The sequence below is a fragment of the Paenibacillus sp. genome, from assembly GCF_035645195.1.
Taxonomy (GTDB): domain Bacteria; phylum Bacillota; class Bacilli; order Paenibacillales; family YIM-B00363; genus Paenibacillus_AE.
Genome location: NZ_DASQNA010000002.1, coordinates 1 through 57,671, shown reverse-complemented (window position 1 = coordinate 57,671; position 57,671 = coordinate 1). Strand labels below are relative to the sequence as shown.

Annotated in this window: 52 protein-coding genes, 1 other RNA gene and 1 riboswitch (1 of these 54 running past the window's edge); of the genes, 35 read left to right on the top strand and 18 right to left on the bottom strand. The window is 61.2% G+C overall.

Features of this window, described 5'->3' with window-relative positions:
• The 3 genes from gdhA to VE009_RS00260 all read left to right on the top strand — a co-directional run.
• On the top strand, nt 1-1,162 hold the 3' portion of the coding sequence (gene gdhA / locus VE009_RS00270) for an NADP-specific glutamate dehydrogenase (RefSeq protein WP_325005374.1). The gene continues 215 nt to the left of window position 1, outside the view; only the last 1,162 of its 1,377 coding nucleotides appear in the window; the start codon falls outside the window, past its left edge; it ends in the stop codon at nt 1,160-1,162.
• 142 nt (nt 1,163-1,304) lie between these two features.
• On the top strand, nt 1,305-2,030 hold the full coding sequence (locus tag VE009_RS00265) for a pirin family protein (protein WP_325005373.1): 726 nt from the start codon (nt 1,305-1,307) through the stop codon (nt 2,028-2,030).
• Between the two features lie 19 nt (nt 2,031-2,049).
• Nucleotides 2,050-2,379 carry a hypothetical protein gene (locus tag VE009_RS00260; protein WP_325005372.1) on the top strand — a complete coding sequence of 110 codons (330 nt, stop codon included), beginning with the start codon at nt 2,050-2,052 and terminating at the stop codon, nt 2,377-2,379.
• A 50-nt stretch (nt 2,380-2,429) separates the two neighbouring features.
• Here the strand turns inward: VE009_RS00260 and VE009_RS00255 are convergent, their stop codons facing one another.
• Together VE009_RS00255 and VE009_RS00250 are read right to left on the bottom strand one after the other, a co-directional pair.
• The gene (locus VE009_RS00255) at nt 2,430-2,885 is read right to left on the bottom strand and encodes a DinB family protein (protein WP_325005371.1); all 456 of its coding nucleotides are present in this window, start codon (nt 2,883-2,885) and stop codon (nt 2,430-2,432) included.
• A 78-nt stretch (nt 2,886-2,963) separates the two neighbouring features.
• The gene (locus VE009_RS00250; RefSeq protein WP_325005370.1) at nt 2,964-4,244 is read right to left on the bottom strand and encodes an MFS transporter; all 1,281 of its coding nucleotides are present in this window, start codon (nt 4,242-4,244) and stop codon (nt 2,964-2,966) included.
• Nucleotides 4,245-4,446: 202 nt separating this feature from the next.
• Here VE009_RS00250 and VE009_RS00245 point away from each other — a divergent pair, with 202 nt between their 5' ends.
• Nucleotides 4,447-5,286 carry an aldo/keto reductase gene (locus tag VE009_RS00245; protein WP_325005369.1) on the top strand — a complete coding sequence of 280 codons (840 nt, stop codon included), beginning with the start codon at nt 4,447-4,449 and terminating at the stop codon, nt 5,284-5,286.
• Between the two features lie 299 nt (nt 5,287-5,585).
• Here VE009_RS00245 and VE009_RS00240 read toward each other — a convergent pair whose 3' ends face one another.
• Nucleotides 5,586-7,622 (bottom strand): 5'-nucleotidase C-terminal domain-containing protein, encoded by a 2,037-nt coding sequence (locus tag VE009_RS00240; RefSeq protein ID WP_325005368.1) that lies wholly within the window; start codon nt 7,620-7,622, stop codon nt 5,586-5,588.
• Nucleotides 7,623-7,861: 239 nt separating this feature from the next.
• Between VE009_RS00240 and VE009_RS00235 the strand changes: the two genes are divergently transcribed.
• From VE009_RS00235 to VE009_RS00200, 8 genes are all read left to right on the top strand, one after another.
• Nucleotides 7,862-9,346 carry a catalase gene (locus VE009_RS00235; RefSeq protein WP_414694747.1) on the top strand — a complete coding sequence of 495 codons (1,485 nt, stop codon included), beginning with the start codon at nt 7,862-7,864 and terminating at the stop codon, nt 9,344-9,346.
• Between the two features lie 42 nt (nt 9,347-9,388).
• Nucleotides 9,389-9,664 carry a hypothetical protein gene (locus tag VE009_RS00230; protein ID WP_325005366.1) on the top strand — a complete coding sequence of 92 codons (276 nt, stop codon included), beginning with the start codon at nt 9,389-9,391 and terminating at the stop codon, nt 9,662-9,664.
• Between the two features lie 353 nt (nt 9,665-10,017).
• Nucleotides 10,018-11,763 carry an ABC transporter ATP-binding protein gene (locus tag VE009_RS00225; protein WP_325005365.1) on the top strand — a complete coding sequence of 582 codons (1,746 nt, stop codon included), beginning with the start codon at nt 10,018-10,020 and terminating at the stop codon, nt 11,761-11,763.
• Between the two features lie 64 nt (nt 11,764-11,827).
• The gene (locus tag VE009_RS00220; protein WP_325005364.1) at nt 11,828-13,960 is read left to right on the top strand and encodes an ABC transporter ATP-binding protein; all 2,133 of its coding nucleotides are present in this window, start codon (nt 11,828-11,830) and stop codon (nt 13,958-13,960) included.
• Nucleotides 13,961-14,086: 126 nt separating this feature from the next.
• Complete coding sequence (locus VE009_RS00215; protein ID WP_325005363.1) at nt 14,087-14,620, top strand: DUF420 domain-containing protein; 534 nt, start codon at nt 14,087-14,089, stop codon at nt 14,618-14,620.
• Between the two features lie 143 nt (nt 14,621-14,763).
• Nucleotides 14,764-15,723, top strand: coding sequence for a UV DNA damage repair endonuclease UvsE (gene uvsE, locus VE009_RS00210; RefSeq protein WP_325005362.1), 960 nt, complete (start codon nt 14,764-14,766; stop codon nt 15,721-15,723).
• Between the two features lie 169 nt (nt 15,724-15,892).
• Complete coding sequence (locus VE009_RS00205) at nt 15,893-17,107, top strand: ATP-binding protein (RefSeq protein WP_325005361.1); 1,215 nt, start codon at nt 15,893-15,895, stop codon at nt 17,105-17,107.
• Nucleotides 17,108-17,119: 12 nt separating this feature from the next.
• The gene (locus tag VE009_RS00200; RefSeq protein WP_325005360.1) at nt 17,120-17,596 is read left to right on the top strand and encodes a nucleoside deaminase; all 477 of its coding nucleotides are present in this window, start codon (nt 17,120-17,122) and stop codon (nt 17,594-17,596) included.
• A gap of 6 nt (nt 17,597-17,602) precedes the next feature.
• Here the strand turns inward: VE009_RS00200 and chrA are convergent, their stop codons facing one another.
• The 5 genes from chrA to VE009_RS00175 form a co-directional block, all read right to left on the bottom strand.
• Nucleotides 17,603-18,784, bottom strand: coding sequence for a chromate efflux transporter (chrA, locus tag VE009_RS00195; RefSeq protein WP_325005359.1), 1,182 nt, complete (start codon nt 18,782-18,784; stop codon nt 17,603-17,605).
• A 219-nt stretch (nt 18,785-19,003) separates the two neighbouring features.
• A complete protein-coding gene (locus tag VE009_RS00190; RefSeq protein WP_325005358.1) occupies nt 19,004-19,918 on the bottom strand; it encodes a rhodanese-related sulfurtransferase in 915 nt (304 codons plus the stop codon).
• Between the two features lie 109 nt (nt 19,919-20,027).
• Nucleotides 20,028-20,792 (bottom strand): flagellar motor protein MotB, encoded by a 765-nt coding sequence (gene motB, locus VE009_RS00185; protein WP_325005357.1) that lies wholly within the window; start codon nt 20,790-20,792, stop codon nt 20,028-20,030.
• A complete protein-coding gene (gene motA / locus VE009_RS00180; RefSeq protein ID WP_325005356.1) occupies nt 20,767-21,576 on the bottom strand; it encodes a flagellar motor stator protein MotA in 810 nt (269 codons plus the stop codon). Before motA ends, motB begins: the two co-directional genes overlap by 26 nt.
• Before the next feature lie 79 nt (nt 21,577-21,655).
• On the bottom strand, nt 21,656-22,216 hold the full coding sequence (locus tag VE009_RS00175) for a GNAT family protein (RefSeq protein WP_325005355.1): 561 nt from the start codon (nt 22,214-22,216) through the stop codon (nt 21,656-21,658).
• A gap of 137 nt (nt 22,217-22,353) precedes the next feature.
• Between VE009_RS00175 and VE009_RS00170 the strand changes: the two genes are divergently transcribed.
• Nucleotides 22,354-23,217 carry a sulfurtransferase gene (locus VE009_RS00170; protein WP_325005354.1) on the top strand — a complete coding sequence of 288 codons (864 nt, stop codon included), beginning with the start codon at nt 22,354-22,356 and terminating at the stop codon, nt 23,215-23,217.
• A gap of 3 nt (nt 23,218-23,220) precedes the next feature.
• Here the strand turns inward: VE009_RS00170 and VE009_RS00165 are convergent, their stop codons facing one another.
• From VE009_RS00165 to VE009_RS00140, 6 genes are all read right to left on the bottom strand, one after another.
• On the bottom strand, nt 23,221-23,976 hold the full coding sequence (locus tag VE009_RS00165) for an exodeoxyribonuclease III (RefSeq protein WP_325005353.1): 756 nt from the start codon (nt 23,974-23,976) through the stop codon (nt 23,221-23,223).
• Between the two features lie 127 nt (nt 23,977-24,103).
• Nucleotides 24,104-24,790, bottom strand: a complete 687-nt coding sequence (locus VE009_RS00160) for a Crp/Fnr family transcriptional regulator (protein WP_325005352.1) — start codon at nt 24,788-24,790, stop codon at nt 24,104-24,106.
• A 36-nt stretch (nt 24,791-24,826) separates the two neighbouring features.
• Entirely contained in the window at nt 24,827-25,942 is a 1,116-nt protein-coding gene (locus tag VE009_RS00155) for an HD-GYP domain-containing protein (protein ID WP_325005351.1), read from the bottom strand.
• Between the two features lie 310 nt (nt 25,943-26,252).
• Nucleotides 26,253-26,822, bottom strand: a complete 570-nt coding sequence (locus VE009_RS00150; RefSeq protein ID WP_414694744.1) for a C40 family peptidase — start codon at nt 26,820-26,822, stop codon at nt 26,253-26,255.
• 2 nt (nt 26,823-26,824) lie between these two features.
• Nucleotides 26,825-26,975: riboswitch (cyclic di-AMP (ydaO/yuaA leader) on the bottom strand.
• Between the two features lie 370 nt (nt 26,976-27,345).
• Nucleotides 27,346-28,164 (bottom strand): hypothetical protein, encoded by an 819-nt coding sequence (locus VE009_RS00145; RefSeq protein WP_325005350.1) that lies wholly within the window; start codon nt 28,162-28,164, stop codon nt 27,346-27,348.
• Between the two features lie 31 nt (nt 28,165-28,195).
• Nucleotides 28,196-30,223: a M1 family metallopeptidase gene (locus tag VE009_RS00140; protein WP_325005349.1), complete on the bottom strand. Its 2,028-nt coding sequence runs from the start codon at nt 30,221-30,223 to the stop codon at nt 28,196-28,198.
• Nucleotides 30,224-30,330: 107 nt separating this feature from the next.
• On the opposite strand from VE009_RS00140, the gene VE009_RS00135 reads away from it, so the two are divergent.
• The gene (locus VE009_RS00135) at nt 30,331-30,822 is read left to right on the top strand and encodes a YwhD family protein (protein WP_325005348.1); all 492 of its coding nucleotides are present in this window, start codon (nt 30,331-30,333) and stop codon (nt 30,820-30,822) included.
• Nucleotides 30,823-30,879: 57 nt separating this feature from the next.
• Here VE009_RS00135 and VE009_RS00130 read toward each other — a convergent pair whose 3' ends face one another.
• Entirely contained in the window at nt 30,880-31,731 is an 852-nt protein-coding gene (locus tag VE009_RS00130; RefSeq protein ID WP_325005347.1) for a lysophospholipase, read from the bottom strand.
• Nucleotides 31,732-32,242: 511 nt separating this feature from the next.
• Nucleotides 32,243-34,324 (bottom strand): PBP1A family penicillin-binding protein, encoded by a 2,082-nt coding sequence (locus VE009_RS00125; RefSeq protein WP_325005346.1) that lies wholly within the window; start codon nt 34,322-34,324, stop codon nt 32,243-32,245.
• 208 nt (nt 34,325-34,532) lie between these two features.
• On the opposite strand from VE009_RS00125, the gene speE reads away from it, so the two are divergent.
• Together speE and speB are read left to right on the top strand one after the other, a co-directional pair.
• Nucleotides 34,533-35,360: a polyamine aminopropyltransferase gene (gene speE / locus VE009_RS00120; protein ID WP_325005345.1), complete on the top strand. Its 828-nt coding sequence runs from the start codon at nt 34,533-34,535 to the stop codon at nt 35,358-35,360.
• Nucleotides 35,357-36,226 (top strand): agmatinase, encoded by an 870-nt coding sequence (gene speB, locus VE009_RS00115; protein WP_325005344.1) that lies wholly within the window; start codon nt 35,357-35,359, stop codon nt 36,224-36,226. The genes speE and speB overlap by 4 nt, the downstream gene beginning before the upstream one ends.
• Before the next feature lie 60 nt (nt 36,227-36,286).
• Here speB and VE009_RS00110 read toward each other — a convergent pair whose 3' ends face one another.
• Nucleotides 36,287-37,117 carry an AraC family transcriptional regulator gene (locus tag VE009_RS00110; protein WP_325005343.1) on the bottom strand — a complete coding sequence of 277 codons (831 nt, stop codon included), beginning with the start codon at nt 37,115-37,117 and terminating at the stop codon, nt 36,287-36,289.
• A gap of 132 nt (nt 37,118-37,249) precedes the next feature.
• On the opposite strand from VE009_RS00110, the gene VE009_RS00105 reads away from it, so the two are divergent.
• The 3 genes from VE009_RS00105 (at nt 37,250) to argS (ending at nt 41,455) form a co-directional block, all read left to right on the top strand.
• Entirely contained in the window at nt 37,250-39,268 is a 2,019-nt protein-coding gene (locus tag VE009_RS00105) for a beta-galactosidase (protein WP_325005387.1), read from the top strand.
• Between the two features lie 88 nt (nt 39,269-39,356).
• Nucleotides 39,357-39,779 carry a DUF1934 domain-containing protein gene (locus VE009_RS00100; RefSeq protein ID WP_325005342.1) on the top strand — a complete coding sequence of 141 codons (423 nt, stop codon included), beginning with the start codon at nt 39,357-39,359 and terminating at the stop codon, nt 39,777-39,779.
• Nucleotides 39,773-41,455, top strand: coding sequence for an arginine--tRNA ligase (argS, locus tag VE009_RS00095; RefSeq protein WP_414694746.1), 1,683 nt, complete (start codon nt 39,773-39,775; stop codon nt 41,453-41,455). Before VE009_RS00100 ends, argS begins: the two co-directional genes overlap by 7 nt.
• A 19-nt stretch (nt 41,456-41,474) precedes the next feature.
• On the opposite strand, the gene VE009_RS00090 is transcribed toward argS, so the two are convergent.
• Nucleotides 41,475-42,617 (bottom strand): S8 family peptidase, encoded by a 1,143-nt coding sequence (locus VE009_RS00090; protein WP_325005340.1) that lies wholly within the window; start codon nt 42,615-42,617, stop codon nt 41,475-41,477.
• A gap of 391 nt (nt 42,618-43,008) precedes the next feature.
• Between VE009_RS00090 and rpoE the strand changes: the two genes are divergently transcribed.
• The 16 genes from rpoE (at nt 43,009) to VE009_RS00010 (ending at nt 57,361) form a co-directional block, all read left to right on the top strand.
• Nucleotides 43,009-43,533 carry a DNA-directed RNA polymerase subunit delta gene (gene rpoE, locus VE009_RS00085; protein ID WP_325005386.1) on the top strand — a complete coding sequence of 175 codons (525 nt, stop codon included), beginning with the start codon at nt 43,009-43,011 and terminating at the stop codon, nt 43,531-43,533.
• Between the two features lie 201 nt (nt 43,534-43,734).
• Nucleotides 43,735-45,336 carry a CTP synthase gene (locus VE009_RS00080; protein ID WP_325005339.1) on the top strand — a complete coding sequence of 534 codons (1,602 nt, stop codon included), beginning with the start codon at nt 43,735-43,737 and terminating at the stop codon, nt 45,334-45,336.
• Between the two features lie 220 nt (nt 45,337-45,556).
• Nucleotides 45,557-45,946, top strand: coding sequence for a response regulator (locus VE009_RS00075; protein ID WP_325005338.1), 390 nt, complete (start codon nt 45,557-45,559; stop codon nt 45,944-45,946).
• Nucleotides 45,947-46,077: 131 nt separating this feature from the next.
• The gene (gene fba / locus VE009_RS00070) at nt 46,078-46,932 is read left to right on the top strand and encodes a class II fructose-1,6-bisphosphate aldolase (RefSeq protein WP_325005337.1); all 855 of its coding nucleotides are present in this window, start codon (nt 46,078-46,080) and stop codon (nt 46,930-46,932) included.
• Nucleotides 46,933-47,091: 159 nt separating this feature from the next.
• Nucleotides 47,092-48,351 carry a UDP-N-acetylglucosamine 1-carboxyvinyltransferase gene (locus VE009_RS00065; protein WP_325005336.1) on the top strand — a complete coding sequence of 420 codons (1,260 nt, stop codon included), beginning with the start codon at nt 47,092-47,094 and terminating at the stop codon, nt 48,349-48,351.
• 207 nt (nt 48,352-48,558) lie between these two features.
• Nucleotides 48,559-49,923, top strand: coding sequence for a transcription termination factor Rho (rho, locus tag VE009_RS00060; protein ID WP_414694745.1), 1,365 nt, complete (start codon nt 48,559-48,561; stop codon nt 49,921-49,923).
• Nucleotides 49,924-49,937: 14 nt separating this feature from the next.
• A complete protein-coding gene (locus VE009_RS00055) occupies nt 49,938-51,185 on the top strand; it encodes a radical SAM protein (protein WP_325005334.1) in 1,248 nt (415 codons plus the stop codon).
• Between the two features lie 128 nt (nt 51,186-51,313).
• Nucleotides 51,314-51,511: a 50S ribosomal protein L31 gene (gene rpmE, locus VE009_RS00050; RefSeq protein WP_325005333.1), complete on the top strand. Its 198-nt coding sequence runs from the start codon at nt 51,314-51,316 to the stop codon at nt 51,509-51,511.
• 62 nt (nt 51,512-51,573) lie between these two features.
• Entirely contained in the window at nt 51,574-51,966 is a 393-nt protein-coding gene (locus tag VE009_RS00045) for a hypothetical protein (protein ID WP_325005332.1), read from the top strand.
• Nucleotides 51,967-52,030: 64 nt separating this feature from the next.
• Nucleotides 52,031-52,128: signal recognition particle sRNA small type (gene ffs / locus VE009_RS00040), an RNA gene on the top strand.
• Between the two features lie 176 nt (nt 52,129-52,304).
• Nucleotides 52,305-53,738 (top strand): ATP-binding protein, encoded by a 1,434-nt coding sequence (locus VE009_RS00035; RefSeq protein WP_325005331.1) that lies wholly within the window; start codon nt 52,305-52,307, stop codon nt 53,736-53,738.
• Nucleotides 53,739-53,823: 85 nt separating this feature from the next.
• Nucleotides 53,824-55,596, top strand: coding sequence for a DNA polymerase III subunit gamma/tau (gene dnaX, locus VE009_RS00030; protein WP_325005330.1), 1,773 nt, complete (start codon nt 53,824-53,826; stop codon nt 55,594-55,596).
• Nucleotides 55,597-55,671: 75 nt separating this feature from the next.
• Entirely contained in the window at nt 55,672-55,992 is a 321-nt protein-coding gene (locus tag VE009_RS00025) for a YbaB/EbfC family nucleoid-associated protein (protein ID WP_325005385.1), read from the top strand.
• A 13-nt stretch (nt 55,993-56,005) separates the two neighbouring features.
• Nucleotides 56,006-56,605, top strand: coding sequence for a recombination mediator RecR (gene recR, locus VE009_RS00020; protein WP_325005329.1), 600 nt, complete (start codon nt 56,006-56,008; stop codon nt 56,603-56,605).
• Between the two features lie 141 nt (nt 56,606-56,746).
• Nucleotides 56,747-57,082 (top strand): DUF2508 family protein, encoded by a 336-nt coding sequence (locus VE009_RS00015; protein WP_325005328.1) that lies wholly within the window; start codon nt 56,747-56,749, stop codon nt 57,080-57,082.
• Between the two features lie 6 nt (nt 57,083-57,088).
• A complete protein-coding gene (locus tag VE009_RS00010; RefSeq protein ID WP_325005327.1) occupies nt 57,089-57,361 on the top strand; it encodes a pro-sigmaK processing inhibitor BofA family protein in 273 nt (90 codons plus the stop codon).
• The last annotated feature ends 310 nt before the right edge of the window (nt 57,362-57,671 follow it).

Genomic DNA, 57,671 nt, shown 5'->3' with positions numbered 1-57,671 from the left:
CTTCCGGGTGCCTTGGGTGGACGACAGCGGTAAAGTGCAGGTGAACCGCGGTTTTCGGGTGCAGTTTAACAGCGCTTTAGGTCCTTACAAGGGCGGTCTGCGGTTTCATCCGTCCGTCAACGCCAGCATTATTAAATTTCTCGGCTTCGAACAAATTTTCAAAAACTCGCTAACCGGTCAGTCGATCGGGGGCGGGAAAGGCGGATCGGATTTCGACCCTAAGGGGAAATCGGACGGCGAAATCATGCGTTTCGCGCAAAGCTTCATGACAGAACTATACAAGTACGTCGGTCCGGATCTGGACGTGCCGGCGGGCGACATCGGAGTCGGCGCCAGAGAAATCGGCTTTATGTTCGGGCAGTACAAGCGAATTCGCGGCGGATACGAAGCGGGCGTTTTCACAGGAAAAGGCATCGGGTACGGAGGAAGTTTGGCTCGAAAAGAAGCGACGGGGTACGGAACGGTTTATTTTGTCGATGAAATGCTGCAATCGAAAGGGCTTAGCTTCGACGGAGCCAAAGTCGTCGTCTCCGGGTCGGGAAACGTCGCGATTTACGCGATTCAAAAGGCGACTCAATTCGGGGGCAAGGTAGTCGCGTGCAGCGATTCCGACGGCTTCGTTTACGACGAGCACGGAATCCGCTTCGAGACGGTGCAGCGGTTGAAAGAAGTCGAAAGAAAGCGAATCAGCGAATACGTAAAGGAGCACCCGCACGCTATCTATGTGGAGGGCTGCGAAAAGATTTGGTCGATTCCTTGCGACATTGCGCTGCCGTGCGCAACGCAGAACGAAATCGACGAGAAGGCCGCAAAACTGCTTGTCGCCAATGGCGTGAAAGCGGTCGGCGAGGGGGCGAATATGCCGTCAACGTTGGAGGCGATCGACGTCTTCCATAACGCCGGCGTTCTTTTCGCTCCGGCGAAAGCGGCGAACGCCGGGGGCGTCGCCGTTTCCGCCTTGGAAATGTCCCAAAACAGCATGCGCTTTTCCTGGAGATTCCACGAAGTCGACGACAAACTCCGGGAGATCATGAAGAACATCTATAAGGACAGCATTCAGGCGGCCGAAGAGTTCGGGTATCCGAACAACTTGGTGGTCGGATCGAATATCGCCGGATTCCGGAAAGTCGCGGATGCGATGATCGCCCACGGCATCATTTAATCGATATCTTATACGGACACTCGAGGTTTTGCGCCTCGGGTGTTTTTTGTTGTTGCGCAGGGGAGGCCGGCTCCCGTACGGGGCCGGCTTTTCGCGCGTCCGCGGAAAGGGTACAATAAGGGAAGAAATGGAGGGACCGCGAGTGATCCACGTATATCCGAAGCATACCCGGTACAGTCAGGACCACGGCTGGCTGCAGTCGAACTTCAGCTTTTCCTTCGGGGACTATTTCGACGAGAACAATTCGAAATTCGGACCGATGCGCGTGTGCAACGATGATACGGTAGCCCCGCGGCGAGGCTTCGGCGCGCATCCGCACGCGGACATGGAGATCGTGTCGGTCGTGCTGAGCGGGAAGCTGCGGCACGAGGACAGTCTCGGCAACGTGGCGGTGACCGGCTTCGGCGAAGTGCAGCGCATGACGGCGGGAACGGGCGTCATCCATACGGAGGCGAATCCGTCCGACGACGAGCCGGTCAATTTGCTCCAAATGTGGTTCGAGCCGGAGCGGAGAGGGCTGCCCCCGTCGTACGAAACGTCCGCGTTCGACGTGGATGCGCTGAGGGAGGGGCTCGTGCCGATCGTGTCGCGGGACGGCGGCGCAGGCGTCGCGAGAATCCACCAAGACATGACGATCTATTTGTCGAGGCTTCCGGCGGGAGAGTCGCTCGAATTTTTGCAGGAGCGGGATCGGCGGGCGTTCCTGTTCGTTATCGAGGGATCGATGTACGTCGCGAACGCGGCGGATCCGACGGAGACGGCGGCGCTGGCCGCGAGAGACACGGCGCGCATTACGGAGACGCCGGACTTGAAACTGACGGCTGCGGGCGGGGGAGAATCGTTCTTCCTGCTGATCGATTTGCCGTAACCCGGGAGGCGCGAACGACATGCAGGGCAGATTGTTGATCAAGCACGCCGTCGGCGGCCGCACGTTCGTCGATTCGGCGAAGGGCGGAACGCCGTTCGAGGCGAAGGAGCTGCCGGATGGGGCGGGCTGGGCGTTCGAGGTGCGGCTGGCCGCGGGCGAGGCGGCGGACGAGATCGTGAAATGGCGGAACGAATTGAACGTATTCGTGTTCGAGGAAGACCGGCAGCCGGTCGTGAAGCATTGGTTTTACGCGGACGGCGGCAGCGTCGCGTACGACGAGCCGGCGGGCGTGCTGCGGCTCCGTGCGGCATCGAAAATCGAGTACGTGCCGGACGAATATACGTGGTAATGCAGAAGCCGCTCGGGTTGGCCGAGCGGCTTCGTTGCGTCGTTATTCGGTTACTGCCGGTCCCGGACGAACACGATGTAATCGACGGGGGTCGGCTCGAGGCCGGCGGTGCGCAGGCGGGCGTTGATTTGCCCGCGGTGGTAGCTGCCGTGCAGGAAGACGTGCGTCAGGATGTCGTTGACGGACGTTCGGAATGGCTCGCCGGCGCTGTTCTTGTATTCGACCATGCGGGAGAAGTCGTCGACGCACGCAAGGAACGCTTCGTATTTCGGCAGCGTCTCTTCCGATTGCGCAACAGCCGTCGCGACGTCCCACTCCGGGAACAGCGGCGCGACGAAGCTGTCTCCGCCGGTCAGCCGCGAGAGCCAGTTCATCTCCGCGGTGACGATATGCGCGTACCAGCGCACCGCTTCCGCCGGCGGGTTCTCCGCTTCCGCCAGCGCCTTACCGATTTTCCGGTCCGCCCAAGCCATATGCTGCAACATGCTTTCGAACGTCGTTGTCATTCGTATCGCCTCCGTTTTTTCCAAAATATCACACTTGCGCTCTTTCGTGTGAACGAATTTTATTTGCGCGGCGAGAGCTTACGGCGATACCGCCGCAGGCGGCTTGCGCTTCGCCTCCCGGCCGTATAACGCGAAGGCGGCGGCGACCATGAAGGCGAGGAAGAGCGCCCCTGCGCCGAACATGGCCGGAACCGGAAGATCGCCGAAGCCGAGCGCGCCGATCGAGGAGGAGCCGATGCAGAACAGCGTAAAGCTCAAAATGTTGAGGGAGTACACTTTGCCGGTGTATTGCGGTTCGGACATCGTCTGGATCGCCGTCAGCAGCGGGATGCCGATAACGGGGCCGCCGACGCCCGCCGCGGCGGCGCCGAGGCAGACGAGCCACGGGACGTCGGACCCGGCGGCGATGACCGCGTACCCGGCCGCGAGGAACAGCCATCCCCCGACGACGGCGTGGAACGGCTTCGCGACGGGGAGGCGCGTCATGACGAGGCTGCCGAACAAATTGCCGGCGCCGTAGCAGCCGACGATGACGCCGAGCCAGCCGCTCCCGCCGCCTTCGGCCGCCGCGGACGCGGCGCCGCCGGAGAGGTTCGCGGCGAGCACCGGGAAGCCGACGGTCCACAGCACCTGCCAGGCGAGAAAGCCCATGTTGCCGAAAACGAGCGTGTAAAGCAGCGGCCGATTCGACCGCAGCGATCGGTACGCATCCCGAATGTCGCGGGCGTATCGGCCGGGCGTCATCCGTTCGGGAAGCCCGTCGACGGCGCGGGCGGGCGGCGCCGGCGGATCGCCGGCCGCGGCGACGAACCAGGCGGAGGCGGCGTAAGCCAAGGCGTTGACCAGAACGAGCCAATGGAGCGGCACGAAGGCGGCGAGCGCGGCGACCGCCATCGGGGCGCCGATGCGGATCGCCCGGAACGTCGTGTCCTGCAGCGCGTTCGCTTGGTTCATCAGCTCCGGCGGGACGAAGGCGCGGAGCGCGACCGTGCGGGCGGGGGCGAACAGAGCGACGAACAGGCCGATGCCGAACTGAATGGCCATGAACCATCCTAGCGAACCGACGCCGCTCGCCATCAAGGCGAAGACGGCTCCCACGAGGACGAACCGGGCGAGATCGGAGCGGATCATGAGCGCCCTGGGGGAGGCGCGGTCGGCGACGGCGCCGAACAGCAGCGTGAACAGCAGACCGGCGGCCATCTCGGGAATCGTGAACAAGCTGAGCGCGGACGGCGAACCGACCTGCTGCAGCAAATACCAAATGAGCGCGATCGAATAAAACTGATCGCCGACGTTGGAGGCGATTTGCGCGAGCCACAGCCGGACGAAGGGACGATTGCGGCGCAGGGAAGGGTGCATGGACGGCCTCGTTTCCGTAAATTCTTTGTTCGATTATTATCGAACAGTGGTTGAAAATAGTATAGCGGATGGCGGAGCGAGGGTAAACGGGCAGTTTGCGCGCATCGGACGCAGGGTCGGGCCGCGGCATTTTCCTTTTCTAGGCAAGTTTGCTATAGTTTAATAGGGCATGCCCCTATATTGAATAAAGGAGCGGATCCGGATGACGGCAATCGCAACACATCTCGCGGACACGGTGACGTTGAACAACGGCGTCAAGATGCCATGGCTCGGTTTGGGCGTATGGCGGGTGGAAGAAGGGCCTACGGTCGAACAATCGGTCGCGGCGGCGATCGCGAACGGATATCGGAGCATCGACACGGCGGCGGTGTACGGCAACGAAGCAGGCGTCGGCAAGGCGGTGCGGGAGAGCGGCGTCAAGCGGGAGGAGCTGTTCATCACCACGAAGGTGTGGAACGCGGATCAAGGCTACGACAGCACGCTGCGGGCGTACGAAGCGAGCCTCGAGCGTCTCGGCCTCGACTACGTCGACCTGTATCTCGTGCATTGGCCGGTCAAGGGCAAGTATCGCGAAACGTGGAAGGCGCTCGTGAAATTGTACGAGGACAAGCGCGTTCGCGCCATCGGGGTCAGCAACCATCATATTCATCATTTGAACGATATTATCGAAGATACGGGCGTCGTGCCGGCCGTCAACCAGGTGGAGTTCCATCCGCTGCTGACGCAGAAGCCGCTGCTCGCCTATTGCAACGAGAAGGGCATCCGGATGGAGGCGTGGAGCCCGCTCATGCAGGGCAACAACCTCGACCATCCGACGCTCGTGTCGCTGGCGCAGAAATACAACAAGACGCCGGCGCAAATCGTCATTCGTTGGGATTTGCAGAACGGCGTCGTCACGATTCCGAAATCGACGAAGGAAGCGCGCATCAAAGAGAACGCGAACGTGTTCGATTTCGAGCTAAGCGCCGAGGACATGCAGGCGATCGACGCGATCAACGAAAATCGCCGCTTCGGGTCCGACCCGGACAACTTCAATTTCTAAAAGCAGCGATCGAAAAGAATATCGGTTTATTCCTACAGAAGTGCGCGGCGATGCTTGCCGCGCGCTTTTTGCATTTTGCCGCGCGCGTATCCGCCCGCCTGCCCGCCCGCACGAGCCTTCAGCCCACCTTCAGCCCACCTTCAGTCGCTCCTCAGTCGCGTCGTACGACTTCGAGCAGGCGCGCCGCGACCTCGACCGGCTCGAAGCGAAGGCGCGGCGCGCGGCGTAATAAATGCAAAACAGGCTGCACCCGGTCCGATGTCGGACAGGGCTGCAGCCTGATTTTTCGTAACGCGGCGTTATTCGGTTATAGCGTTGTACAGCAGGATCGCGAAGTCGCCGCGCGTGATCGCCGCGTTCGCGTCGCCCGCGATGGACGGCGCCTTGCCGAACGCGCGCTCCAGCACGAGCGCCGCTTGCCCTTTCGTCAGAGCGGCGATCGGGCCGAAGCGGCCGTCCGGCATGCCGAGGAAGATGCCCTCGCTTTTCGCCGCGAGCACTTCTTGCGCGAATGCGTGGTCGGCCGGCACGTCGCGGAACGCCGCGGCCGCTTCCGGCAGCTCCAGCTTGAGCGCGCGAGCGAGCCAAACCGCCGCGTCGAGGCGCGTGACCGAATCCTTCGGCAAGAATCGGTCGCCCCCCGCTGACAATTCCGGGAACACGTTCATCGTCGACAGCAGCTGAACGGCTTCATGCGCCGGATGGTCGGTGCCGAGATCGGCGTAGACGCGCGTAATTCGTCCCTCGACGGCCGGCGAGGCCGATTCGAGCGTCGCAAGGTACGAGGCGAACGCGTCGTAGTCGACGACGAACAGGTCCGTCTGGCGCCCTTCGTCCTTCGCTTTCTTGAATACCGCGTAGTTGTCGCCGCCGTCCGCCATGTAGGCGTTCGTCGCGACGGTGTATGTCGCATCGAGGTCGATCGGCGCGTACGAGCCGTCCTCGAGCGCGACCTTCACGTTCGATACGCGTTCGCCGGCGGGCTTCGCCAAATTGTACGAGAACGTCAGCCCCGCCACCTGCGGGAAGCGCCCCGCCCCTTCTTCGACGGTGGACACGCCGTTCTCGAGCGCTTCGACGATTTCGGCGCCGGTCAGGTCGAGCGTCACCATCGAGTTGCCGAACGGCATCACCGTCAGCACTTCGCCGAGCGTAATGTCGCCGGCGTCGATGGAGGCGCGGATGCCGCCGCCGTTCGTGATGGCGATCTCGGCGCCGGCCGGCGCCGCGGCGTGCAGCACCGCGTTGGCGATCAGGTTGCCGAGATTCGTTTCGCCGCGGCGCACCTGCGTCCGATCGCCGACGAGCGCGACGTCGGATTTGCCGACGACCGTCGACTTCATTTCCTCCAGCGGGCCTTGCAGCTCCTTCAGGCGCGCTTCGAACGCCTCGTCGCCTTGGATCAAATATTCTCCGGCTTCGTTCTTCGCGTCGAGATCGATCAATGCATATTCCCAATCCGTCAGTTCGCCGGCCTCGTCGAAGTTCGCGTCGAGGCGGCCGAGGCGCGAGCCGTACTCGCCGGTTTGGGCGATCAAGGTCGGCGCGTCGAACGCCTCGACGACGACCGCTTCGTCCAAGCGCGTATGCGAGTGGCCGCCGATGATGATGTCGATGCCTTCGACCGCTTCGGCGAGCGCGACGTCGTAGCTGTAGCCGAGGTGGGTCAGCGCGATAATTTTGTCGTACCCTCGGGCCGTCAGGTCGGCGACCGTCGCTTTCGCGGTTTCGATCTCGGCCTCGAAGACGATATGCTTGCCCGGGCTTGCCAGGAACGCCGTTTCCGGCGTCGTGAGGCCGAAGACGGCATATTGTTCGCCGCCGGCTTCGAGCACCGTCGCCGGATAAATCGAGGCGCCGGCCGCTTCGGCCGTCAGTTCGGTTTTCAGAAAGCCGCTCAATTCCGGCTCTTCACTATAATCGACGTTGGCGCTGACGATCGGGAACTCCGCTTTCTCTATGAAATCGGCGAGAACGGCGGGACCTTTGTCGAACTCGTGGTTGCCGGGAACCATCGCGTCGTAACCCATAGCGTTCATAAATTCCAAATCGGCGAGACCTTGATAGGAATTGAAGTAGAGCGTGCCGGAGAACACGTCGCCGGCGTCCAAGAGGACGGTATTCGGCGTTTCCCGGCGAATGTCTTGGATGGCGGACCAACGCCGTCCGACGTTGTCGAGATGCGCATGCGTGTCGTTGGTGAACAGAACGGTGATGTCGTGCGTTTCGGCGGCGTTCGCTTGCGGCGAGACGGTCAACAGTCCGGCCAGCAGGCTTGCTACGGCGGCGATCGCCCACGCTTTGCGCGGGGAGCTTCGGGGAACGCTGAATGGCATTGGGGATCCTCCTAAACTTTTCTATTAAAGCAATTACTCTATTAGCATACAACAAGATTAGGAAGCTGGCATTACCCGATCGCCGATTTCGGCGGCGCACGTAAAGCGGGGCGGCAAGTACAGAAAAAACGTCCTCATCAGTCGTTGACAATCGTTCTCAGTCAGTTTATAGTGATACTCAGATTATAATTATTTTAAATTAATAAAAATACTAACTTAACGAGGTGCATACGATGAGCATGAACGACCAACGTCCCCCGATGTTAACGACGAATCAAGGAATGCCCGTAGGCGACAATCAAAACTCCCGCACGGCGGGGCAGCGAGGACCCACGCTGCTTGAAGATTACCACTTGATCGAGAAGCTCGCCCACTTCGACCGCGAACGCATTCCGGAACGCGTCGTTCATGCCCGGGGCGCCGGCGCGCACGGGGTGTTCGTCCTGACGAACGGCATGAAACGGTACACGAAGGCGAAATTTCTGCAGGAGCCGGGGACGGAGACGCCGGTGTTCGTCCGGTTTTCCACGGTTATCCACGGGCAGGGATCGCCGGAGACGGCCCGCGACCCGCGCGGCTTCGCGACGAAATTTTACACGGAGGAAGGCAACTACGACTTGGTCGGCAACAACCTTCCGGTGTTTTTCATCCGCGACGCGATCAAATTCCCGGACATGGTCCACTCGCTGAAGCCCGCCCCGGATACGAACCTTCAGTCCGGCGACCGGTATTGGGATTTCATGAGCTTGACGCCGGAATCGACGCATATGATGACGTGGGTCATGTCCGACTTCGGGACGCCGGCGAACTACCGCGAGATGGAAGGCAACGGCGTACACGCGTTCAAGTGGATCAACGCGCACGGCAACTACGTGTACGTAAAATATAAGTGGGTGCCGCACCAAGGCGTCCGGAACTTGACACGGGAGCAAGCCAAAGCGGTGCAGGGAGAAGATTTCAACCACGCGACGAGAGACTTGTACGATAATATCAAAGCCGGCAACTTCCCGAAGTGGGACCTGTACGTGCAAATCATCGCTCCCGAAGATATGGACGGCTTCGATTTCGATCCGCTCGATCCGACGAAGCTGTGGCCGGAGGAGCTCGTCCCGCTGCAGAAGGTCGGCACGATGACGCTGAACCGCAATCCGGACAATTTCTTCGCCGAAGTCGAGCAAGTCGCCTTCGCGCCGAGCGCGCTCGTGCCGGGCATCGAGGCGTCCGAAGACAAGCTGCTGCAGGGCCGGCTGTTCTCGTATCCGGATACGCAGCGGTACCGTCTCGGCGCCAACTACTTGAACCTGCCGATCAACTGCCCGTACGCGCCGGTGCGCAACAACCAGCGGGACGGCCTCATGCAGACGAAGCAGAACCCGTCGCCCATCAACTACGAGCCGAACCGGCACGCGGATACGCCGAAGGAAGCGCCGGAATACCGCGACAGCCGGATGCCGCTCGAAGGGTTCGCCGGACGCGAGAACATCGCCAAGACGAACGACTTCGGCCAAGTGAGCTACACCTACCGCAAATTTACGAAGCAAGAACAGGACAACCTTGTGGCGAATTTGATCGACGAACTCGGCGCGGTGCACGAGCGGACGCGGCTGCTCGCGATCTGCAACTTCTACCGCGGCGACGCGGAGCTCGGACAGCGCATCGCGCAAGGTCTCGGCATCGATATTTCGGGATATTTGGCCCAGGCGGCGGCGGGGCGTCATTCCTAACGGACGGTCTCGCGGGCCCGCCGGTCGGAAGGAGGTGCGGCGATGGGCGCTCAGCGCGACCTGCAAACCGCCAAAGCGAAGCTGGAACGGCTTAGCATTCGACTGACGCCGCTCCGTTCGGCCGTGCTGGAAGCTATATATCAGGAGCCGGGGCGGCCCGCGGTCGACAAGCTGTACCGGCGGCTCGCTCCTGGGTTCCCGAAGCTGCAGCCGACGTCCGTGCGGAGCGCGGTCCACGTGTTCGACAAGCTCGGCGTCCTGCCGGAAGAGTCTCGGAACGCGGAGAACGGGTGGACGAACTGTAAAAAAATGTGTTGACACTGCCCGCGGGCGCATGGTAATTTACCACTTGTAAAACATTTTCCTAAAATTCTCAGTGAAGAGGAAGGAGTGATCGTTCATGATGCTGCAAATTGTCGCTCGCTTGCGTTTCGATTTCGGAACTATGGTTCGCAGCATGAACGTGATCTCCGCGATTCCGCTTCGGCGTCTCCGGCCTTACGCTCCTTTGGCGTAATCGGCTCGGCTACGTTAGAATCGAAATACGGCGCAGGTCACGAAGTTCATTCGTGGCGTGCGCTTTTTCATTTTCATTGGGGAATGAAGAAAGCACATCGCGCATGTCTGGCAGCCGCGGTGTGCTTTTTTTGCATAAGGGAAGGGGAGAACACATGTTATCCGTACTTGGCAAGTTGGGTTGGTTTTTCCGCTTGGAGTGGAAGCGCTACGCGATCGCCGTGCCGCTGCTGCTGTTCGTCGGCATCTTGGAAATCATTCCGCCGAAGCTGGTCGGCGACGCGATCGACTGGATGCAGCAGGGAACGATGACGCCCGCGAAGCTGACGGAGACGCTGCTGCTGTTCGGCGGCATCGCCGCGTTCGTGTACGTTGTGACGTACATATGGATGTACCAGCTGTTCGGCGGCGCCTTCGTCGTCGAGCGGCTGCTGCGGTCTCGGCTCATGCGCCATTTCCTCCGGCTGACGCCGACGTTCTATGAGAAGCATCGGACCGGGGACTTGATGGCGCGGGCGACGAACGACCTGAAGGACGTGTCCATGACCGCCGGCTTCGGCATTTTGACGCTCGTCGACTCCACCGTCTGGATGCTGACGCTGCTGGTCGTCATGGTGACGCTCGTGTCTTGGAAGCTGACGCTCGCGGCGATTTTGCCGCTGCCGATTTTGGCGATCTGCATTCAGGTGTACGGCAAGTGGATTCACGAACGGTTCAAGAAAGCGCAGGACGCCTTCGGGGATATGAACGACGGGGTGCTGGAGACGATCTCCGGCGTGCGGGTCATCCGGGCGTTCGTGCAGGAGCGGGCGGCGGAGCGCCGATTCGCGGGCGTGACACAGGACGTGCTCGACAAAAACATCGCGGTCGCCCGCATCGACGCGCTGTTCGAACCGACGATCAAAATCGTCGTCGGGCTCAGCTATTTGATCGGCATCGGGTACGGCGCGTACCTCGTGTTCCGGAGCGAGCTGACGGTCGGGGCGCTCGTCACGTTCAACGTTTACCTCGGCATGCTCATTTGGCCGATGTTCGCGATCGGCGAGCTGATCAACATCATGCAGCGGGGCAACGCGTCGCTCGACCGCGTCAACGAGACGCTTCGCTACGAGCCGGACGTCGTCGAGCATCCGCAGGCGAAGCGCGTCGAACGCGCGGGCGCGATCGAGTTCCGCGACGTCACGTTCCGGTACCCGACGTCGGAGCGCGACAATTTGGACCGCGTCTCCGTGAAGCTCGAGCCGGGGCAGACGCTCGGCATCGTCGGGCGCACGGGCAGCGGCAAGACGACGTTCGTCAAGCAGCTGCTGCGCGAATATCCGCTCGGCGAAGGATCGATCACCGTCGGCGGGGAACGCATCGACCGGATCGCTTTCGACGATTTGAAAGGCTGGATCGGCTACGTGCCGCAAAGTCCGTTCCTGTTCTCGCGCACCGTACGCGAAAATATTCTTTACGCGAAGGGCGAGGCGGGCGCGGACCGTCTCGAAGAGGCGATCGCGCTGTCCGCCTTCAAGAAGGATCTCGAGTTCCTTCCGAGCAAAATCGAGACGCTCGTCGGCGAGAAGGGCGTCGCGCTCTCCGGCGGTCAGAAGCAGCGCGTATCGATCGCGCGGGCGCTGCTCGCCGATCCGCAAATTTTGATTCTCGACGACGCCTTGTCCGCGGTCGACGCGAAGACGGAAGCCGAAATCATCGGCAACATTCGCCGCGCCCGAGAAGGGAAGACGACGCTGATCGTGACGCACCGGCTGTCGGCGGTGCAGCATGCGGACCATATCATCGTGCTGGACGACGGACGCATCGTCGAGGAGGGCACCCACGAAGAACTGCTGCGCCGCGGCGGTTGGTATAAGGAGCAGTTCGAGCGGCAGCAGGCGGAGTCGAGCGCGGCGGGGTAAGCGCGCCGCGCCCGACCGGCCGAACGCAGCAATTTAGTACATTAACGGGAGGGACGTTCCGCCCATGAATCAAGAAGATTTCGAGTGGGAGCTGGACCGCGACGCGGTCAGACGGGCAAAGCCCGGACGCCGGCTCTGGAAATATGCGCTTCATTATAAAACGACGATTCTCCTCGCGCTGGCGATGCTCGTCGTGGCGATCGGCACCGAGCTGGTCGGCCCGTTCATCGCCAAGCGGATGATCGACGTTCATATCGCGGGCATCGAGCAGCCGTGGTACCGCGTCGCGGCCGCGGACGAGGAGACGGCGCCGTACGGCGGCGCCCATTACAAGCGGGCGGACCGGTTCGAGCCGGGCGAGGAACGCGGCGAAGAGGCGCGCGTGCTGCAGATCGGGCGGAGCTTCGTGTTCGTGCCCGGCGGCATCGCCTTCGACGGCGAGCGGGAGCTGACCGCAGAGGGGCGCCTTGAGATCGTCCGCGACGGCGAACGCCGGGAATACGCGGCCGAGCCGCTGGACGCCGGGCAAGTGTTCGCGTTCTACCGGCCGGAAATCGCCGGCATTCTGCACCTGTCCTGGATTTACCTCGCTCTGCTCGCCGTGTCGGCGCTGTTCAGCTGGGGACAGCGGTACTACCTGCAGGCGTCCGCCAACCGGATCATCCGGAAGATGCGCGACGACGTGTTCGCGCACATCAACCGGCTGCCGATCCGCTACTTCGACAATTTGCCGGCCGGCAAAGTCGTCTCGCGCATCACGAACGATACGGAGGCGATCAAGGAGCTGTACGTCACGGTGCTCGCGAACTTTTTCTCGGGCAGCCTGTACATCTTAGCGATTCTGGGCGCGATGTTTTTCCTCGACGTTCGCCTGGCGCTGGTCAGCGCGCTTGTCCTGCCGATTCTCGGGCTGTGGATCGTCGTGTATCGGAAATTCGCGGCAGGCTACAACCGGGTCATTCGGTCGACGCTGAGCGAGATGAACGGCATGATCAACGAATCGATCCAAGGGATGCCGATCATCCAGGCGTTTCGCCGCGAGAAGCAGACGGAGCGGGAATTCGAGACGATGAACACCCGATATTTCGACTACCGGAACAAACTGCTCCGTCTGAACGCCATGACGTCGCACAATCTCGTCGGTCTGCTGCGGAACGTCGCGTTCATCGGCATGATCTGGTATTTCGGCGGCATCTCGATGCAAGGCGTCGAAGGGGCGGTGTCCCTCGGCGTGCTGTACGCGTTCGTCGATTACCTCAACCGGATGTTCCAGCCGGTCGTCAATATCGTCAATCAGCTGCCGAACCTCGAGCAGGCGCTCGTCAGCGCGGAGCGGGTGTTCGTGCTGCTGGACGAAGCCGGCGAGGACGTGGCGGACGAGAAAATGCCGCGCTACCGCGGCGACGTCGCCTTCGAGAACGTATGGTTCTCTTATAAGGAAGGCGAACCGGTGCTCAAGGGCGTGGCGTTCGAGGCGAAGCAGGGGCAGACGGTCGCGCTCATCGGCCACACGGGCTCGGGCAAAAGCTCGATCCTGAATCTGCTGTTCCGCTTCTACGATCCGGACAGCGGACGCATCACGATCGACGGCGTCGATATTCGCGGCTTGCCGCGCCAGACGGTGCGCAGCCATATGGGCATCGTGCTGCAGGACCCGTTCTTGTTCACGGGGACGATCCTCTCCAACGTCACGCTCGACAACCCGGCGATTTCGCGGGAAGCCGCGGAGAAGGCGCTGCGGGACGTCGGCGGCGAGCGGCTGCTCGCAGCGCTGCCGGGAGGAATCGACGAGCCCGTCATCGAGAAAGGCAGCACGCTGTCCGCCGGCCAGCGGCAGCTCATCTCGTTCGCGCGGGCGCTGGCGTACGACCCGGCGATCTTGATATTGGACGAAGCGACGTCCAACATCGATACGGAAACCGAAGCGATCATCCAAGAGGCGCTCGACGTCGTCAAGCAGGGCCGGACGACGTTCGTCATCGCGCATCGGCTGTCGACGATCAAGAGCGCGGACCTGATCCTCGTGCTCGACCGCGGCGAAATCGTTGAGCGCGGCTCGCACGACGAGTTGATGGCGCGGCGCGGCCGCTATTACCAAATGTACCTCCTGCAGCAAGGCGGAGGAGGGGAGGGGCGGGCGGTTGCGCCGTCCGTACCCGCGGACGCCGGTCCCGCGGTCGCCGCTCCGGGGCGATAACCGTTCGGGAGGCCGCCATAGGTGTGAATGTTTCGTTACAACGCCCGCGGACGTTTGCGTCCGCGGGCTTGTTTTCTTATGATGGGGAAGAACGAGTTCCATTTTAAGTGCAAAGGACGTGGAAACATGGCTCCCGTGGGCGAACGCAACTATACGCCGCTGATCGTGACGCTGTCGATCGCGATCAACGCCATCGTCGCCATCTTGTTTTTTCTGCCGGAGGCGGAAGGGCTCGACCATATCGATTGGACGATTCTTCCGATGCTGAACGCCATCTTCAACAGCTTCACCTTCGTCTTCCTGCTGGCGGCGCTGTACTTCATCAAACAGCGGAACATCAAGATGCACCGCAACTTCATTTTCGCCGCGTTCTCGTCGACGACGCTGTTCCTGCTGTCGTACGTAACGTACCATTACGCGACGGAATCGACCGCTTACGGCGGCGAAGGGTTTATCCGGTACGTCTACTTTTTCATCCTTATTACGCACATCCTGCTCGCGATCGCCATCGTGCCGCTCGCGCTCGTGACGACGGCGCGCGGACTTACGAACCAGACGGAGAAGCATCGCAAGATCGCCCGGTGGACGATGCCGATCTGGCTGTACGTCAGCTTGACCGGCGTCATCGTATACTTGATGATCTCCCCATATTACGCATAATGCAGGCGAGAAGCCGGTCCGGGAACGTTTCCGGGCCGGCTTTTTTTGTCGACGGCGGAAGGGCGTGCGGGTGAATTTGCCGGTTTGGGGCACATTATGAAGTGACTTCTACGGCTACGACGTGCACGGTTGGAGGAACGCGTATGGAAATCCGTCTAGGATACGTGTCTACGGCGCTTGCGCTGTTCAACAATACGCCGAGCTCCACCTTTACGTACAAACGGTTCAGCGCACTGCCCCGGGACGAAGCGATGGAACGGCTGCTGGACGTGGGGCGCAGCAATTTGGAAGCGTTGAAACGGATTCTCTACTACAACGCCGCGTACGGCGTGCGGCTGTTCCGGCTCAGCTCCGCGCTCATTCCGCTGGCGACGCATCCGGACGTGACGGTCGACGTTCGGGAACAATTCGGCGAACGGCTCGAAGAGCTCGGCGCATTCGCCCGCGCAGAAGGGATGCGGCTGTCGATGCATCCGAATCAGTTCACGCTGCTGAACGGCAGCGACAGCGTCGTCGCCGCCGCGATCCGCGATCTCGAGTACCATGCCGCCATTTTGGAATGCATGGGCATGGACGCATCGCACCCGATCAACATCCATATCGGCGGCGTTTACGGCGACAAGCCGTCCGCAATCACGCGGCTGTATGAGCAGCTTCCGCTCGTGCCGGAGCGGATTCGGTCGCGCCTGACGTTCGAGAACGACGACAAAACGTACACCCTCGAGGAGACGCTCGACGTCTGCGAGACGGTCGGCTGCCCGATGATGCTCGACCTGCATCACGATTTCTGCAATCCGTCGCCCGCCCCGGCGCTCGATTATTTGCCGCGCATCGCGGCTACGTGGGGGGAGCGGCCGATGAAGATGCACGTCTCTTCTCCGAAATCGGAGCAGGAATTCCGCTCGCACGCCGACGACGTCGAGCCCGGACCGCTGTTGGATTTCCTGAAGGGCTGCCTGGAATTCGGACTTCCGCGCATCGACGTCATGGTCGAAGCGAAGCGGAAAGATCTCGCCTGCTTTAAGCTTGTCGAGGCGCTGGCCGCGGTACGGGGCATTCGGCGGGTGGACGGCGCGGTGCTGCAGTGGGGGAAGAAGGGATGACTTCCCGGGAGTGTCAATTTGTGCTAAGATGGTGGGGCGAGCAAGTAATCTTAATATTCAACCAATGAACAGATCTCCGCCGGAGACCGTTGACATGGGACCTAGCTTCAATAGGAAGTTAGGTTTCTTTATGTCCGGAAGGCACAACTGCAAAGCAGGTGAGCGGACGATGATACGAACCTGGGGGGTCTTCGTCTTGGCCGGCGCCGCCGTCGCGGCGGCGGACGCATGGATCAGCGGCGCGATGTCGGGCGCTCTTCGAACTGTCTGGATCGCTGCGTCCAACGTCTTGATTTTCGGCATCCTCGGCTGGAGGATCCATCGATTGGATGTGGGGAAACGTTCGGCGGAACGCGGCTTGCTCCGCGTATCGCGGGAGGCGGTCGCGCTATATACGCTGCGGGGCGCGTGCCAAGACATGAACGAACTGATGGAGAGGATGCTTGGAACGACGGCCAAGGACGCTCGCGGCGCCGCATTCGCCGATTGGCTGCCGGAGCGGGACCGCGCGCGGGCGCGGGCGGCGTTCGCCCAGGCGGCGGAAGGGCAGCCGCGCCATTTCGATTCGCACTGCTTGCGCGCGGACGGGACGAGCGTCGACGTCGAGGTGACGTACGTGCCGGTCTTGTCCTCCAACCGAATCGTCGGCGTGTACTGCATTATGAAGGATATTTCGGAATTGAAGCGAAACCGGGAACGGCTGCAGCATTCCGAGAAGCTGGCGGCGATCGGGGAGCTGGCCGCCGGAATCGCGCACGAAATTCGCAATCCGCTGACGACGCTGCGCGGATTCCTGCAGCTGATTCACCGGAGCGGGAGCGCGAAATATTCCGACATCATGCTGTCCGAAGTCGACCGGATTCATACGATCGCGAACGAACTGCTGCTGCTCGGGAAACCGCAGGCGTACTCGCTCGAGCGCAAGCCGATCGCGTCGCTGCTCGAGGCGATCGCGACGCTCGTCAATGCGCAGGCGGCCTTGCATAATACGTCGATCCGTCTAGAGAAGGAGCCGGGCATCGACGGGGCGCTCGTGCTTTGCGAAGAGACGAAAATCAAACAGGTTTTCTTGAATATTTTGAAGAATGCGGTGGAGTCTATGCCGGAAGGGGGCATTGTGACGATTCGGATCGGATGGGAAGGACCGTGCGTCCACGTCCGAATCGCCGACCAAGGGGTCGGCATCCCGGAGCATATCCTGCCGAAGCTCGGGCAGGCGTTCCTGACGACGAAGGAAGCCGGTACGGGGCTCGGCCTGATGATCAGCTACGGTATTATCGAGCAGCACGGGGGACGGATGACGATCGAGAGCGAGGAGGGCGTCGGCACGACGGTGCATCTTCGCCTGCCGATCGAGCCGGATGCCGCGGCGCCGAATACATAAGGAGGAAACCATATGGATCAAGAGAGACAGGAGTTTATGATGGAGGCGGTGCGCCTTGCGGAGCGCAACGTGACGAGCGGCAACGGAGGGCCGTTCGGCGCGGTGATCGTGAAGGACGGGCGCATCATCGCGACCGGCGTCAACGAAGTGACGAAGAAGGCCGACCCGACGGCGCATGCGGAGGTGCAGGCGATCCGCGAAGCGTGCCGCGTCTTGGGCACGTTCCAGCTGACCGACTGCGAATTGTATACGAGCTGCGAGCCTTGCCCGATGTGCTTCGGCGCGATTTATTGGGCGCGGCCGAAGGCGGTATACTACGCCGGCACGAAGCAGGAGGCGGCGGCCGTTTCGTTCGACGATCATTTCATTTACGAGGAATTGGATCGGCCTCCCGAGGCGCGGAAGCTGCCGATGGTGCGGCTCACCCCGGAAGGCTATCACGCGCCGTTCGACGCTTGGCGGGAATCGACGAAGAAGGTCGAGTATTAATCGCGCCTATAAGCCGTAGACGGCAATACCGGCAAGCGCGGCGGCCGCGACGAGCGCCCAGGGCGGCAGCTTCCAATGCGCGAACAGCAGATACAGCGCCGCCGCGAGGACGAAATCGACGGGCGCGGCAACCGCGCCGACGAACAGCGGGTCGTACAGCGCGGCGAACAGAATGCCGACGACGGCGGCGTTGATGCCGTAGACGGCATGCGCGACGGACGGCAGCCGGCGGAGCGTCTGCCAGAACGGCATCGCGCCGACGACGAGCAGGTAGCCCGGCAGGAAAATCGCGAGCGTCGCGACGGCGGCGCCGGCCCAGCCGAACGAGGTGCCGCCGAGGTACGCGGCGAACGTGAACAGCGGCCCGGGCATCGCTTGGGTTGCGGCGTAGCCGGCCGCGAACGATTCGGGCGCGACCCATCCCGCGGGCACGACTTCCCGCTCGAGCAGTGGGAGCACGACGTGGCCGCCGCCGAAGACGAGCGCGCCCGCTCGGTAGAAGCTCTCGAACAGGGCGAGCAGCGGGGGCAGCCAGCCGAGCGCGCGGGCGGCCGGCAGGCCGATCAGCAGCGCGGCGAACGCGGCCAGCAGCGCGACGGCCGCCCGGCTGTAGCCGCGGCGATTCGCCGCAGCGGCGACGTCCCCGTGCGGCGCGGCCGGCTTGCCGCGGCGCAGGGCGAGGCCGGCGGCCGCGGCGGCGGCGATCGCCGCGACCTGCACGGCCGCATGCGGGACGAGCAGGACGGCGCTAGCGGCGGCGACGGCGATCGTGGCGCGCGGCTTGTCCGGCGCAAGCGTGCGGGCCATGCCGAGCACGGCGGCGGCGACGATCGCCACGGCGGCGAGCTCGAGCCCCTTGATCCAGCCGGCGCCCGCGACGCCCGGCGTCGTCTCGTACAGCGCCGCGAACGCCGCCATGACCGCGGCCGACGGCAGCGTGAAGCCGAGCCAGGCGGCGAGCGAGCCGGCCCATCCCGCGCGCAGCCAGCCGACGGCGATGCCGACTTGGCTGCTGGCCGGACCCGGCAGCAGCTGACACAGCGCGACGAGATCGGCGAAGCTCTCGTCGTCAAGCCATTTCTTCCGATTAACGTACTCTTCCCGGAAATATCCGATATGCGCCGTAGGACCCCCGAACGAGAACAGCCCCAGCTTCAGCGCGGTTAAGAACGATTGAACCCATGCCATAAATCCGTACGACCCCTTCCTCAGCGATGCGAACCCATTTTACCATACTTTGCCGAAACCGATTTATTAAGATTGTATTTGCGGAACCATTGACGGCGCCGAAACGCGCCTTGACCCGCGTCCGCCGTCCCGCGCCGGCCGCCGCGCCGCCAGCGGCGCATAAAAAAAACGTCAGCCTGACTTTCGTCGGCTGACGTTCCGGGTATGGCGCTTTCCTCGTTAATTCGCCTTGGTCGACTGCAGCACCGAGTCTTTCTCTTCGCATTCCGCGGAGCAGTAGCCGCCCTTGGCTTCTTCGCAGGCGTCGCACACGATATGGTGGTTGTGGCAGAAATCGTACGTGCAGTTGATATACTTCTCCGACGGCGTGCCGCAGTGCAGGCATTTGCCGACGACCGTCTCTTCCTCCGTGTGGTTGACGCGGACTGTAATCCGCTCGTCGAACACGTACAGTTTGCCGTCGAACAGCCGGCCCTTCACCTCGGGGTCCTTGCTGTACGTGACGACGCCGCCGTCGAGCTGCGCGACGTCCTTGAACCCTTCCCGCAGCAGGAAGCCGGACAGCTTCTCGCAGCGGATGCCGCCGGTGCAGTACGTGAGAATTTTCTTATCCTTGTACTGCGACAAATTGTTCCGGATCCATTCCGGGAATTCGCGGAACGAATCGACCTCCGGACGGATCGCGCCGCGGAAGTGGCCGACGTCGTATTCGTAGTCGTTGCGGCCGTCGAGCACGATGACGTCTTCCTGCTGGAGCGCCTCCATGAACTCTTTGGGCTTCAGCTTTTTGCCGGTCAGCTGGTTCGGGTCGATATCCTCCTCGAGCCGGAACGTGACGAGCTCCGGACGCGGCCGGACGAAGATTTTCTTGAATGCGTGGCCGTCGGCCTCGTCGACCTTGAACACCATGTCGGCGAAGCGCGGGTCGGCATGCATGTGATCCATGTACGCCTGCGTCTGTTCGACGGTGCCGGACACGGTGCCGTTGATGCCTTCGTGCGCGACGAGGATGCGTCCTTTCAGGCCGAGCTCCTTGCAGAACGCCAAGTGCTCCTTGGCGTACTCTTCGTGATTCTCGATTTTGACATATTTATAGTAGAGCAATACGCGATACGGTTTCGTTTCGTTCGACATGCTTGTCCTCACCTTTTACCTTCGAATTTGCGATACTTCCATGATACCACACTCTTTTTGCCGGATACAAAAAGCCCCGCGTCGCCGCGAGGCTTCGAGCGTTCCCTTCTTATTGAACGTTCCGTACGATGGACACCTCGACGCGGCGGTTTTGCGCCCGGCCGGCCGCCGTGTCGTTGGACGCGACGGGCTTGTATTCGCCGTACCCGACGCTCGAGAACCGCTGCTCCCCGACGTCTTTGTTTTCGAGCAGAACGGCCATGAACGTGAGGGCGCGCTCCGCGCTCAGGTGGAAGTTGGACGGGAACTGCGACGTGTTGATCGGCACGTTGTCGGTATGACCCGAGACGACGACCTCGTAATTCGGGTACTGTTCGAGCAGTTCCGAGATCGCGCCGGCCAGCTGACGCGATTCGGGCTTCAGCTGCGCGCTGCCGGACGGGAACAGCGTGTTGTCGCTGATCATAATTTTCAGCTGCTGCTGGTCGAGCTGCGTCTCGAGCTGCGTCGTCAGTCCGTTCTCGTCGATGTACTGGTCGATTTTCCGCTTCAGTTCCAGCAGCTGTTCGGTTTCTTTCTTCCGTAGTTCTTCTTCGAGCTCGCTTTGTTCCTTCTCTTCCTTGTTCGCCTTGCTGTCGATGCCGACGCCGTCGCTGCTCGGAATCGGAGAGACGTTCTCCATGAAGCTCGGTCCGCCGTTCAGCGCCGCTTGGAACGACTTTTTGATTTCGTCGAACTTCTTCTGGTCGATCTGGCTGGAGGCGAACAATACGATAAACAACGCCAATAGAAGGGTCAGCAGGTCCGCATACGGAATGAGCCAGGACTCGTCCATATGCTCTTCATGATCATGCTTGCGCTGTTTTTTGCTCACCGGCTGCTTCTCCCTTCTGCTCAGCCGCCCGCTCGGCCGGGGTCAAGTATACGGAGAGCTTCTGGTTGATCGCGACGGTGGAGACGCCGGATTGAATGGACAGCAAGCCTTCGACCATCATCGTCTTGAGCTCGATCTCTTGCTTAGAGAACCGCTTCAGCTTGTTGGCGATCGGGTGCCACAGGACGTAGCCGGTGAAAATGCCGAGCAGCGTCGCGATGAACGCGGCGGAGATCGAGTGGCCGAGCTTCTCGATGTCGGACAAGTTGCCGAGGGCCGCGATCAAGCCGACGACGGCGCCCAATACCCCGAGCGTAGGGGCGTACGTGCCCGCCTGGGTGAAAATGAGCGCGCCGGCTTTGTGGCGCTCTTCGATCGAGTGCAGCTCTTCCATGAGCACGTCGTGCACGAAATCTTGGTCGTTGCCGTCGATGATCATGCGCATGCCGTTGCGCAGGAACGGCTCCTCGATTTCGTCGACCTTGCTTTCCAGCGCGAGCAAGCCTTCCCGGCGGGTGATCGTCGCCCACTCCATGAACATCCGGATCACTTCCGTCTTCGAGATGAGCTTTTGGCCGAAGAACGCGATTTTCATAAGCTTGGGGAATTTCTTGATCTCGGACATCGGGAACGCGATAAACAGCGCCGCGGCCGTGCCGACGAAAATAATCATGTACGCTGCGGGGTTGTTGACGAGATTGATGAGCGATGCACCTTTCAATATCATCCCTACGCAGACGGATATCAACGCTAGTACGATTCCTATAAACGTCGACTTCTCCATGTCCAAGACACGCTCCTCAGTGTAACAGTAGTCTTATATTATCTTAACTTTTGACCTAGTAAAAGAATTCTACGTTATATTATCGGCAGGGGGGAGCGTATCTTGTAGAGAATTTTCCATCGGTTTCGGTGGTAAGTGTTGGCCGAAACGGCCATATCATATTGACGACGGGGACGATGCCGCGCCCGGGTAGAGGCAGATCGTATTCGTCGACGGCGCGAAAGCCGGCTTTCTCGTACGCGGCGATCGCGCGGGCGTTGTCTTTCGCGACCTCGAGGTCGATGCGATGCCCCAGATGCCGTTCGGCCGTCGCTTGCGCCGCGAATCGGGCGAATCCGGCGCCTCGACCCCGGCCGCACCAATCGGGCTTCAGGCCGAGCCCGAGCCGGACGATCGGCGCGCCTTCCTCTCCGGCGAGCGGGAACCATTGGACGAAGCCGCACAGCTCGTCCCCGCATCGCACGGCGCGGTATTGGCGCTCGCGCACGTCCGGATCGGCGTAATCGCGTCTTTCCGCCGCGGCTTGCTCCCACGGCAGCCAGTCGTACGCGTCGTATGGCGGAGGGTACCGCCACGCGGATATCGCGGCGGCGTCGCGTTCGGTCATCGGTTCGAGGCGGTAGGGCGGTCGTTCGCTCATAGTTTCCTCCGTGGACGGGCAATATTACAGTTTGATGATAATCCGCGTACAACACTTCTCACGTCAGCGGCCTTCTGTTAATATAGCAGAAAACGCTTGCTCTTTGGTTCTCTCTAAGACAAGAAAGGGTGTTGAGGATGCGTCATGTCGTCAGTCCGGAACGGGGATACGCGAAATGGAAGCATCGCGAAGCGATTTGGATCGACTGCCGATTCACGCTGGGGCAGCCGCAGTCGGGATCCGACGCTTACGTTGCGGAACACATCCCTGGCGCCTATTATTTAGATTTGGAAAAGGATTTATCCGGGCCGAAGCGGCCGGACGGCGTCGGCGGACGCCACCCGCTGCCCGACGCGGACGCGCTGGCCGATACGTTCACCCGGCTCGGGATCTCGAGCGGGCGCTGCGTGATCGCCTACGACGATCAAGGCGGGGCGATGGCGTCGCGGCTATGGTGGCTGCTCGCATACATGGGCCATGACGAAGCGTACGTGCTGGACGGCGGATTCGCGGCTTGGAAGCAGGCAGGCTATCCGACGGCGAGCGGGGAAGGCGAAATGCCGCAGCCGAGCGACGCTCGCTTCGTTCCGCGCGTCCGCTCCGAATGGCTGGCGACGGCGGACTATATCGCCGCGAACCGGAAGCGCATCGAGGAAGGGCGCATCGTGCTGCTCGATTCGCGGGAGGAAGCGCGGTACCGCGGGCTTGCCGAGCCGATCGACAAGGCGGCCGGGCATATCCCGGGCGCGCGCCATTCGTTCTGGAAGGCGAACCTCGACGCGGAAGGCCGGTTCCGTCCGGTGAAGGAGCAGATGAAGCGGTTCGAGCCGCTGCAGGGCGCGGAAGAAGTGATCGTGTACTGCGGCTCCGGCGTCACCGCGTGCCCGAACGTGCTCGCGCTGCGCGAGGTCGGCTTCACGAACGTGAAGCTGTACGCGGGCAGCTGGAGCGACTGGATCAGCGACCCGACGCGCCCGATCGCGACGGGGGACAATAAATAGTTATTACTCCGACAACTCCAGCGTGATCGGGCAGTGGTCGCTGCCCATGACGCTGGATTCGATGCCGGCGTCGACGAGCCGGTCGGTCAGCCGCCGCGAAATCAAGAAGTAGTCGATGCGCCAGCCGATGTTGCGCTCCCGCACCTTCGGCATGAACGACCACCACGTGTACATGTCTCCCCGGTCGGGATGCAGATGGCGGAACGTGTCCACGAAGCCCGCGTCGAGCAGTCGCGTCATTTTCTCGCGCTCTTCGTCCGTGAAGCCGGAATTGCCGCGATTCGATTTGGCGTTCTTGATGTCGATCTCCTGGTGGGCGACGTTGAGATCGCCGCAGACGACGACGGGCTTGCGCGCGTCGAGCTCTGTCAAGTAGCCGCGGAACCGCTCCTCCCATTCGAGGCGGAAGTCCAGTCGGGACAAGTCGCGCCGCGCATTGGGCGTATACACGTTCACGAGATAAAAATCGTCGTACTCCAGCGTCAGGACGCGGCCCTCCGGCTCGGCATCCTCCTCCAATCCGTACCGCACCGACAGCGGCTCCCGTTTCGTAAACACCGCCGTGCCGGAATAGCCTTTCTTCTCCGCATAGTTCCAGTACGCGAAATACCCTTCGAACGGCGCTGGGTCGATCTGCCCTTCCTGCAGCTTCGTTTCCTGAATGCAGAACATGTCCGCATCCATGGCCTTGAAAAAGTCGGCGAAACCTTTATTCATGCAGGCCCGCAGGCCGTTGACGTTCCATGAGACCAGCTTCATCGGCAGTACTTCCTCCCAAGTCTAGTAAAAGCATTCTTCCTATTATATACGATAACGGCTAAGAAGGCTGCCGCGGCCGTTAGCACGGCGGCGGCAGCCTTCTTGGCGGCGGGAACCTTCAGCGGGGTCACATTCCCGCCATTTCCCTCAATTTCCGATGGTCGGGCAAATAAATGCGCTTCTTTTCGACCGCGATCAAGCCTTCCTCGGACAGCTCCTGCAGCACCTTCGTCGCCGATTCCCGCGCCGTGCCGGCGAAGCTGGCCAGCTGCTGATGCGTCATGCGAATGTCCACCAGCAAGCCGGCGCCCTGCTTCACGCCCCGTTCCTCCGCGAGCCGCAGAATGGTGCGAATGATGCGCTGCCGCACGTCCAAGAACGTCAAATTATAGATTTGATCGTTCGCGTTGCGGAGCCGCTGCGCCGTCACCTCGAGCAGCTTGATGCATACGCGCGGGTGCTTCTCCATGAAATCGTAAAACACGGACCGCTTCATCGAAAAAACCAAACAAGACTCCAACGTTTCCGCGGTGGCGGAGCGGTTAAGAGCCGGCTGGATGAGCGCCATTTCGCCGAAAAAATCGCCCGGGCCGAACAGCGCTAATATAATTTCCTTGTCATCGTCGAAGCGGTAAATTTTCACGACGCCGGATTTGAGGATGAACAGCTCGTCGCCCGGGTCGCCTTCCATGAAGAGCAGCTTGCCGCGAGGCCATTTGGTTTCCTGGAACAGCGGACCGATCGCGAGAAGCTCCTCATCCGACAAGTCCTGAAACAGAGGGACGTTGCGAAGCAATCCGACAATTGCATTCATAGGCAGTGGACAGCCTTTCCGCAGCGAGAATGTTCGTCAGCAAGCGAAGGAAGGAGTGTCGCCTACGGATCGGATCATGATGTTCAAATGTTTCGTGAGCTGTAATTCGTAGGGGGTCTTCAGCTCTTCACCGGCTGGGTTGGTCAAGACGCGAACGGTCGGCCGCTGCAAGCACGACGCGTCGATACGGGAGACAACTCCTTGTTCACCGGTGTTCAATGTGACGGCCGTCCCCGGAGGGAAAATAGCCACCTTGTTGCGGAATTGCTCTACTCTACAACGATCATACGCTCTTTCCACGTTGGCGTAAAGATAATCTAGCGCTTCGTGAGGCAGCATCGCGTTGCGGTAGCTTCTGGGGCTGATTAAAGCGTCGTAAGCGTCGATCATGCCGATCAGTTTCGCATACGGGTGGATGTCGTTTCCTTTCAAACCGTAAGGGTATCCGAGTCCGTCCATGCGTTCATGGTGCTGGAGCGCGCATTGAGCGGCGACGAGCGACACGCTGCCGTCGTCCTTCAGCAGCTTGTAGCCCAGCTCGGTATGTCTGCGGATTTCTTTCATCTCTTCTTCGGTCAGCTTCGCGCGCTTCGTCAGCAGCGATTTCGGGAGCAGCAGCTTGCCGACGTCGTGAAACAGCGCGGCGGCGCACATCGTACGCAGTTCGTCCGCGCTCGCGCCTTCGCCGAGCGCCAGCTTGCTGGCGAACACGGCGACGTTCAACGCGTTGTTGCAAAAATGGTGCCCGACGCTGTCGACGGTCGACGCCGTGTCCCGAATATGCACGATCGGCACATGCCGGCTGTACATAATGTCGTCGACGATCAGGCGGACGCTGTCGTGGACGAGCCGGGAGAAGGTCACGGTGCGTCCGCCGCCGGCCGGGCCGCCCGCTTGGATATAATCCATGCATTGCATAAGCGAATAGTGGACGGCGCGCCGCGTTTCCTCGCGGAGCGTCTCTTCGATCACGATGTCTTCGGTGCGGGGGTCGTCGATGTACAGCTGGTGGACGCCCATATTCCGCAGCCGGTTGATAATGCCTTGCGTCAATTCGTATCCATAACCGAGCAGCACTTGGCCTTCGTCCGACAGGATCGCTCTGCCGAGTTTCATGCCCGGTGCGCATGAATCGATGGTCACTAATCTCATTACACTCACACACCTTCAAAAAACTTCATTTTTCGCGGGACTGCACACCGCCGTTTCCGTATTATGCCACAGAGGTCCTACGGATTCTGTGAGTCAGGTAACAAAAACAGGAATTTGCGTGCACATTGGGAAAAGAGTTGGGAGCATCGGCACTTGTTTGTCGCGTAGAACCATGTAAAACGGAGTCGAGGCAAGGGTCTTGCGAGAGGGGGGGCAGGGGATATCGGGTCGTTGGGCTTGGGACGATGGGCGCAGAACGGAAAAATCCCCCGGCGCCGCGAAAGCGCGGCCGGGGGATTCGGCGTGCGAATTACAAACCGTGTTCGGCGGCAAGCTCGGAGGCTTCCGTCGTACGGGCGACGTCGGCCGCGTCCGCTGCCGGGGCAGCCGGGACTGCCGAAACTTCGACCGCCGGCGCCTCGACCGCGATTTTTTCGTACTTCGTTTGGTCGAGGATCCGACGCGCCGTCACGTAACGCGTGGAATAGTAGCTGTCGTTCATATCGCCGATCGCCACGCCGCGGGAACTGGACGCATGGGCGAATTTCCCGTTGCCCAAGTAAATGCCCGCATGGGAGATCGTCTTGCCGTTCGTGTTGAAGAACACGAGGTCGCCTGGGCGGAGCTCGTCCTTCGCCACCTTCGTGCCGATCGCCGCCTGATCGACGGAACGCCGCGGCAGGTCGATGCCGAATTTCGCGAAGACGTAGCTGGTAAAGCCGGAGCAGTCGAAGCCGCTCGTCGTCGAGCCGCCGTACTTGTAATCGATGCCGATGAGCGGATCGATCGCCGCCCGCAGGTCCGTCGTTGCCGAAGCGGAACCGGCGAACGCGCCGAACGCGATGGACATCGCCAGCAGGAAAGATGCTGCCTTCTTCAATTGTATACCCCTTCCGATGCCGACGAGGTTAGCTTAAGGGTTCGGTTGAAGGTTCCCTATGATCCCTGATTGCGAGATCAATTCACCCAACATGGTTCCCCCGTATTTCCGAAGCGAGGCGAGACGCGCCGGAAATTTTGGCAGTGATATTTTCGACCTAATTCGTATTCGACAGCGTTCGTCGAAATCCTCCTATTCTAGCAAAATATTCAGGTGATCAATTGAAGTTCCGATAGAATCGCAAAACGGGCGATGGCATCGGCATAGATTCATAGAAAATGACGGGTGAACATCTGGGGCGGGAGAGAGGGGAGCGCGCAAAGGCGGCCCGATTCGAAGTCGAATCGACGGATCCGGGGGAAACGATGTCGATCTACGGTCTACGGGGATTTGTTCGGATGGACGTACGATGAGGCGGTGGAAGGCTGCCGGTCGAAATGGAGGGGCTGACGTCGGGGCTATCAGAGCTCGGTGCTGCAGAAAGCATGACGGGGCGGCCGCGAAGGAGGCCGCCCCTATTATTTCATACAGGCTTGCGGTCGGACCAGTAGTGGAACTGCGCCTGGATGCCCCACAGCTTCAGCAGCGCGCGCACGAACGGGAACGATTGATGCAGGAGGACCGCGAAGAATCCGGCCCACCACAAGGAGAGCGCCGCGGCCGCCAACCCGATGGCGAAGGTGATCGCGTACACGATCAGCGCGAGGGCGACGATCGGCACCGCGCGCCGGACGAACACGGCGAGTCCCGGCAGGGCGCCGCGGCCGCCGACGATGCCGAAGCCGACGTAGAGCGCGGCGAGGTCGAGCGCGCCTTGGTACGCGATCCAGCCGGCGGCGTACGGGAGCAGGGCGGAGGCGATGGACGTCCAATCGCCGGCCGCCGCGGCGGCGTCGAACGCGCGCGGCGCGACCCACAGCAGCGGGGCGAGCGTGAGCAGCGACTGGGCGCCGTACAGCAGCAGGAACGGCTTCGCGTGCGACTTCACGCCTTGCGCGAACGCTTTGCGCCGGCCGCCTCGGCCGTTCTCCAGTACGTTGAGAATGCCGGCGTTGAGGAGGGGCGTGAGCAGCATCCGGACGATCAGGATCGTCCCCAGCGTCCAGGCGTACGGCGCGATCAAATCGGTTTTGACGAGCTGGAATTCCGCCTCCAGCCAAAACAGTCGGCCGGCGGACGCCGGCAGCTCCCCGCCGGGATAACGGTGAAGGAGCGGGACGACGACCGACTTGACGTACTTGAAGATCGCGAAGCCCCAAGCGTATTGATATAGGAATAAGAGCATGATCAGGAACCAATTGCGGCGGGCGGCGGTCCAGCCCGATTTGGCGTACTGCCACATGCGGCGCGCCTCCTTTCGATAATGGTTTCGACTACCACGCCAGCGTGCCGAGGAGCGCTTCGATCAGCTTGGAGACGCCCATCGTCCACCGCGTTTCGAGCTTGTCGTCGACGTCGGTTTTCATGAAATTGTTGTACCGCTTATGCTCGAGCACGACTCCCCAATCCGGGTCGACGACGACGTGGCGCAGCTTCGCGCCGTGCGGCGGCAGGGTGAACACGATCCGGTCCTCTTCGCCGTTCCATTCCTGCACGATCGATTGGCCGTCTTCGTAGGCGAATCGCACCGAGACGGGGCCGTCCTTGCCGCTGCGCCCGGCCACGGTGACCCGGTACGCGTACTGATTCGGCTCCGACGGGACGCGCTCGATGCGCTCCACCGCGTAATCGACCATTTGGTCGCCGTACACGAATTGGTCGAAGAACGGCGCCCAGCTCCGCTTCGTGACGTCTTCCACCGTCTTCTGGAAATCGCCGGTCGACGGATGGCGGAACTTGTAGCGGTCGAAGTACGTGCGCAGCACGCGCTTCATTTGCGCTTCCCCGATTTCTTTCTCCATCGCCAGCAGCACGAGCTTCCCCCGGATATACACATTGTCCGCATAATGATCGTGGTTGTTGAAGTTCCACGAGAAGCGGGTGAGGGAGGCGGGGTTCGTCATATAACTTGCTTCGAGGGTCGTGTTCGGCGTCAGCCCGTATTCCGCTTCCATGAGCTTATCTTCGGCGTACGACGTGAAGCCTTCGTCCAGCCACGCTTCCTCGAACTCGTTGCTGGCGACGATGCCGTACCAATACTGGTGGCCGATCTCGTGCACGACGACGCGCTCCAGCTCGTAGCCGAGGTCGGCGTCGTCCGCGGCCCACGCCGTGATGAGCGTCGGATACTCCATGCCGCCGGCGCCGCCGGCGCCCGCGGGAGGCACGACGACGGATAGCGTGCTGTACGGATACGGCCCGTACCATGCGCTGTAATGCTCCAACGCTTTCTTCGCCGCGTACATATAGCGCTCTTTCAACTCTAGATGCTTCGGGTCGAGGTACAGCTTGATTTTGACGCCCGGCACGTTCGGCGCCGAGAACGGCTCTTCCGCGTACACGAAGTTCGGCGACGCGGCCCAAGCGAAGTCGTGCACGTCGTCGGCGTAGAAATGGTACGTTTTCGTGCCGGACGCTTTGTCCGCGACGGCGGGCTTCGGCGGGAAGCCGGTGGCCGCCACGACGTAGTCGGCCGGCACTTTGATTTTGACGTTATAGATGCCGAAATCGGAGTAAAACTCGGAATTGCCGTGATACTGATGAATGTTCCAGCCTTCGGCCGTGCGGCCGCGGGTGCCGGCGGGCTCGTATACCGCGAGCTTCGGGAACCACTGCCCGGCCATGACGAATTCGCCCTTGTACCCCATGCGGGCGAACACTTCGGGAAGTTTCACCGCGAAGGACATCCTCAGCGTGACCGTTTCGTTCGGCGCGACCGGTTTCGGCAGGCGGAGCTTCATCACCGTCCGGTCCGCTTTGTTGCCGTCGTCCGGCTGCTCGAAGGCGATCCGCGGCGTCAGGTCGAGACCGTCGGACGTTTCCACGGAAGAGACGGTCATCGAACCGACGCCGTCGCCCGTTCGCTCGTCTTCCCGCAGCTTGCCGCCCGATTCCCGCATGAACGTCGTGCGGTCGGATTCGAACGCGTTCGGATACAGATGGAAGTACAGCTCCTGGACCTTCTGCTTGCCCGGGTTGCGCCAGGTGACGGTTTGCGTGCCGTGCAGCGTCTTCGCCTCGGCGTCCAGCGCGACGCCGATATGGTACTCGACGAGGCGGTTGCTCATCGGCTTGGGCGCCGGCGGCTTCTCCGGCACAGGGGGAACGGCGTTCGGGCTCGGCGCGGGATTCGGTTTCGGCGCCGGCTTCGCCGCGTCGGGCGCCTGTCCGAAGACGGGCACCGCTTCGAAAGCTTCGCCGCCGCCAGGGCCGCCGAGCTCTCCCCACAGCGCCACCCAGACGACGAAGGCCGTTCCGGCCAGCGCGATCGGGCGCCAGCGGTTTGATTTGATCCATTTCATCGATTTCACCCCGTTGACAAGCGTCTAGTGGATGTATATGTTTGTCCGCCGGGGATTATTTCGGTTACAATAGAAGAAATTCATCGCGAGCGAGGCGGGGGGATACCGTGGAAGTCGGAGGCAGAAAAATTAACTCACTGAATGTCGTCAGCGCTAAGGAACATAAGGGGTTCGGCGCGGGCTCGATCGACTTGAACAACGTGTCGGCCGTCATTATCGACGGCGACGAGGCATATATCGACTTGGGCGCGCTGCATGCGAAAAGCCGGGTGGAGCGAGGCATCAAGTTTTCGGCGAACAAGGAAGACGTGCCGAACGGCCGCCGCTGCTGGATCGTATGGATCGCCGTCGACAAGCGGGAGGAAGGCTCGTACTACGCGGGCGCGACCGCCTGCGAAATGCTGATCGACACGGAGGCGCGCCGCGGGTGGAAAATTCTCGCGGAGCACGTAAACAAGATGGATTACGCCATGAAGCGGCGCATCATCCTCGACGGCTTGTCCGAAGGGGAGAAGGCGGCGCTGAAGCAGTGCCTGATCGAGTACAACGAGGCGATGTGGAACGCGTCGACCGACGAGCTGAAGGAAAAGCTGGCGTAGACGAGACAGGAGAAGGGGGAGCCGACGGCTCCCCCTTCTTTTACATTGTTGCGAATCTTACATTATAGAAGAAGCGGAGTCCGCGGGACCCGCCGCTTCCGAGCGCCGGTCGAGCCAGGCGACGATGCCGCGGATCACCTCGTCGCGCTCCGGCTCGTTCATCACCTCGTGATGCAGACCGGGGAGGAGCCGCACGTCTTTGTCTCTGGAGGCGAGCTTCGCGCCGAATTCGAGCGTGACCGCCGGGTCGATGACTTCGTCGGCGCCGCCGTGCAGCACGAGCATCGGCTGCGCGATGAGGCCGGCTTCGTCGAGCGCGGCCCGCTGCGCGCGCAGCAGCTCGTTGTAAAAGCGGACGCTGGCGACGTACACCATCAGCGGGTCGGACGCCGTCGCGAGCAGCGTCTCTTCGTTCCGCGTCACGCGCTGCTTGTCGAGGCCGCTCGGCATGCGCAGCTTCGGCAAAATGCCGTCAAGCCGCCGCCCGAGCGCTTCCTTCCAAGCGGGAATCGGGAAGCGGAGCCGGAACGCCGGCGACGTGAGCGCAGCGCCGGCCACTTCGCGCGCGAGCGGCGACGTCTGCAGAAACCGGGCGGCGATCAGCCCCCCGACGCTGTGGCCGAGCAGGAACATCGGCGCGTTCGGGTGCAGGGCGCGCGCGTCGGCGACCCAGCTTTCCACGCGGTCGACGTAATCGCCGAACCGGTCGATGTGGCCGCGCAGGCCGCCGGACCGCCCATGCCCCGGCAAATCGCCTGCGAATACGTTGTAGCCGGCGTCGTTCAGCGCGTCGGCGACGTGCTCGTAGCGCCCGCAGTGTTCGGCTTGTCCGTGAATGAGCACGACCGCGGCTTTCGGCGCTTCGATCGTCCACTGCACGCGATATTCATCCGTAGACATTCCTTTCATGGAAACGCCCCCGTTATCCTTGAATGTTCTGTATAACTTCCATACTATTCGGTTTCCGGACAAAAGAAAACCGGGAGAATGCCTCCGCAGGGGAGGCGTTCCGGAGACCGCCGCGGCGCGGGCGCGGGCGACCGTTCCGCCGCTCGGCGCAAGATGGGAAGGAAGTATGCATACATGCTTCCCATAACGCGCCCGGGGGCGGGCGAACATGACGCCGTGAGGGGCAAGATGGGAAGGGAGTATGCAAAAGAAGGGCAGGGTGGTGTCTTCTTATGCATACGTGCTTCCCATAACGCGCCCGGTCGCGAGCGAACATGACGCCGCTCGGCGCAAGATGGGAAGGGAGTATGCATAAGAAGGGCAGGGTGTTGTCTTCTTATGCATACGTGCTACCCATAACGCGCCCGGGCGCGGGCGACCGCAGCGGCGCAAACCAAACGAACTCCGCCGTTTCCCGCACGGAAACAACGGAGTTCGCCCTCGGCCGAAACCGGGAAGTCGCCCTCCCCGGTCAGCTGTTCCACCAACGTTTCAAATCGTCCCACCAATTGCGCTCCTCGTCCTGATGCGGGCCGTCGCGCCCCGCCGGCAGCGGCTCCGAGGCATGCTCCGCGCAATATTCCGTCGGCTCGGTGCCGGCGACGAACGATTCCAGCCGCGCGTTCGGGCAGTCCGCGGTCGCGAGCAGCCCGGTGGCCGGATCGATGTACACCGTCACGACGCCTTCGGGCGGCTCGAACAGCTTCGGCGGCACCGCGGAGAGCGTCTTCTCCGTATATTCGGCGAAAATCGGCGACGCGGTGTGCGCTTCGATGGTGGAGACGGACCGCCCTTTGTCGTATCCGACCCAGACGGCGGTGGCGAGCTCCGGCGTGAAGCCGACCATCCACGCATCGGTGTTCGTCGTGCCGGTTTTGCCGGCGACCGGCCGCTTCAGCAGATCGGCGACGCGTTGCCCCGTGCCGCCGTCGTCGAACACGCTCTGCATCAAATGCGTGAGCACGTACGCGTACTGCGGCGCGACGACCTGCTCCTCGCGGGGCTCCGCTTCGTAAATGACCCGTCCGTACATATCCTCGATCCGCAGAATCGCGATCGGCTCCCGCCGGACGCCGCCGCCCGCGATCGCCGCGAACGCCTCCGCCATGTCGAACGGGCTGACCGGGTAAGTGCCGAGCGCGAGCGACGGCAGCGGCTTCATGTCGCTCTCGATGCCGAGCGCCTTAGCCGTCTCGATGACTTTCTCGGGACCGACCTGCATGATCGTGCTGACCGCGTAAATGTTGTCGGACTTCGAAATCGCGTACCGTAAGTCGACAAGCTTGTTCGGGTACTTGTTGCCGTAATTTTTCGGCGCGTACGTCTGCCGGCCTTCGTCGTATGTGAAGACGGTGGGCTTGCTCAGGAAGCGGGTCGCCGCGGTGAAGCCCTCCTGCTGCAGCGCGGTCAAATACAGGATCGGCTTGAACGACGAGCCGGGCTGCCGCTGCGCCGACGTGGCGCGGTTGAACTGATTCGTCTCGTAATCGCGCCCGCCGACCATCGCTTGAATGTGGCCGTTGCGCGGGTCGATCGACACAAGCGCCGCCTGCAGCTCCTCATGCGGTTCCAGGTATTTCTTCACCGCCGCCTCGGCGTTCTCTTGCGCGTGCAGATCCAGCGTCGTGTAGATGCGCAGGCCGCCGGAGTCGTACAGCTGCTCGTCGATGCCGAGCTCGCCGACGGCGACGCTCCGCACGTAGTCGCGGAAATACGGCGCCTTCGAAGCGTCCTGCTCCTCGAGCGGCAGCAGCGCCAGCTTCTCTTCGTAGGCCGCTTTCGCCTGCGCTTCCGTAATGAAGCCTTGCTCGGCCATCGCGGACAGGACAAGCTGCTGGCGCGACTTCGACCGATCGTAATCCATATGCGGCGAGAAGTACTTCCAGCTTTTCATGACGCCGGCGAGCAGCGCGCTTTCGGACAAGTTCAGCTCGGAGGCGCTTTTGCCGAAATACAGCTTCGAAGCGGCCTCCACGCCGTACGCGCCGTGCCCGAAATAAATTTGATTCAAATACATCGCCAAAATTTCGTCTTTCGTGAACTCCATCTCGAGCTGCAGCGCGTACATCGCTTCCTTCAGCTTCCGCGACCACGTGCGCTCATGGGACAGAAACAAGTTGCGCGCGAGCTGCTGCGTCAGCGTGCTGGCGCCTTGATCCATGTCCAGCGCCCGGAGGTTCACCCAGACCGCCCGCCCGAGGCCGACCGGATCGATGCCGAAGTGGTTGTAAAACCGTTTGTCCTCGATAGCCAGCGTCGCGTTCACCATATGCGGAGAAATCGCCTCGAGCTCGACGATGTGCCGGTTTTGCCCGCCGTGGAACGAATCGATGACCGAGCCGTGCACGTCGAACAGCTGCGTCGATTGCGAGAACGAGAGCGGCGGCATCGGCTGAACGCGCAAATACAGCAGCAGCCCGGCCAGCAGCACGACCGAGAGCAGCGCCAAGGAGCCGGCGAGTTTGAACATCCGCTTGATCCGGCGGAACCACAGCAGGGGGGCCGGGTCGGGCCGGTACAGCCCCGGCGGCGCGGGGCGCGTCGATTCGTCCATAGGATTCGCTCCTTCAAGGTTAGGAAAATGATACCTACTCCCCAGTATGGGACGAAGCCGAACCGCCTATACTTCAATTGAATCTTAACGGATACTTTGGTTGCATTTTTGGACAGGTTCTCTATAATACATGTTGATAGTTCGGCGGCCCGGTAGATCTTGGATGGGACAAGCCGCCGCGGATACGGACGAAAAGAGGGATTGAACGATGGATTTATGGTATACCGAAAAACAAACCGATAACTTCGGCATCACGATGAAAGTGACGAAAACGTACGAGAACGAGCAGACGGACTTCCAGCACCTGACGATGATCGAGACGGAAGAGTGGGGCACGATGCTGACGCTCGACGGCATGGTCATGACGAGCGTGCGCGACGAGTTCGTATACCACGAAATGGTGGCGCATCCGGCGCTCGTGACGCACCCGAACCCGGAGACGGTGCTGGTCGTCGGCGGCGGCGACGGCGGCGTCATCCGCGAAGTGATGAAGCATCCGAAGGTGAAGAAAGCGGTGCTCGTCGACATCGACGGCAAAGTCATCGAATACTCGAAAAAATATTTGCCTACGATCGCGGGCGAGCTGGACAATCCGCGCGTCGAAGTGATCGTCGGCGACGGCTACATGCACATCGCGCAGCATAAGAACGCATACGACGTCATCATGGTCGATTCCACGGAGCCGGTCGGTCCGGCCGTAGAGCTGTTCTCGAAAGGGTTCTACCAAGGCATCTACGAGGCGCTGAAGGAAGACGGCATTTTCGTGGCGCAAACGGACAACCCGTGGTTCAAAGCGGATCTCATTCAGACGGTCAACCGCGACGTGAAAGAAATTTTCCCGATCGTCCGCGTCTACACGGCCAACATCCCGACGTACCCGAGCGGGCTGTGGACGTTCACGATGGGCAGCAAAAAGCATGACCCGCTGGCGGTCGACGCCGCATCGATTCCGGAATTCCCAACGAAGTACTACACGCCTCGCTTGCACGCCGCTGCGTTCGTGCTGCCGAAGTTCGTGGAGGATTTGGTGAAATGAAAATCGACCAAGCGTATTCGGGCAACGTCTTCATCCTGAGCTCCGAGGATTACGAAGCGGCGCAGGCGGTCATTTACGGCATGCCGATGGACTATACGGTCAGCTTCCGTCCGGGCTCCCGGTTCGGTCCGGCGGCCATTCGGCGTTCTTCGATCGGCCTGGAGGAATACAGCCCCTACCTCGATAAGCATTTGGAGGAAATCAAATATTTCGATGCGGGCGATCTATTGCTGCCGTTCGGCAACGCGGCGCGCAGCTTGGACCTGATCGGGGAGTACGTCCGCAAGCTGCTGGACGACGGCAAAGTGCCGGTCGGCCTCGGCGGCGAGCATCTGGTGTCGTGGCCGGTCATTCGCGAAGTGTACGCGAAGCATCCGGACCTGAAGCTCATCCACATCGACGCGCACGCGGACCTCAGAGAGCAGTACGAGGGCGAGCCGCTGTCGCACTCGACGCCGATCCGCAAGGCGGCGAACCTCATCGGCGGCAAGAACGTGTACCAGTTCGGCATCCGTTCGGGCATGCGCGAGGAGTTCGCATGGGGCCGCGAGAACGTGAACTTCTTCCCGTTCGACGTGCTCGAGCCGCTGAAGAGCGTGCTGTCCGACTTCGAAGGCAAGCCGGTGTACGTCACGATCGACATCGACGTGCTCGATCCGTCGGCGGCGCCGGGGACGGGCACCGCGGAAGCGGGCGGCATCACGTCGAAGGAGCTGCTGGGCGCGGTGCACGCGATCGCAGGCAGCGGCGCGAACGTCGTCGGCTTCGACCTCGTCGAGGTCGCGCCGGTGTACGATCCGACGGAGCAAACGCCGATCGTCGCCGCGAAGCTTATTCGCGAAATGCTGCTCGGCTTTTTGAAATAACGAACAACGGCCCCTTCGCCATATACCGGCGAAGCGGGCCGTTTTTGCGTTCCAATGGGCTCACCCGACGAACAGCCTCCGGAATTGGCTCGGGGTGATGCCTTCCTGCTTTTTGAACAATTTGATGAAATAGCTCGTATGCTCGTACCCGACGCGGCGGCCGACGTCGCCGACGGGGAGCGCGGCGTCCGCGAGCAATAGCTCCTTAGCGCGGCGCAGCCGGTATTTCGTCACGTATTCGAAGGGGCGCATGCCGAAGCTGCGGCGGAACAGCGCGCAGGCGTACTGCGGCGTCACGTTCAGCGTGCCGGCGAGGTCATCGAGCGTCAAGTCCTCGTTGTAGCGCTCCTCGATCAAGCGCAGCATCGGCGCGATGCTCTGCAAATGCTGCTGCCGGGAGCCGCCGGTTTTGAACGACGCCCATTTGGCGAGGTCGAGCAGCAGGGCGTACAAAATCGACGATCCCTCGTACCCGCGGAACGGATCGTTGCCGCCGACGACTTCGTAGGCGCGCTCCATCCTCGCGATCAGCGTCCCCGCCTCCGCCACCGAGTACACGCCGGATTCGCGCAGGTGGAGCCGCTCGAGCAAATCCGGCACGACGCTGCCTTGGAACGACACCCACTGCACGCTCCACGGCTCCTGCACCGCGTAATACCGGTGAGGGACGCCGGCGTACAGCAGGATGCCTTGGCCTTCGGCCACGTCGGCCTGCGTGCCGCCGAGCTCGAGCCGGCCTTGCCCGCGCAGCGTCTGGAGCCATTGGAACGAATGGAAGCCGTCCGGCCGATCGATCCGCTCCTGATTGATCCACCCTCCTGCGCTCGTGATGTACATCGGCAGCTGCAGCTCCAAATCGGTCAGCACCGGGAAATGATTCGTGTCCCTCACGGCGTCCGCTCCTTCCCAAAACCATTCATATTGTTATATTAACAATAAAAATGTGAGATTGATAGCGTTTTCGGTTCGGATTTAAGATATGCATATACTACTATTTTGGAAAAGGGTGTGCATTTCTTGAGCATGTATCGGCAGCGGCAAATGTATTACGGAGGAGACTATAACCCCGATCAATGGCCCGAAAGCGTGTGGGCGGACGATATGCGCCTGATGCGGATGGCGGGCGTCAATATGGCGAGCATCGCCATCTTCAGCTGGGCGAAACTTCAGCCGACGGAGACGACGTACGATTTCGAATGGCTCGATCGACTGATGGATTTGATGCACGAGAACGGCATTCAAGCGGACCTCGCGACCGCGACGGCCAGTCCGCCGGCGTGGATGGCGAAAAATTACCCGGAATCGCTCGCGGTGGACGAGAACGGCGTGCCGTTCGGCTTCGGCTCCCGCCAGCATTACAACCCGAACAGCCCGGTGTACCGGAAGTTCGCGGCGGAGCTCGTCCGCAGGCTCGCCGAGCGGTACAAGAACCACCCGGCGCTCGCGATGTGGCATATCAACAACGAGTACGCGTGCCACGTGCAGCAAGATTTCAGCGACATCACCGAGCGCAAGTTCCGGGATTGGCTGAAGGCGCGGTACGGCACGATCGAAGAGCTGAACGACCGGTGGGGCACCGCGTTCTGGAGCCAGCGGTACGCGGAGTGGGACGAAGTGCCGCTGCCGAAGCATACGCCGACGTTCCCGAACCCGGGGCAGTCGCTCGATTTCGCTAGATTCATGGACGATTGCATTCTCGAACTCTATTTGATGGAGAAAGAGATTTTGAACGAAGTGACGCCGGGCGTGCCGGTGATGACGAACTTCATGGGCTTCTTCAAGCCGCTCGATTATTGGAAATGGGCGCCGCATCTCGACGTCGTCACGTGGGACAGCTACCCCGACCCGCACGAGGGCCGGCCGTACGACGCGGCGATGGCGCACGACCTGATGCGCAGCCTGCGCGGCGGCCAGCCGTTCCTGCTCATGGAGCAAGTATCGGGGCAGGTGAACTGGCGGCAGCGCAACGCGCTCAAGAAGCCGGGCGTCATGCGGCTGTGGAGCTACGAGACGGTGGCGCGCGGCGGCGACGGCATCCTGTTCTTCCAATGGCGCCAATCCCGCGCCGGCGCGGAGAAATGGCACAGCGCGATGGTGACGCACACCGGCGACGAGCACAGCCGCATTTACCGCGAGGTGGCGCAGCTCGGCAACGAGCTTAAGAAGCTGGACGATGTCGTCGGCTCGCGCGTCGAGGCGCAGGCGGCGATCGTGTTCGATTGGGAAAACTGGTGGGCGCTCGAGCTTCCGTCGAAGCCGAGCTCGGACGTGAAATATATTGAACAGATTCGTAACGTGTACCGCGCGCTGCACGAGGCGAACATCGGCGTCGACTTCGTGAAGCCGACGGACGATCTGAGCAAATATAAGCTCGTGGCCGCGCCGGCGCTGTACATGGTGACGGCGGAGGCGGCCGCGAACCTGGAACAGTATACGAAGCAGGGCGGCACGCTGCTCGTCACGTTCTTCTCCGGTATGGTCGACGAGAACGACCGCGTCCATCTCGGCGGCTATCCGGCGCCGCTGCGCAAGGTGCTGGGCCTCGCGGTCGAAGAATTCGACGCTCTCGCCGAAGGCGCGTCGAACCGTATCCGCGCGACGGGCGCGAAGCCTTGGCTCTCGGGCGAGTGGAAGGCCGAGCTGTGGGCGGACGTCATCCGCCTCGAAGGCGCGGAGCCGCTGGCCGTCTTCGCGGAAGACTTCTATGCGGGCGGCGCGGCGGCGACGGTGCACGCGTTCGGCGCGGGCCGCGCGTATTACGTCGGCACGTTCCCCGAGCCGGCGTTCATGTCGGCGCTGCTGCGCGGCGTCGCCGCCGAATGCGGCATCGCCCCGGCCATCGAGGCGCCTCACGGCGTCGAAGCGACGGTGCGCGCGGGCGAGAACGGGCGGTTCACGTTCCTGCTGAACCACTCCGGCGCCGCGGCGGTCGTCTCGCTGCCCGAAGGACGCTATACGGATCTGCTGACGGGCGCGTCTTACGGGTCGTCCGCTAAGGTGACGCTCGAGCCGAACGGCGTCGCGATTCTCAAACACGAATAATCGGCCGTCTCGACGCCCGTCGCGCCTCTCCGGCCGGCGGGCGTCTTCGCCTTGCAAAGGGCAAGAGCGTTGGAGTACACTGAAAACCATGAATGAGCATAAACGGAACGTCCGCGTCCGGCTGACCACCGTGAACGACGGACGGAAAACGACGGTCGATGCGGCAGGCGAAGCGTATTTGCGCGGCGGTCATACGTATATCCGATACCGGGAGACGTCCCCGGATCTCGAGGGCGTCACGACGATCGTGAAGCTGGGCGCGGCGGAAATCGCCGTCATCCGGCACGGCGCGGTGCGCGCGGAGCAGCGGTTCGTGCCCGGGGCGATCGCCGTCGGATATTACGAGACCGCGCAAGGCTCCTTCCCGCTCGAGACGAGAACCGCTCGGATCGACGTCCGCTTCGAAGGCGGCGTCGGCCGCGCGACGTGGTCGTACGAGCTGCGGGTCGGGGGCGCGGAAGCGGGACGATTTCAGGTGAACTTGGACGTGCAGGAGGCGGAAGAATCGTAATGAATGCGTTGGAGCTACAGAAGCAGAAAGTGACGGAGGCGCTGCAGCGGGCGGCCGTGAAAGCGGGGCTCGCGCCCGAGGACGCGGTGCCGGCGATCGCGCTCGAGGTGCCGAAGGAGAAGGCGCACGGCGATCTTGCGACGAATTTCGCGATGCAGATGACGAAGACGGCGAAGAAGCCGCCGCGGGCGATCGCGGAGGCGCTGCTCGCGGAGCTCGATCAAGCCGCCGCGGGCATCGAGCGCGCGGAAATCGCGGGCCCGGGCTTCATTAATTTGTTCATGGACAAGTCGTATCTGCGCGGCATCGTCGTCGAAGCGTTGCAGCAGGGTGAAGGCTACGGCCGCACGGACGCGGGCAAGGGGCAGAAGGTGCAGGTCGAATTCGTCAGCGCGAACCCGACGGGCAGCCTCCACCTCGGCCATGCGCGCGGCGCCGCGGTCGGCGACGCGCTGTGCAACGTGCTCGATTTCGCGGGCTACCGCGTCGAGCGGGAGTACTACATCAACGACGCGGGCAACCAAATCGCGAACCTCGCGTACTCGATCGAGGCGCGCTATAAGCAGGCGCTCGGCCTCGACGCGGCGATGCCGGAAGACGGCTATCACGGCGAGGATATCGTGACGTTCGGCCGCGAACTGGCCGAGGCGAAGGGCGACGCGCTGCTGTCGCTGCCGGATGCCGAACGGTTCGCGTTCTTCCGCGAATACGGTCTTACCCGGGAGCTCGAGAAAATTAAGCGCGACCTGGAACGGTTCCGCGTCCGGTTCGACAACTGGTTCAGCGAGACATCGATCTACACGAACGGGCTCATCGAGCCGACGCTCGCGAAGCTGCGCGAGAACGGGCATATTTACGAGCAGGACGGCGCGGTCTGGCTGCGGACGACGCCGTTCGGCGACGACAAGGACCGGGTGCTGATCAAGAACGACGGCTCGTACACGTACCTGCTGCCGGACATCGCCTACCATCTCGACAAGTACAGCCGCGGCTACGACCGGATGATCAACATTTGGGGCGCCGACCACCACGGCTACGTGCCGCGCATGAAGGCGGCGATGGAGGCGCTCGGGGAAGACCCGGCGAAGCTGACGGTATTGATCGCGCAGATGGTAAGCTTGTACCAAGGCGGAGAGAAGGTCAAGATGTCCAAGCGGACCGGCAAAGCGGTCACGATGGAAGACTTGATGGACGAAGTCGGCGTCGACGCCACCCGCTACTTCTTCGCGATGCGCAGCACCGACTCGCATCTCGACTTCGACATGGACCTGGCCGTGTCCCAATCGAACGAGAACCCGGTGTATTATGTACAGTACGCGCACGCGCGGATCTGCAGCGTGTTCCGCCAAGCCGAGGAGAAGGGCGTCGCCGTGCCGACGGCGGAGGACGAGCTCGATCTAGCGCCGCTCCATTCGGAAGCGGCGTACGATCTATTGCGCAAGATCGGCGAATTCCCGCAGGAAGTCGCCGAATCCGCTGAATCGCTCGCACCGCACCGCATCGTGCGGTACGTGTTCGAGCTGGCCTCCCAATTCCATAGCTTCTACAAAGCGGAACGGGTGCTCACCGAGGACGAGACGGAGACGCGGGCGAAGCTCGCCCTGTTCCTTGCGCTGAAGCACACGTTCGTCAACGCGCTGCGCCTGATCGGCGTGCACGCGCCGGAGCGGATGTAGCGCCGCTTGCGCGGCGCTCTCATCTTCGAAGCTGGCGGAAGGCGCGCACCGCATCGATTCGACCCGGGTACCGGGTCTTTTTTGTCGCGGAGCCGGGCAGCGGCACCTGCGCCGCGGCGACGATGCGCTTCAGCTGCCCCGGCGACAAATGCGGGCGCGCCGCTTTGACGAGCGCCAGAATGCCCGTTACGTGCGCGGTCGCCATGGATGTGCCGTTCATTTCGTAGTAGCGGCCCTTCGGCCACGTCGAGAGCACGTTCTCGCCGGGCGCGTACACGTCGATCCGCCGGCCGCGGTTGCTGAACGAGGCGATGCGGCCCTTCCCGTCGATCGCGCCGACGCTGATCGTCTGCGGGAACCGGGCGGGGTAGTCGATGAAGCCTCTCCGGCCGTCGTTGCCCGACGAGGCGACGATGACGACGCCGCGCCGCCGCGCGTTGCGCACCGCCTCCAGCATCGATTCGCTGCGATGCTTCATGCCGAAGCTCATGTTGATGATGTCCACGCCTTGCTGGACGCACCAATCGATCGCTTTGACGATGTCCGAGACGTACGCGGTGCCCCGATGGTCGAACGCCTTGACCGGCAGCAGCTCGGCGTGCGGCGCGATGCCCGTCATGCCGTGGCTTCCGGCGGCGGCGATCGTGCCCGCGACGTGAGTGCCGTGACCGTTGTCGTCGAACGGGAGCGTCCGGGGGTTGATCAGGTTGATGCCGCGGGCGAGCGAAGGCGTTAGATCGGGGTGGAGGAAGTCGACGCCCGTATCGATGACGCCGATCCGGACCCGGTCTCCGAGCGATCGCTTCCAGACGGTCGGCACGCGAAGCTCCCGAATACCCGGTGGCACGAACGGGCCCGCGAGCCGGTCGGTGGAGACGGGCTGCCCCACCCCCTGCGCGGGGAAGGCGTGGACGAACAGCGGAGTGTCTTCCTCGACGGCGACGCGGCCGCCGAAGCGGCGGAGGAAGGCTGACGAAAGCGTCCCGCGGCAGGAGAAAGCCCGAATCAGGGGGAGCGGCCGAACGGATGACAACGTTTTGACGACGGCTCTTTCGACCGCGCGGTAGTCGGCGGGATCCGACATGCGGACGATCAGGCGCTTCGCGCCGGGCCGTTTGCGGGTGATCTGCCTAAGCATATTGACGAAGACGACGCTTTCCATATCCTTCCCCCTTACGATGTACGATTCCGCAGTTGCAAACCAGGGAATGTGACATTGTATGAAACGGGTCGCCGGCTGGGATGAGCGTTCGCCGTTTTTTTCGGAAATGGGCGGGAATACGTTGCAGACCGGAACGAATTTCATACAATAAGAAGGGGTCGAGCGGATACAGTCGCGGCGAAGGGGGGCGCCTCTTCGCCTCCGCCGGCTTCCCGGGCGGACAGTTGCTTTTTTCTAGAAAATAGGTTTTACTAAGATGTGAAAATGGAAAGGGTAGCATTATACATATTCTCTTGCGCGGACGAGAAGGGCTGCGAAGGGACTGGGGGTTTTGCATACCGTGAGCGAGTACAAGCTTAAGTTTACGCCCGACCAATTGAAGGAGCTTCCGATGGTCGACGTGGCGTTTGAAATTTTGAAGGCGGCCAATACGCCGTTTTATTACCGGGATTTAATGAAAGAAATCGCGCAGGTCAAAGGGCTGACCGACGAGGAAGCGCAGGACGTCATCGCCCAGGTGTACACGGAGATCAACATCGACGGCCGGTTCGCGTGCGTCGGTCAAAATCTGTGGGGCCTCAAGCGCTGGTACCCGGTCGAAAAAGGCGACGAAGCGGTGGCCGGCGGCGCCAAGCGTCCGCGCATCATCAACGACGACGATGACGACGACGACGATCTGTACGCGGAGGAAGAGGAAGAAAGCTACGACGCGGCAGAAGACGGCGAAGATTTCGACGTCTTAGACGCGGATCGCGACGAGTTCCTCGAGGACGAAGAAGAAGAAGTCGAAGAGTTGGAAGACGAAGAAGCGGTCGTCGACGACGAAGAAGCCGAGCTGGACGAGGAAGAAGAGGCGGACGTCGAAGACGAGGAAGCGGATGATTTCGACGATTTCGAAGACGACGACGACAAATAAACGGGGGGGATTCTCCCCCCTTTGCTTGATCGCCGCCTGTATTGACAGGCTATCTCCGGCAATGTACACTATCTTTTGGGCTACAGCCGGATATATCGAAGATACGATAAAGTGCCCCGTTCGTACGGGTGTCACTTTTTCTTATTTTTACCGTAAAAATCGCCTCGCGAAGAGGCTTGCGTCTTAGGAGGAGTCAGCGTTATGACGAAGTATATTTTCGTAACCGGAGGTGTCGTGTCTTCGCTCGGCAAGGGGATCACGGCGGCGTCGCTCGGCAGATTGTTGAAAAACCGGGGACTGAAAGTCACGATTCAAAAATTCGACCCGTACATTAACGTCGACCCGGGCACGATGAGCCCGTACCAGCACGGCGAAGTGTTCGTAACGGACGACGGGGCCGAGACGGACCTCGACCTCGGCCACTACGAGCGCTTCATCGACATCAACCTGAGCAAAAACAGCAACGTCACGACGGGCAAAATTTATTCCTCCGTCATTACGAAAGAGCGCCGCGGCGAATATTTGGGCGGCACCGTGCAGGTCATCCCGCACATCACGAACGAAATCAAGGAGCGCATCCTGCGCGCGGGCCGCGAGACGCAGCCGGACGTCGTCATCACGGAAATCGGCGGCACGGTCGGCGATATCGAGAGCTTGCCGTTCCTCGAAGCGATCCGTCAGATGAAGAACGACATCGGCCGCTCGAACGTCATGTACATTCATGTTACGCTGATCCCGTTCCTGAAAGCGGCCGGCGAGGTGAAGACGAAGCCGACGCAGCACAGCGTCAAGGAGCTCCGCAGCATCGGCATCCAGCCGCAAATCATCGTCTGCCGGACCGAGCATCCGCTCTCCGACGACATGAAGCGGAAGATCGCCCAGTTCTGCGACGTCGACTCCGACGCGGTCGTCGAATGCCTCGACGCCGAGACGCTGTACGAAGTTCCGCTTATGCTGCAGGCGCAGCGGCTCGACGACATCGTCGTGCGCCATTTCGGACTCGACGTGCCGTCCGCGGACATGACCGAATGGCAGGATCTCGTGCGCCGCGTTAAATCGCTGTCGCAGCGGACGGAGATCGCCATCGTAGGCAAATACGTCGCGCTGCATGACGCGTATTTGTCCATCGTCGAAGCGCTCGGCCACGCCGGCATCGACAACAATACCGAAGTCAACATCCGTTGGGTCAACGCGGAAGAAGTGTACGACCATAACGTGCACGAGCTGCTCGCCGGCGTTCACGGCGTGCTCGTGCCGGGCGGCTTCGGCGATCGGGGCATCGAAGGCAAAATCGCGGCGATCCGCTACGCGCGGGAGCAGCGCATTCCGTTCTTCGGCATTTGCCTCGGCATGCAGGTGGCCGTCATCGAGTACGCCCGCAACGTCCTCGGCCTGCGCGGCGCCAACTCGTCGGAGATTCACCCGGCGACGCCGTACGCGGTCATCGATTTGCTGCCGGAGCAGAAGGACATCGAAAACTTGGGCGGCACGATGCGCCTCGGTTTGTACCCGTGCAAGCTGGACGAGCAATCGCTCGCGTACCGCTGCTACAACGACGAGCTCGTCTACGAGCGCCATCGTCATCGGTACGAGTTCAACAACGCATACCGGGACCGCATGGAAGCGGCGGGCCTGCGCTTCACCGGCACGTCGCCGGACGGACGCCTCGTCGAAATCGTCGAGCTGCCGGATCATCCGTGGTTCCTCGCCGTGCAGTTCCATCCGGAATTCACGTCCCGTCCGAACCGGCCGCAGCCGCTGTTCCGCGAGTTCGTCAGCGCGGCGCTCCGGCTTCAACAATAACGGAATCACATCGAAAAATTGTCGAAAAAAAGGTCGCTTGATGGCGCTTCATGTCGCTTGAGGGCGGCCTTTTTGTATAACCCTGATTTCTTTGCAAAAGAAACCATTTTTTTGAGATATTTAGCAGGAAAACGCTTCGTTGCCGCGAAATAGTATGGATATCAAGGCAGGGGTGTCGACCCTTTGTATAAGGTTCACTTGACGGAAGGAGGACTTCAGTTTGGACAAGCATACCGTACTCATCGTGGACGACCAGAACGGTATCCGCGTGCTGCTCACCGAAGTGTTCAGCAGCGAAGGATATCGGACGTTCCAAGCCTCCAACGGAAAGCTGGCGCTCGAAATCGTCAGAGAGCACAAGCCGGATCTCGTTCTGCTGGACATGAAAATTCCGGGGATGGACGGGTTGGAGATCTTGAAGCACATCAAGAAAATCGATGCCAGCATTAAAGTGATCATGATGACCGCTTACGGCGAGCTCGACATGATCAAAGAAGCGACGGAGTCGGGCGCGCTGATGCATTTCACGAAGCCGTTCGATATCGACGAACTGCGCACGGCGGTGAACGCCGAGCTTCGCGGAGATTCCTCGTACTCCATTTGGAGGTAAGGCCGGTAGCATCCGGGCGGCATACCATTTCGGACGCGGTTATGTTATAATTTGCTTCGGGTCGCGTCCGGCGGACAAGTCGTGTGTGATGGACACGGCCTCGAATAGGAGAAATCAGGGAGGTTATACTTGTGCCGCTTGTTTCGATGAACGAATTTTTGCCGAAGGCGAAAGCGAATAAATTCGCGGTCGGCCAGTTCAACATGAACAACTTGGAGTTTGCGAAAGCCATCACGGAAGCCGCTATGGCGGAAAAATCCCCGTTTATTTTCGGCGTTAGCGAAGGCGCGTTGAAATACATGGGCATCGAATATACGGTCGCGATCGCGGAAGCCGCCGCGAAGCAATCGGGTCTTCCGATCGCGCTCCATCTCGACCACGGAAGCACGTTCGAAGTCGCGATGAAATGTATTCGCGCGGGCTTCTCTTCCGTTATGTTCGACGGTTCTCACCACTCGTTCGAAGAGAACATTCGCCTCACGAAGGAAGTCGTGAAAGCGGCGCACGCGATGGGCGTATCCGTCGAGGGCGAGCTCGGCACGATCGGCGGCGTGGAAGACGACATCAGCGTCGACGAGGCCGATGCCGCATTGGCGAAGCCGGAAGAAGCGATTCGTTTCTGGGAAGAAACGGGCGTAGACTGCGTCGCGATCGCGGTCGGCACGGCGCACGGCATGTACAAAGGCGAAGTGAAAATCCGTTACGATATCATCGAGGAAGTCGCTAAGGCGATTCCGGTTCCGATCGTGCTTCACGGCGGTTCGGGCGTGCCGGACGAAGCGATCCGCCTCTCCATCTCGGCGGGCGTAGGCAAGATCAACGTCAATACGGAAAACCAAGTCGCATGCACCGACGCGATTCGCGAAGTATTGAACAAAGACGCCAACGTGTACGATCCGCGGAAATACCTCACCCCTGCGAAAAACGCGATGGTCGAGGTCGTCCGTTCGAAAATCCGGTTGTTCGGCAGCAGCAACCAGGCGTAAACGCGAGCGTCAGGCGGGAAAAGCGGGGAAATTCATTCGACGACTTTGGAGCGCCGAGTGGTTTCCCTGTCTCTTTTTTTAAGATCAGATCGCAACACCCGCGGTACGGCCTGGGAGAAACGGATGATGTTCAGAAGCGAGCAGGGGGAACAGGTACGAATGACGGAAAAGCTCATGATCGCCGGCGGCCGTCCGCTGTGCGGAACGGTTACGATTAGCGGCGCCAAAAACAGCGCCGTCGCGCTCATCCCGGCCGCGCTGCTGGCAGAGACGACGGTCGTTCTTGATAACTTGCCCGACATCAGCGACGTGATGATTTATGCGGAGCTGCTGGAAGAACTCGGCGCGAAGGTGGAATACCGGGACGGACAGATGACGATCGACCCGACCGACCTCCGTTCCAAACCGCTGCCGAACGGCAACGTAAAAAAGCTGCGGGCTTCTTACTATTTAATGGGCGCGCTGCTCGGACGTTTCGGCGAAGCGCTCATCGGCATGCCGGGCGGCTGCAATTTCGAGCCTCGCCCGATCGATCAACATATTAAAGGTTTCGAAGCGCTCGGAGCGACCGTAGCGAACGAACACGGCTCCGTCCATATTCGTTCGAACGGGCTGCGTGGAGCGAAAATTTATTTGGATGTCGCCAGCGTCGGCGCGACGATTAACATCATGCTCGCCGCCTCGCGGGCGAATGGCGTAACATTGATCGAAAACGCGGCCAAAGAGCCTGAAATCATAGATGTCGCGACGCTGCTCAGCTCGATGGGCGCCCGCATCAAGGGCGCAGGAACGGAAACGATCCGCATCGAGGGCGTCAAAGAACTGAGCGGCTGCCGCCACTCGATCATCCCGGACCGGATCCAAGCCGGAACGTATATGATCGCCGCCGCGGCGACGGCGGGAGACGTGCTCGTAGACAACGTCATTCCGAAACATATGGAGGCGCTCACCGCGAAGCTGCAAGAGATGGGCGCGCACGTCTACGAGATGGACGAAGCGATTCGCGTCGTCGGCAAGCCCGAATACGAGCATGTCGATGTCAAAGCGCTCGTTTATCCAGGGTTCGCCACCGATTTGCAATCGCCGATGACGAGTTTGCTCACGCGGGCGAACGGCGTCAGCATTTTGACCGATTACGTATACTCTAGCCGATTCAAGCATGTGCCGGAGCTGCAGCGCATGGGCGCGAACATTCGGGTCGAAGGCCGTTCCGCGATCATCCAACGGAGCGTGCTGAACGGCGCGAAGGTGCGTGCGACCGATCTGCGGGCCGGGGCCGCGCTGTTCGTCGCCGGCATGATGGTGCCGAACGGAGGCGTAACGGAAATTACCGGTTACGATTACATTCGCCGCGGATACGACATGCTGACGGACAACCTGAAGCGGCTCGGCGCGGAAGTGTGGCTGGAGCGCGAATAGAACCTCTCGATTCCGTCGATAACTAGTTGGTAGGATTAGAAGATTAGAAGCAAGGAGGGGGCTTCGCGCAACGAACCTGACCTCGCGCCGCCGCTCCGCATCGTCACGCGGCAAGTCATCCGAAGTTCGCCTTACGAGGTTATTTAACTTACTAAGAAATGTGGTGGTTGTTTGAGTACGGAACTCACTTTGGCCGATTTGGAAGCGATGAAGCTGACGGATCTGTACAAGCTGGCGAAGTCGTTCCAGATCCCGTATTACGGCCAGATGAAGAAGAAAGAATTGGTGTTCGCCATATTGCGGGCCCAAGCGGAAAAGTCCGGTCTCATGTTCATGCAGGGCGTGCTGGAGATTTTGCCGGAAGGCTTCGGATTCTTGCGTCCAATCAATTATTTGCCCAGCTCGGAAGACATTTATATCTCGGCCTCCCAAATTCGCAAGTTCGATTTGCGGTCGGGCGACTTGGTTTCCGGCAAATGCCGGCCCCCGAAAGAGAGCGAACGGTACTTCGGTTTGCTGCACGTGACGGCGGTCAACGGAGAAGATCCCGAGACGGCGTCCGAACGGCTGCATTTCCCCGCGCTTACCCCTCTGTATCCGCAGGAGAAGATCGTGCTCGAAACCGCCCCCGACGAAATATCCACGCGTCTTATGGATCTATTTACGCCGGTCGGCCTGGGACAACGGGGCCTCATCGTCGCTCCGCCGAAAGCCGGAAAAACGCTGCTTCTGAAAAAAATCGCCAACAGCATTTCGAAAAATTACCCGGACATCAAACTGTTCATTCTCCTCATCGACGAACGTCCTGAAGAAGTGACCGACATGCAGCGTTCCGTGGATGCCGAGGTGGTCTCGTCGACGTTCGACGAAGTGCCGGAGAACCATATCAAAGTGGCGGAGCTCGTGCTTGAACGCGCGCTGCGGCTCGTCGAGCATAAGAAGGACGTCGTCATTTTGCTGGACAGCATCACGCGTCTGGCGAGGGCGTACAACTTGGTCATTCCGCCATCCGGGCGCACGCTGTCCGGCGGCGTCGATCCGGCGGCGTTTCATCGGCCGAAGCGGTTTTTCGGCGCCGCGCGCAACGTCGAGGAAGGCGGCAGCCTGACGATTTTGGCGACGGCGCTCGTCGAAACCGGCTCGCGTATGGACGACGTCATTTATGAAGAATTTAAAGGTACGGGCAACATGGAGCTCCATCTGGACCGCAAGCTGGCGGAGCGCCGCATATTCCCGGCGATCGACATTCGCCGCTCCGGCACGCGCCGCGAGGAAGTGCTGCTGACGAAGGAAGAGCTCGACAAAGTGTGGGCGATCCGCAAGTCGCTGCAGGATTCGCATGAGTATACGGAAGCGTTGATCAAGAAATTGGCGGAAACGAAAACGAACGAAGAATTCCTCAAAACGATCGAAACGAAACGGGGAGCCGGCGGCTCCGCGAGCGGCGCGGCAAGCTCGGGCGGTTCGGCGGCCGGGGCTGCCGCAGGCGCGTCCGGCGCGTCGGGCGCTCGCGCAAGCGGCGAACGCAAGCCGCGCACCGCCGTCGGTTCGCCGTCGACGAGAACGCAATAAGGGTGGAGATAGCCATGCATTTGGTCTACGCGGACGCGTCGGGCAACGTCTATGATCATCCCGAATATTTGGCGCTGGGGCGCGGCGGCGACGTCATTACCGAGGTGATGGAGGATGAGCTCATTCCGCTGCCGGAAGGCGCGACGCTCGTCTCGCTTCCGGGGACGCGTCCGGTAGCCTTGCATGCGGAGACGAGCGAGATGATCCGCGTCGACGAGGATGACGTGTACGCCGTCGGCGCGCTGCTGCCGCAAGGATTTACGCGGCTGTTGCTGCCGGGCTACGTCAAGCGTCCCGGCGCGGAGCCGCTGCCGCTGTTCGGCTATACGGCCGTCGTCTGGAAGGACGGGGGCTTCTACGTGGCCGCGCGGCAGTCGGACGATCCGGAGAAGTGGAATCCGCGGAACTGCGACACGGACGAGCTCGAAGCGGGCGTGAAGCGGCTGACCGAAGCGTACCCGGAAAATCGGCTGTATCAGCATTTGTCGAACTGCGCGCTCGGCTACGAATGTTTGACGGCGTCCAACACGTTCCTGCAACGTTGGGAAGGAGCGGTTCCTGTATCGTTCTCCTGCAATGCGGGCTGCTTCGGGTGCATCTCCGAGCAGCCGGACGAAAGCGGGTTCCCGGCGCCGCAGACGCGGCTGAAGTTCAAGCCGACCGTCGACGAAGTCGTGCAGATCATGCTGGAGCACTTGCGGACGCCGGAGAGCATCATCTCGTTCGGGCAAGGCTGCGAGGGCGAGCCGTCCACGCAGGCGCCGACGATCATCGAAGCGATTCGCCGCGTTCGAGCCCAGACGAGTCTCGGCTACATCAATATCAATACGAACGCGGGGCTCACCGATCATATTCGCGGCATCGTCGATGCGGGGCTCGATCTGATGCGCGTCAGTACGATCAGCGCGTTGGACGATCATTATAACGCCTACTACAAGCCGCGCGGGTATACGCTCGCGAACGTCGAAAAGTCGCTCGTCTACGCGGAGAGCAAGGGCGTGTATACGTCGATCAACTATTTGATCTTCCCCGGGGTGACCGATCGGGAAGAAGAGCTCGAGGCGATGATCGAGTTCGCGCGGCGGACGAAGCTGAAGCTCATTCAGCTGCGCAACCTGAACATCGACCCGGAAAGCTATTTGGCGATCATCCCGAAAGCGAAGGGCGAGCTGCTCGGCATGAAGCAGGCGATCGAAATATTGGAGGCCGAGCTTCCGGACGTGCGCATCGGTTCTTACACGCACGTGCCGCAGAAGGCTTAGGGCTGCTCGCCTCCTGCCGGCAGTATATTCCTGCTTGCATTCGCGAATCGCCCGTGCTACAATAAACGTCGCTATGTAATTTTACTCTGAATCGGCCAAGGATTCAGGGCGGAAAGAGGGGTACCCACGTGAAAACAGCAATTCAACCGAAATATCACGTGACGACGGTCACTTGCGCATGCGGCAATTCGTTCGAAACCGGTTCCGTAAAACCGAACCTTCGTGTCGAAATTTGCTCCGTTTGCCATCCGTTCTTCACGGGCAAGCAGAAGTTCACGGACGTCGGCGGCCGCGTCGACAAGTTCAAGAAGAAGTACGGCATCTAATTTTTCCCAAGCATACGCAGGCACCTCCGCCGGGCACGATAACGGCAGGAGGTGCCTTTGTTATGGGCAAGTTTGCACTGCGATCGGCCGCGGCCGCCGTTCTGCTCGCCGCATCGGCGCTCGTCGCCGGCGGATGCGGGAGCCAGCCGCATCAGATGGAAGGCAACCGGTATGCGGACGACGGCTACATGGGCCTCAGCAATTCGAATCCGAATCTGCGCACGAATCCGGGGCATTATACGTACAGCAAAGACCGTCAATTGATGCGCCAGGCGCTGCGCGAGATGGATCTCGACAAGCAGGCTACGATCTGGATGGCGGGACCGCACGTGACCGTGACGCTGCACTTGGGCGAAACCGTGTCGCCGGAGGAAGCCGCCGCGATTCGTTCGGACGCGTACGCCCTGCTGAAAGGGAACGTGCCGAGGTACGATTACGACATTCGCGTCGAATAGCGGTATCGACAGGGAAGTTCTGGGGCGCCTTGCTATTCGACAGGGCTTGGAGTATACTAAAGTTCGGTCAGGTCCTCGCGATGAGTGCCTACGAACCCGGTCAGGTCCGGAAGGAAGCAGCCGTAAGTAGGAAGTCTCATGTGCGGGGGTCCCTGGCCTCTTCTTATCTCGAAATATGGAACACCTTTGTTCGCTCGGCCGGAAGGCGCGCGGATGAAGGTGTTTTTTGCATTTTTATATTGATTTGTGGCGCCGGGAGGAAATTATTGTCGGGAAGGCGAAATATTACTAGAGAGTTAGTGCTAAAACTTGGAAATCGGCAGGAAGGCGGTGCCCGAGTGCTGGAAGCGAACCAATGGAAAATTCATTCTGCGAACCGAGATGACGAATTAACCACAATTTTCGAGGGGCTGTTCCTTGTTCTTGACGAGCAAGGGCGCGTGACGTACGTGCAGTCGGAGTTGGCCGCGATGCTCGGGCTAATGCCGGAAGAGATGATTCGTCGTCCGATAACCGACTTTTTGCGTCGTCCTTCGACGTTCGAGGAGATCGTGGACGGCGCCAGCAGGAAGAACGAAGCGGATACGCCGATGATCGAGCTGACGGGCTGCCATCGGACGCTTCCCCCGAACGAGTACGTCGTCTTCCGCATCGAGGGCGCCGAAGGAGCGACTTACGTAGTGTCCTTGGTTCGGCTGAACGGGGATGCGCGGCTGACGTTGCTGCAGCGGTTCGCCGTCGCGCTCATGCGGGACGTCAATATGGGCGTGCTGCTGCTCAACCCGAATTTCGAGTTGGTCGAAATCAGCGACACGGCTTGCCGGGTGTTGGGCGTTCACCGAGAGGAGGCGCTCGGCAAATCGCTCGACGATGTGTTCGGCGACGTGCCGCCCGGGCATCGGCTGGTGGATCGGACGCTGCTCGAAGGAATGACCGTGAAAAATCACGCGATATCTTGGACGAACGATCGCGAACGGTTCGAACTGATTATGGATACCAGCCTGCTGAAGGATGCCGAAGGACGCGTCGAAGGGGCGTACGTGCTGTTTAAGGATGTCTCGAATTTACGATCGCTAGAGCAGCAGGTGCAGCGAAGCGACCGGCTCGCGATGATCGGGCAAATCGCGGCGGGCACTGCGCACGAGATTCGCAATCCGCTGACATCGATCAAAGGCTTTCTGCAAGTGCTCAAACGGTCGCTTCACGATCATGGGATGCAGAAGGAATACGGCTATGCGGAGCTGATGCTGAGCGAGATCGATCGGATTAACGAGCTGGTGAGCGAATTTCTGCTTCTCAGCAAGCCGAAGCATACGACATTGACGCAAATCGACGTGTCGGCCGTCATTCGCGAAATTTTGCCGATCATCAACAACGAGGCGATTTTGCACAACGTTACGGTGGAATATCAATCGGCGCTCGATTTGCCGCTCATCATGGCGGACCGGGAGCTGCTCAAGCAAGTGTTCATCAATCTGTGCAAGAACGGCATCGAGGCGATGTCCGCGGAAGGCGGCACGTTGACGATTACGGAGAAGCCGGACCGGCTGGAGCATCGGTTGAACGTATATGTGCAGGATACCGGTCCCGGCATTCCGGCGTTTTTGATCGACAAAATTTTCGATCCGTTCTTCACGACGAAAGAGGAAGGAACCGGACTCGGCTTGTCCGTATGCCAGCGCATCGTGCACGACATCGGCGGCACGCTGCGGGTGTCGTCCAAAGGATACGGCACCATTTTCGTCGTGTCCGTCCCGTATATTCGAACGTAGCCGCGGCGCACTCCACGCCGCGGCTGTTACGTTGGCGTCCGAACTGATATAATAAGAAGGATCATGAGGAGCAGAGGGGAAGCGTATGTCGCGTATGGCGTTGTACCGCGCTTGGCGGTCGCAAACGTTCGCAGATGTTATCGGACAACAGCATATTACGCAAACGCTCCAAAATTCGATCCGCGAAGGCCGGCTGTCTCACGCGTATCTGTTCAACGGACCGCGGGGGACGGGGAAAACGAGCACGGCCAAAATTTTGGCGAAGGCGGTCAACTGCGAAAGCGGGCCTTCGGCGGAGCCTTGCAACGAATGCGACGCGTGCCGGCGCATTACGTCGGGCGCTTGCATCGACGTTAGCGAGTTCGACGCGGCCTCGAACCGGGGCGTGGAAGAAATTCGCGACATTCGGGATAAGGTGAAATACGCGCCTACCGAAGTGCGGTACAAGGTGTACATCATCGACGAGGTTCACATGCTTACGACGGAAGCGTTCAACGCGCTGCTGAAGACGTTGGAAGAGCCTCCGGAGCATGTGCTGTTTATTTTGGCGACGACCGAGCCGCATAAGGTGCCGGCGACGATTCATTCCCGGTGCCAGCGGTTCGATTTCCGCCGCATTACGCCGCTCGAGCAGGCGGACCGGATGCGCCGCATTTGCGAAGCGGAGGGGATCGAGGCGGAAGAGGACGCGCTCGCGCTGATTGCCCGTCTGTCCGACGGCGGGATGCGCGACGCGCTCAGCCTGCTCGACCAAGCGACGTCTTACACGGGCAATCGCGTCACGGCGGACGGCGTGTTGACCATGACCGGCGGCATCGCGGGCGAGCAGTACGGCGCCCTGGCCGGAGCGATCGCGAAGCAGGACATCGGCTTCGTGCTCGATTTCGTCGCCCGGCTCATGCGGGAAGGGAAGAGCGCCGATAAGTGCCTCGAAGGTTTCTTATCGCATCTTCGCGACTTGCTGCTGGTGAAGCTGGTCCCCGGATCCGCGGCGGTCGCGGATCGGCTCTCGCCGGCGGAGCGAGAGCGGCTGTCGGCGCAAGCGGCGGAGTTCGCGAACGATCGATTGTTCCAGATGATCGAGACGGTGAACGCCAGCCTCGGCGAGATGAAGTATGCGGCGCAGCCGCAGACGATGCTCGAAGTGGCGCTGCTCAAGCTGTGCGTCGCCCCGGCGTCTGCGGCTCCGGCCGCGGCCGCATCGGCGCCCGCCGCGGTCGACGCTTCCGCGGGCAGCGTCGAGCTGAGCGGCCTCGCGTCCGAGCTGCGGCGCCTCGTCGTCCGCGTCGAGCGGCTGGAGTCGCGCCCGGCGGCGGCTGCGCCGGAGTCTAGCGCCGCGCCCGCCCCCGCGCCGGCTCCGAAGCCGGCTGCGCCCGCGCCTCGCTCGATGTCGATGAGCGCGATGCAGCCGTTCCTCGCCGCGCGCGAAACGGAGCCGTCGCAGCAGGTGCTTCGCGCCTGGGGCACGGTTATGCAGCGGGTGAAGGAACGGCGGGTGCAGGTGTCCGCGTGGCTGCAGAACGGCGAGCCGGTATCGGCGACGGAAGATGTCGTGCTGGTCGCGTTCAAAAATTCGATCCATCGCGAGACGACCGAGAAGCCGGCCAACAAGGAGCTGATCGAAAGCGTCATCTCCGAAGTGTTCGGACGGCCGTATCGGCTCGCGACGCTGATGCTCAAGGACTGGCAGTCCGCGCTGGAAACGGCCGTCGGCTCGGCTTCTCCGCCGGAGGTGCTGGAGCTGACGCCGGACGATGCGGACGGCGGTCCGGAAGCCGGCCGCAAGCAGTACAAAGAAGAGTGGATCAACGAGGCGATCGAGCAATTCGGGGAATCGCTCGTCGTGGTGAAAGAGTAGGAACCCTTTTTACAAAACAACCAAATTCGTATGCGAGGTGCTGTTACGATGATGAGAGGCGGAATGCGCGGCGGCATGGGCGGCGGCGGCAACATGAACCAAATGTTGAAGCAAGTGAAGAAGATGCAGGAGCAAATGATGAAGGCGCAAGAAGAGCTCGCCACGAAAACGGTCGAAGGCACGGCGGGCGGCGGCGTCGTTACGGTCGTCATGACGGGGCAGAAAACGGTGCAATCCGTCACGATCAAGCCGGAGGCTGTCGATCCGGACGACGTCGAAATGCTGCAGGATCTCGTGCTGACGGCGGTCAACGACGCGCTGACGAAGGCGGAAGAGCTGGCGAATCAAGATATGGGCAAATTCACGGGCGGCATGAACATCCCGGGATTGTTCTAAGGAGACGTTCTTTTTGTTCTATCCGGAACCGATAGCGAAACTTATTGATTCTTTCAGCAGGCTGCCCGGCGTCGGTCCCAAAACGGCAGCGCGCCTCGCGTTCCACGTGCTGCGGATGAAAGAAGAGGATGTCGTCAACTTCGCCAAAGCGTTGGTGAACGTCAAACGGAATCTGTTGTATTGCTCGGTCTGCTGCAATATTACGGATACGGATCCGTGCCGCGTCTGCTCGGACAAAAACCGCGACCGCTCGGTCATCTGCGTCGTGCAGGAAGCGCGCGATTTGGTCGCGATGGAGCGGACGAAGGAGTACCATGGGCTGTACCATGTGCTCCAAGGCGCCATTTCGCCGATGGAGGGGATCGGCCCGGACGACATCCGCGTCGCGGAGCTGCTTCGCCGGCTCGCCGACGACGAGGTTCAGGAGCTGATTCTAGCTACGAACCCGAACATCGAGGGCGAGGCTACAGCGATGTATTTATCCCGGCTCGTCAAACCGTTCGCCATCAAGGTAACGCGCATCGCGCACGGCTTGCCGGTCGGCGGCGATTTGGAATACGCGGACGAGGTGACGCTGTCGAAGGCGCTCGAAGGCCGCAGGGAATTGAGTTAACGATAAGCTCGGGGCGATCCGCCTCGGGCTTTTTTTGTGATCGTCGGGCGATTGGGACAGGTTATGGTTCTATTTGGCGTCGGAACTCCCATATCTATTACAGAGCCGGAAACCGGAGCTTAAGGATTGGGAGGATGCGGAATGCGAATGAACTGGAAAGCGTGGACGGGCGGTCTTGCGAAGCTGCGCATGAGCACGAAGCGGCAGGAGGAGGCGCCGAAGCCGGCGGGAGCGTCGCTGGAAGAGCAGGAGCATCTGCTGCAGGATATTCGGACGGCGCATCGGGAATGGGAGTGCGCCCGGCATCGACTGGATCAGGCGCTCGGGGACGATGAGGTCGATTACGCGATCTTCGCGCTGGAAACGGCGGAGAAACGGTACGGCATGCTGCTGAAGCAGGCGAAAGCGATGCGGCTTTCGGGAAGGAGCTACCGCCCGAGTGCGGCGCCGGCAACGAAACGAACGTTGGAGGGGTAAGGCGATATGGAAAAATCGTTCTGGCTTGCTGTCTTCGTCGCCTCGCTGGCGGGGCTATCCCTCATCGCCGTCCGCCGGCGGTTCGGGTTCGGATGGCTTCGGGTCGCCGCGATGAACGTGGTGACGGGGGGCATTCTATTATATGCACTCGGATTGGCCGAGCCTTATACGCACCTGCATTTGCCGATGAACGCGGCGACCGTGGCGACGGTCGGCGTGCTGGGCGTCCCCGGACTGGCGGCTTTGATCGGATTAAAATTGTTAGTCATCGGGTCATGAAAAATTTCGGTTGACTTCGTAAAATGGGCTGTGATATATTATTGCTTGTCGCCGTGAGAACGGCGGCGTCGAAAACTGTCGAATCGACAGGCGGAGGGAAACATTACCGCTTGCGCGACGGGGCCCGAAGATGATACATTAGTCTTCCGGCCAAGAGCCGACAGCTTGTTCCTTGAAAACTGAACAACGAGCGCATACGCGTTCGGCGGATTTCGGTCCGTCGGACAAAGTAAGAAAGCTAGCTTGTAATGAGCATAGACGAACTACCCTTTTTGGAGAGTTTGATCCTGGCTCAGGACGAACGCTGGCG

Bases quoted from the DNA above. Each gene is read 5' to 3' on its own strand.
- VE009_RS00260 (WP_325005372.1), top strand. From the start codon at position 2,050: ATGCAGGGCAGATTGTTGATCAAGCACGCCGTCGGCGGCCGCACGTTC.
- VE009_RS00255 (WP_325005371.1), bottom strand. From the start codon at position 2,885: ATGACAACGACGTTCGAAAGCATGTTGCAGCATATGGCTTGGGCGGAC.
- VE009_RS00250 (WP_325005370.1), bottom strand. From the start codon at position 4,244: ATGCACCCTTCCCTGCGCCGCAATCGTCCCTTCGTCCGGCTGTGGCTC.
- VE009_RS00245 (WP_325005369.1), top strand. From the start codon at position 4,447: ATGACGGCAATCGCAACACATCTCGCGGACACGGTGACGTTGAACAAC.
- VE009_RS00240 (WP_325005368.1), bottom strand. From the start codon at position 7,622: ATGCCATTCAGCGTTCCCCGAAGCTCCCCGCGCAAAGCGTGGGCGATC.
- VE009_RS00235 (WP_414694747.1), top strand. From the start codon at position 7,862: ATGAACGACCAACGTCCCCCGATGTTAACGACGAATCAAGGAATGCCC.
- VE009_RS00230 (WP_325005366.1), top strand. From the start codon at position 9,389: ATGGGCGCTCAGCGCGACCTGCAAACCGCCAAAGCGAAGCTGGAACGG.
- VE009_RS00225 (WP_325005365.1), top strand. From the start codon at position 10,018: ATGTTATCCGTACTTGGCAAGTTGGGTTGGTTTTTCCGCTTGGAGTGG.
- VE009_RS00220 (WP_325005364.1), top strand. From the start codon at position 11,828: ATGAATCAAGAAGATTTCGAGTGGGAGCTGGACCGCGACGCGGTCAGA.
- VE009_RS00215 (WP_325005363.1), top strand. From the start codon at position 14,087: ATGGCTCCCGTGGGCGAACGCAACTATACGCCGCTGATCGTGACGCTG.
- uvsE (WP_325005362.1), top strand. From the start codon at position 14,764: ATGGAAATCCGTCTAGGATACGTGTCTACGGCGCTTGCGCTGTTCAAC.
- VE009_RS00205 (WP_325005361.1), top strand. From the start codon at position 15,893: ATGATACGAACCTGGGGGGTCTTCGTCTTGGCCGGCGCCGCCGTCGCG.
- VE009_RS00200 (WP_325005360.1), top strand. From the start codon at position 17,120: ATGGATCAAGAGAGACAGGAGTTTATGATGGAGGCGGTGCGCCTTGCG.
- chrA (WP_325005359.1), bottom strand. From the start codon at position 18,784: ATGGCATGGGTTCAATCGTTCTTAACCGCGCTGAAGCTGGGGCTGTTC.
- VE009_RS00190 (WP_325005358.1), bottom strand. From the start codon at position 19,918: ATGTCGAACGAAACGAAACCGTATCGCGTATTGCTCTACTATAAATAT.
- motA (WP_325005356.1), bottom strand. From the start codon at position 21,576: ATGGAGAAGTCGACGTTTATAGGAATCGTACTAGCGTTGATATCCGTC.
- VE009_RS00175 (WP_325005355.1), bottom strand. From the start codon at position 22,216: ATGAGCGAACGACCGCCCTACCGCCTCGAACCGATGACCGAACGCGAC.
- VE009_RS00170 (WP_325005354.1), top strand. From the start codon at position 22,354: ATGCGTCATGTCGTCAGTCCGGAACGGGGATACGCGAAATGGAAGCAT.
- VE009_RS00165 (WP_325005353.1), bottom strand. From the start codon at position 23,976: ATGAAGCTGGTCTCATGGAACGTCAACGGCCTGCGGGCCTGCATGAAT.
- VE009_RS00160 (WP_325005352.1), bottom strand. From the start codon at position 24,790: ATGAATGCAATTGTCGGATTGCTTCGCAACGTCCCTCTGTTTCAGGAC.
- VE009_RS00155 (WP_325005351.1), bottom strand. From the start codon at position 25,942: ATGAGATTAGTGACCATCGATTCATGCGCACCGGGCATGAAACTCGGC.
- VE009_RS00145 (WP_325005350.1), bottom strand. From the start codon at position 28,164: ATGTGGCAGTACGCCAAATCGGGCTGGACCGCCGCCCGCCGCAATTGG.
- VE009_RS00140 (WP_325005349.1), bottom strand. From the start codon at position 30,223: ATGAAATGGATCAAATCAAACCGCTGGCGCCCGATCGCGCTGGCCGGA.
- VE009_RS00130 (WP_325005347.1), bottom strand. From the start codon at position 31,731: ATGAAAGGAATGTCTACGGATGAATATCGCGTGCAGTGGACGATCGAA.
- VE009_RS00125 (WP_325005346.1), bottom strand. From the start codon at position 34,324: ATGGACGAATCGACGCGCCCCGCGCCGCCGGGGCTGTACCGGCCCGAC.
- speE (WP_325005345.1), top strand. From the start codon at position 34,533: ATGGATTTATGGTATACCGAAAAACAAACCGATAACTTCGGCATCACG.
- speB (WP_325005344.1), top strand. From the start codon at position 35,357: ATGAAAATCGACCAAGCGTATTCGGGCAACGTCTTCATCCTGAGCTCC.
- VE009_RS00105 (WP_325005387.1), top strand. From the start codon at position 37,250: ATGTATCGGCAGCGGCAAATGTATTACGGAGGAGACTATAACCCCGAT.
- VE009_RS00100 (WP_325005342.1), top strand. From the start codon at position 39,357: ATGAATGAGCATAAACGGAACGTCCGCGTCCGGCTGACCACCGTGAAC.
- VE009_RS00090 (WP_325005340.1), bottom strand. From the start codon at position 42,617: ATGGAAAGCGTCGTCTTCGTCAATATGCTTAGGCAGATCACCCGCAAA.
- rpoE (WP_325005386.1), top strand. From the start codon at position 43,009: ATGGTCGACGTGGCGTTTGAAATTTTGAAGGCGGCCAATACGCCGTTT.
- VE009_RS00080 (WP_325005339.1), top strand. From the start codon at position 43,735: ATGACGAAGTATATTTTCGTAACCGGAGGTGTCGTGTCTTCGCTCGGC.
- VE009_RS00065 (WP_325005336.1), top strand. From the start codon at position 47,092: ATGACGGAAAAGCTCATGATCGCCGGCGGCCGTCCGCTGTGCGGAACG.
- rho (WP_414694745.1), top strand. From the start codon at position 48,559: ATGAAGCTGACGGATCTGTACAAGCTGGCGAAGTCGTTCCAGATCCCG.
- VE009_RS00055 (WP_325005334.1), top strand. From the start codon at position 49,938: ATGCATTTGGTCTACGCGGACGCGTCGGGCAACGTCTATGATCATCCC.
- VE009_RS00045 (WP_325005332.1), top strand. From the start codon at position 51,574: ATGGGCAAGTTTGCACTGCGATCGGCCGCGGCCGCCGTTCTGCTCGCC.
- dnaX (WP_325005330.1), top strand. From the start codon at position 53,824: ATGTCGCGTATGGCGTTGTACCGCGCTTGGCGGTCGCAAACGTTCGCA.
- VE009_RS00025 (WP_325005385.1), top strand. From the start codon at position 55,672: ATGGGCGGCGGCGGCAACATGAACCAAATGTTGAAGCAAGTGAAGAAG.
- VE009_RS00015 (WP_325005328.1), top strand. From the start codon at position 56,747: ATGCGAATGAACTGGAAAGCGTGGACGGGCGGTCTTGCGAAGCTGCGC.
- VE009_RS00010 (WP_325005327.1), top strand. From the start codon at position 57,089: ATGGAAAAATCGTTCTGGCTTGCTGTCTTCGTCGCCTCGCTGGCGGGG.